At 34.5% G+C, this 57,671-nt stretch carries 49 protein-coding genes (1 of these 49 only partly in view); 28 read left to right on the top strand and 21 right to left on the bottom strand.

Annotated elements, in window-relative coordinates; translation table 11 throughout:
* On the bottom strand, positions 1–12 hold the beginning of the coding sequence (locus AVL50_RS14355) for a DUF1987 domain-containing protein (protein WP_062617175.1). Its footprint begins 366 nt before the window's first position; only the first 12 of its 378 coding nucleotides appear in the window; its start codon is at positions 10–12; its stop codon lies beyond the left edge, outside the window.
* A 6-nt stretch (positions 13–18) separates the two neighbouring features.
* Positions 19–573 carry a SiaB family protein kinase gene (locus AVL50_RS14350; RefSeq protein WP_156152342.1) on the bottom strand — a complete coding sequence of 185 codons (555 nt, stop codon included), beginning with the start codon at positions 571–573 and terminating at the stop codon, positions 19–21.
* 280 nt (positions 574–853) lie between these two features.
* On the opposite strand from AVL50_RS14350, the gene AVL50_RS14345 reads away from it, so the two are divergent.
* The 4 genes from AVL50_RS14345 (at position 854) to AVL50_RS14330 (ending at position 5,342) form a co-directional block, all read left to right on the top strand.
* Positions 854–1,945, top strand: a complete 1,092-nt coding sequence (locus AVL50_RS14345) for a DUF1573 domain-containing protein (RefSeq protein ID WP_062617174.1) — start codon at positions 854–856, stop codon at positions 1,943–1,945.
* Positions 1,946–1,948: 3 nt separating this feature from the next.
* Complete coding sequence (locus AVL50_RS14340; RefSeq protein WP_062617173.1) at positions 1,949–2,851, top strand: hypothetical protein; 903 nt, start codon at positions 1,949–1,951, stop codon at positions 2,849–2,851.
* Between the two features lie 3 nt (positions 2,852–2,854).
* On the top strand, positions 2,855–3,631 hold the full coding sequence (murI, locus tag AVL50_RS14335) for a glutamate racemase (RefSeq protein ID WP_062617172.1): 777 nt from the start codon (positions 2,855–2,857) through the stop codon (positions 3,629–3,631).
* Between the two features lie 145 nt (positions 3,632–3,776).
* Positions 3,777–5,342, top strand: coding sequence for a M20/M25/M40 family metallo-hydrolase (locus AVL50_RS14330; RefSeq protein WP_062617171.1), 1,566 nt, complete (start codon positions 3,777–3,779; stop codon positions 5,340–5,342).
* A gap of 87 nt (positions 5,343–5,429) precedes the next feature.
* Here AVL50_RS14330 and AVL50_RS14325 read toward each other — a convergent pair whose 3' ends face one another.
* Positions 5,430–6,005, bottom strand: a complete 576-nt coding sequence (locus AVL50_RS14325) for a hypothetical protein (RefSeq protein ID WP_062617170.1) — start codon at positions 6,003–6,005, stop codon at positions 5,430–5,432.
* Between the two features lie 280 nt (positions 6,006–6,285).
* Between AVL50_RS14325 and AVL50_RS14320 the strand changes: the two genes are divergently transcribed.
* Positions 6,286–8,613, top strand: a complete 2,328-nt coding sequence (locus AVL50_RS14320) for an arylsulfatase (RefSeq protein ID WP_082795822.1) — start codon at positions 6,286–6,288, stop codon at positions 8,611–8,613.
* A 22-nt stretch (positions 8,614–8,635) separates the two neighbouring features.
* Here the strand turns inward: AVL50_RS14320 and AVL50_RS14315 are convergent, their stop codons facing one another.
* From AVL50_RS14315 to AVL50_RS14300, 4 genes are read right to left on the bottom strand one after another with little or no spacing between them, the layout of a single operon-like run.
* Positions 8,636–9,604, bottom strand: a complete 969-nt coding sequence (locus AVL50_RS14315) for an AraC family transcriptional regulator (RefSeq protein ID WP_062617169.1) — start codon at positions 9,602–9,604, stop codon at positions 8,636–8,638.
* Positions 9,605–9,662: 58 nt separating this feature from the next.
* On the bottom strand, positions 9,663–10,262 hold the full coding sequence (locus tag AVL50_RS14310) for a hypothetical protein (protein ID WP_062617168.1): 600 nt from the start codon (positions 10,260–10,262) through the stop codon (positions 9,663–9,665).
* A complete protein-coding gene (locus tag AVL50_RS14305) occupies positions 10,262–11,884 on the bottom strand; it encodes a hypothetical protein (protein ID WP_062617167.1) in 1,623 nt (540 codons plus the stop codon). The genes AVL50_RS14310 and AVL50_RS14305 overlap by 1 nt, the downstream gene beginning before the upstream one ends.
* Positions 11,884–13,329 carry a DUF6175 family protein gene (locus AVL50_RS14300; RefSeq protein WP_062617166.1) on the bottom strand — a complete coding sequence of 482 codons (1,446 nt, stop codon included), beginning with the start codon at positions 13,327–13,329 and terminating at the stop codon, positions 11,884–11,886. The genes AVL50_RS14305 and AVL50_RS14300 overlap by 1 nt, the downstream gene beginning before the upstream one ends.
* Positions 13,330–13,494: 165 nt before the next feature.
* Here AVL50_RS14300 and ppk1 point away from each other — a divergent pair, with 165 nt between their 5' ends.
* The 4 genes from ppk1 (at position 13,495) to AVL50_RS14280 (ending at position 18,599) form a co-directional block, all read left to right on the top strand.
* Positions 13,495–15,615, top strand: coding sequence for a polyphosphate kinase 1 (gene ppk1 / locus AVL50_RS14295; RefSeq protein ID WP_062617165.1), 2,121 nt, complete (start codon positions 13,495–13,497; stop codon positions 15,613–15,615).
* Positions 15,615–16,103, top strand: a complete 489-nt coding sequence (locus tag AVL50_RS14290) for a regulatory protein RecX (RefSeq protein ID WP_062617164.1) — start codon at positions 15,615–15,617, stop codon at positions 16,101–16,103. The genes ppk1 and AVL50_RS14290 overlap by 1 nt, the downstream gene beginning before the upstream one ends.
* A 334-nt stretch (positions 16,104–16,437) precedes the next feature.
* On the top strand, positions 16,438–17,691 hold the full coding sequence (locus AVL50_RS14285) for a hypothetical protein (protein ID WP_062617163.1): 1,254 nt from the start codon (positions 16,438–16,440) through the stop codon (positions 17,689–17,691).
* A gap of 461 nt (positions 17,692–18,152) precedes the next feature.
* Positions 18,153–18,599, top strand: a complete 447-nt coding sequence (locus AVL50_RS14280) for a hypothetical protein (RefSeq protein WP_062617162.1) — start codon at positions 18,153–18,155, stop codon at positions 18,597–18,599.
* 292 nt (positions 18,600–18,891) lie between these two features.
* Here the strand turns inward: AVL50_RS14280 and AVL50_RS14275 are convergent, their stop codons facing one another.
* Positions 18,892–20,931, bottom strand: coding sequence for a M13 family metallopeptidase (locus AVL50_RS14275; protein ID WP_062617161.1), 2,040 nt, complete (start codon positions 20,929–20,931; stop codon positions 18,892–18,894).
* A gap of 63 nt (positions 20,932–20,994) precedes the next feature.
* Positions 20,995–22,293, bottom strand: a complete 1,299-nt coding sequence (locus AVL50_RS14270) for a hypothetical protein (RefSeq protein ID WP_172826846.1) — start codon at positions 22,291–22,293, stop codon at positions 20,995–20,997.
* Positions 22,294–22,438: 145 nt separating this feature from the next.
* Here AVL50_RS14270 and AVL50_RS14265 point away from each other — a divergent pair, with 145 nt between their 5' ends.
* From AVL50_RS14265 to AVL50_RS14255, 3 genes are all read left to right on the top strand, one after another.
* Positions 22,439–23,311: a prephenate dehydrogenase/arogenate dehydrogenase family protein gene (locus AVL50_RS14265; RefSeq protein WP_062617159.1), complete on the top strand. Its 873-nt coding sequence runs from the start codon at positions 22,439–22,441 to the stop codon at positions 23,309–23,311.
* A 130-nt stretch (positions 23,312–23,441) separates the two neighbouring features.
* On the top strand, positions 23,442–24,200 hold the full coding sequence (locus AVL50_RS14260) for a tetratricopeptide repeat protein (RefSeq protein WP_062617158.1): 759 nt from the start codon (positions 23,442–23,444) through the stop codon (positions 24,198–24,200).
* A 266-nt stretch (positions 24,201–24,466) separates the two neighbouring features.
* Positions 24,467–25,732, top strand: a complete 1,266-nt coding sequence (locus AVL50_RS14255; protein ID WP_253764286.1) for an RluA family pseudouridine synthase — start codon at positions 24,467–24,469, stop codon at positions 25,730–25,732.
* 60 nt (positions 25,733–25,792) lie between these two features.
* Here the strand turns inward: AVL50_RS14255 and AVL50_RS14250 are convergent, their stop codons facing one another.
* On the bottom strand, positions 25,793–26,386 hold the full coding sequence (locus AVL50_RS14250; RefSeq protein WP_062617157.1) for a YtfJ family protein: 594 nt from the start codon (positions 26,384–26,386) through the stop codon (positions 25,793–25,795).
* A 268-nt stretch (positions 26,387–26,654) separates the two neighbouring features.
* Positions 26,655–26,849 (bottom strand): hypothetical protein, encoded by a 195-nt coding sequence (locus AVL50_RS14245; protein ID WP_062617156.1) that lies wholly within the window; start codon positions 26,847–26,849, stop codon positions 26,655–26,657.
* Positions 26,850–27,086: 237 nt separating this feature from the next.
* On the opposite strand from AVL50_RS14245, the gene AVL50_RS14240 reads away from it, so the two are divergent.
* The 5 genes from AVL50_RS14240 (at position 27,087) to AVL50_RS14220 (ending at position 35,447) form a co-directional block, all read left to right on the top strand.
* A complete protein-coding gene (locus AVL50_RS14240) occupies positions 27,087–28,016 on the top strand; it encodes an ABC transporter ATP-binding protein (RefSeq protein ID WP_062617469.1) in 930 nt (309 codons plus the stop codon).
* 4 nt (positions 28,017–28,020) lie between these two features.
* Positions 28,021–29,343, top strand: a complete 1,323-nt coding sequence (locus tag AVL50_RS14235; RefSeq protein ID WP_063850714.1) for an ABC transporter permease — start codon at positions 28,021–28,023, stop codon at positions 29,341–29,343.
* A gap of 402 nt (positions 29,344–29,745) precedes the next feature.
* Complete coding sequence (nqrF, locus tag AVL50_RS14230) at positions 29,746–31,056, top strand: NADH:ubiquinone reductase (Na(+)-transporting) subunit F (RefSeq protein WP_062617154.1); 1,311 nt, start codon at positions 29,746–29,748, stop codon at positions 31,054–31,056.
* Positions 31,057–31,244: 188 nt separating this feature from the next.
* Entirely contained in the window at positions 31,245–34,688 is a 3,444-nt protein-coding gene (locus AVL50_RS14225; RefSeq protein WP_062617153.1) for a CHAT domain-containing protein, read from the top strand.
* 141 nt (positions 34,689–34,829) lie between these two features.
* The gene (locus tag AVL50_RS14220) at positions 34,830–35,447 is read left to right on the top strand and encodes a hemolysin III family protein (protein WP_062617152.1); all 618 of its coding nucleotides are present in this window, start codon (positions 34,830–34,832) and stop codon (positions 35,445–35,447) included.
* Between the two features lie 182 nt (positions 35,448–35,629).
* Here AVL50_RS14220 and AVL50_RS14215 read toward each other — a convergent pair whose 3' ends face one another.
* The 3 genes from AVL50_RS14215 to AVL50_RS14205 form a co-directional block, all read right to left on the bottom strand.
* Positions 35,630–37,825 carry a SpoIIE family protein phosphatase gene (locus AVL50_RS14215; protein WP_062617151.1) on the bottom strand — a complete coding sequence of 732 codons (2,196 nt, stop codon included), beginning with the start codon at positions 37,823–37,825 and terminating at the stop codon, positions 35,630–35,632.
* A gap of 100 nt (positions 37,826–37,925) precedes the next feature.
* A complete protein-coding gene (locus tag AVL50_RS14210; RefSeq protein WP_172826845.1) occupies positions 37,926–38,486 on the bottom strand; it encodes a hypothetical protein in 561 nt (186 codons plus the stop codon).
* Positions 38,487–38,591: 105 nt separating this feature from the next.
* Positions 38,592–39,527 (bottom strand): bifunctional methionine sulfoxide reductase B/A protein, encoded by a 936-nt coding sequence (locus AVL50_RS14205; protein WP_082795818.1) that lies wholly within the window; start codon positions 39,525–39,527, stop codon positions 38,592–38,594.
* A 179-nt stretch (positions 39,528–39,706) separates the two neighbouring features.
* Between AVL50_RS14205 and AVL50_RS14200 the strand changes: the two genes are divergently transcribed.
* Entirely contained in the window at positions 39,707–40,582 is an 876-nt protein-coding gene (locus AVL50_RS14200) for a hypothetical protein (RefSeq protein ID WP_062617149.1), read from the top strand.
* 86 nt (positions 40,583–40,668) lie between these two features.
* Positions 40,669–40,914 carry a DUF2798 domain-containing protein gene (locus tag AVL50_RS14195; protein ID WP_062617148.1) on the top strand — a complete coding sequence of 82 codons (246 nt, stop codon included), beginning with the start codon at positions 40,669–40,671 and terminating at the stop codon, positions 40,912–40,914.
* A gap of 113 nt (positions 40,915–41,027) precedes the next feature.
* On the opposite strand, the gene AVL50_RS14190 is transcribed toward AVL50_RS14195, so the two are convergent.
* Entirely contained in the window at positions 41,028–42,548 is a 1,521-nt protein-coding gene (locus AVL50_RS14190; protein WP_082795817.1) for an arylsulfatase, read from the bottom strand.
* Positions 42,549–42,720: 172 nt separating this feature from the next.
* Positions 42,721–43,722, bottom strand: coding sequence for an aldo/keto reductase (locus tag AVL50_RS14185; RefSeq protein ID WP_062617147.1), 1,002 nt, complete (start codon positions 43,720–43,722; stop codon positions 42,721–42,723).
* Between the two features lie 889 nt (positions 43,723–44,611).
* On the opposite strand from AVL50_RS14185, the gene AVL50_RS14180 reads away from it, so the two are divergent.
* From AVL50_RS14180 to AVL50_RS14165, 4 genes are all read left to right on the top strand, one after another.
* Positions 44,612–45,340, top strand: coding sequence for a DUF1707 domain-containing protein (locus AVL50_RS14180; protein WP_062617146.1), 729 nt, complete (start codon positions 44,612–44,614; stop codon positions 45,338–45,340).
* A gap of 238 nt (positions 45,341–45,578) precedes the next feature.
* Positions 45,579–46,040: a hypothetical protein gene (locus AVL50_RS14175; RefSeq protein WP_062617145.1), complete on the top strand. Its 462-nt coding sequence runs from the start codon at positions 45,579–45,581 to the stop codon at positions 46,038–46,040.
* A gap of 94 nt (positions 46,041–46,134) precedes the next feature.
* Positions 46,135–46,593 carry a hypothetical protein gene (locus AVL50_RS14170; RefSeq protein ID WP_062617144.1) on the top strand — a complete coding sequence of 153 codons (459 nt, stop codon included), beginning with the start codon at positions 46,135–46,137 and terminating at the stop codon, positions 46,591–46,593.
* Between the two features lie 243 nt (positions 46,594–46,836).
* Positions 46,837–47,343, top strand: coding sequence for a hypothetical protein (locus AVL50_RS14165; protein WP_062617143.1), 507 nt, complete (start codon positions 46,837–46,839; stop codon positions 47,341–47,343).
* Between the two features lie 44 nt (positions 47,344–47,387).
* Here AVL50_RS14165 and AVL50_RS14160 read toward each other — a convergent pair whose 3' ends face one another.
* Entirely contained in the window at positions 47,388–47,753 is a 366-nt protein-coding gene (locus tag AVL50_RS14160) for a hypothetical protein (RefSeq protein ID WP_062617142.1), read from the bottom strand.
* 203 nt (positions 47,754–47,956) lie between these two features.
* Between AVL50_RS14160 and AVL50_RS14155 the strand changes: the two genes are divergently transcribed.
* Together AVL50_RS14155 and AVL50_RS14150 are read left to right on the top strand one after the other, a co-directional pair.
* Entirely contained in the window at positions 47,957–48,871 is a 915-nt protein-coding gene (locus tag AVL50_RS14155) for a DUF1835 domain-containing protein (protein ID WP_062617141.1), read from the top strand.
* A gap of 34 nt (positions 48,872–48,905) precedes the next feature.
* Complete coding sequence (locus tag AVL50_RS14150; RefSeq protein ID WP_062617140.1) at positions 48,906–49,700, top strand: thymidylate synthase; 795 nt, start codon at positions 48,906–48,908, stop codon at positions 49,698–49,700.
* 580 nt (positions 49,701–50,280) lie between these two features.
* On the opposite strand, the gene ggt is transcribed toward AVL50_RS14150, so the two are convergent.
* Positions 50,281–52,002 (bottom strand): gamma-glutamyltransferase, encoded by a 1,722-nt coding sequence (gene ggt / locus AVL50_RS14145; protein ID WP_062617466.1) that lies wholly within the window; start codon positions 52,000–52,002, stop codon positions 50,281–50,283.
* Positions 52,003–52,085: 83 nt separating this feature from the next.
* Complete coding sequence (locus AVL50_RS14140; protein WP_062617139.1) at positions 52,086–53,180, bottom strand: hypothetical protein; 1,095 nt, start codon at positions 53,178–53,180, stop codon at positions 52,086–52,088.
* A 62-nt stretch (positions 53,181–53,242) separates the two neighbouring features.
* On the opposite strand from AVL50_RS14140, the gene AVL50_RS14135 reads away from it, so the two are divergent.
* Together AVL50_RS14135 and AVL50_RS14130 are read left to right on the top strand one after the other, a co-directional pair.
* Complete coding sequence (locus AVL50_RS14135; protein WP_172826844.1) at positions 53,243–54,238, top strand: helix-turn-helix transcriptional regulator; 996 nt, start codon at positions 53,243–53,245, stop codon at positions 54,236–54,238.
* Between the two features lie 20 nt (positions 54,239–54,258).
* Positions 54,259–55,221 (top strand): NAD-dependent epimerase/dehydratase family protein, encoded by a 963-nt coding sequence (locus AVL50_RS14130; RefSeq protein ID WP_062617137.1) that lies wholly within the window; start codon positions 54,259–54,261, stop codon positions 55,219–55,221.
* 91 nt (positions 55,222–55,312) lie between these two features.
* Here AVL50_RS14130 and AVL50_RS14125 read toward each other — a convergent pair whose 3' ends face one another.
* A complete protein-coding gene (locus AVL50_RS14125; protein ID WP_062617136.1) occupies positions 55,313–55,513 on the bottom strand; it encodes a hypothetical protein in 201 nt (66 codons plus the stop codon).
* A gap of 63 nt (positions 55,514–55,576) precedes the next feature.
* Positions 55,577–56,722, bottom strand: coding sequence for a hypothetical protein (locus AVL50_RS14120; RefSeq protein WP_062617135.1), 1,146 nt, complete (start codon positions 56,720–56,722; stop codon positions 55,577–55,579).
* A 358-nt stretch (positions 56,723–57,080) separates the two neighbouring features.
* Here AVL50_RS14120 and AVL50_RS14115 point away from each other — a divergent pair, with 358 nt between their 5' ends.
* On the top strand, positions 57,081–57,629 hold the full coding sequence (locus AVL50_RS14115; RefSeq protein WP_172826843.1) for an RNA polymerase sigma-70 factor: 549 nt from the start codon (positions 57,081–57,083) through the stop codon (positions 57,627–57,629).
* The last annotated feature ends 42 nt before the right edge of the window (positions 57,630–57,671 follow it).

The following is a 57,671-nucleotide window of genomic DNA, read 5'->3' as shown; positions in this document are numbered from 1 at the left end:
GAAGTTTTCCATGCTATTCTAATTTTGTAGTTCCTTGTTAACTCTAACCGATAATATAAAAAATGATCTGGTCTCGTCGTACTCTTTTATATTAATTTCAATCGGGTTACCTGATTTACGAACCATGTCAATAAATCCTAAGTTTGCCCCTGGCTTTCCCTCTCTTTGAGGTGCCTTACGTTGCTCACGATAGAATTCTTTTAGTTTTTCAGGTGATAGTCCATTGATGTAATTAGCCCTTTCAATCAAAGGGGGAACTTCTGTCTTGACTATACAGTTTCCCGAAGTAATTATATAATGATGATCATCTTCTGCTATTGCTACAATTCCCACGCCAATATCTCTTCCGTCCTTCTCTGAGTACTGTTTTTCTGCAGAATAGTGATGAATATTTTGTGCCATTTCAATTACTATTGCAAAAAGGCGTTTTGCTATAACTCTACTTTCGGGAGTGTTGCGTAGACTTTTACCAATCAATGCAAGTACATCCTGAGAAAAAATTCCCTGGAATGCAAGCGATATTTTTTTCATCGCTAATTGCTGCTTGAAAGTTTTTACGCTAAAATGTTCCATGTACCCCATAGATATCCTTGGTATAATGCGTTAATTTCGTTAAAAAAATTCCTAATAATCAATAAGCTTCCGTAATATAATTACATGAGTTTGCGAGTAGATCAATAGTATCTAAACTCAATAATACTATTTTTTTTGTAAATATTTAAGAACCAATAAGATTATTATTATTTCTTTTAAAAAGCTTATTACTATAACGTCAAAAAAAGATTATCAGTATATAAAACTTATCTTTATTTTTGCAATTAAAATACCAAACACGAAATTTTAAGTCTTAAAGATGAAAAAGATATATATAAGTCTATCATTATTAATTTTTTCCTGCTTATTTAATCCATTATTCGCTCAATCTAAAATCGTTTTTGATTCTCTTGTACACGATTTTGGAGACATCAAAGAAGAAGATGGAGATGCCGAAACGATCTTTGATTTTACCAATCAAGGAAATAAACCATTGAAACTGACAAGTGTAAAGGCAAGTTGTGGTTGCACAACTCCCAACTGGTCAACGGATGAAGTGGCAGTAAAAGGAAGGGGATATGTACAAGTAAGTTATTCTACAAAGAATAGACCGGGACCATTTACAAAGACTATTTCTGTGAGAACCAATGGCAATCCACAGGTATTAGTGCTGACTATTAAGGGAAATGTGATTCCAAGACCAAAAGGCCCTAAGGATTGGTATCCAATGGAAATTGGCAATTTAAGATTTAAAACTACTCATATTTTAGTAGGTAATATTTTAAATACTAAAAAAGATACTGTGTCTACTATTATTTATAATCAAGGTGTATCCCCAATCAATATTAAATATAATGAGGTGAAGGTTCCTGATTACATTAAAGTATGGGGTACTAAAAACAGATTGGGATCTAAGGATACGACAACAGTCTACATCAGTTATGATGCTTCTATGAAAGATGACTATGGCTATTTATTTGAATATTTTCAGTTGCCGACTTCCGATTTGGAAACACCAAAAAAACGTATCAATATCAGTTCACATATTAAAGAGGATTTTTCAAGCTTAGCAGAAGATGGGAGTACACCTACTGTGGAGTTTGATAAAATGACACAGCAATTGGGTGAAATGAAAGCTTTGGATAAAAAATCGGTAGCATTTACAATTTCAAACACAGGTACTTCTGAGTTGATTCTGAGAAAAGTAAAGGCCAGTTGTGGTTGTACGGCTACAAAACCTCAAAAGACAACTTTGGCACCGGGTGAAAGCACAAAATTGGATGTTACTTTTACGGCGGGTAATTATAATCGTCAAGTAAAGAAGTCGATTACAATTATCACTAATGATCCAAAGAAACCTGAAAGCACATTGTATGTTGAGGCAGATGTGAAATCTACGGAAGGAAACTAAGAAATGACAAACAGAATAAAAGTATTGATAGGAGTGAACCTGTTGCTGATTGTGGCAATAGGTTTCTCTTTTGTTGATTTTTCAACAGCAAACAAACCAGAAAATGTAGCCTTTTTTAAGGTTGAAAACCTAGGTGATATCACCCAGTTTGATATTGATGGGCACTCTATTCAAAAATTAGAAGATGGGAGATGGGTCATGGATGAAATCGTGGATTTATCTCCTCAGAAAGTAGGTATGTTGTTTCAGGCTATTCAACAGACTAAAATTATTGAAACAAAGGAAAAAGGATTAGATAAAGGAAAAGAAGTAGTGATCTATATTTCTAATATTCCGGTCTTTAACGCTAAAATTCAATCAGAGAGTGATGCAGTGTCATTTGGTGAGATCGATGGAAAGACATACGCCATTGAAGTGCCAGGTCAGTTTGTCAATTTAGAGAAAATATTTTCCCCTACAGAAGCAGAATGGAGGGATAAGACCATTTTTAGGACTTCATGGAAGACATTGAAGTCCTTTGATATACAGTATGATAGAAATCCTGAAAATAATGTTCTAATTACATTCGGGAAACAATTTTATGATGTTAGGGGAGTGGATAATTTAGATTCTGCAGCCGTTTATCAGTTTATTACTGCATTGCCAAATATCAAAGGAAACCACTTTGAGGTAAGAGAATCTTTTATTGCTGATACAGTTTCAAAATACAGACCTTTCTCAAGAGTAGTGTTAGAAGAGCTTGTTAAAGCTTATAATGTTGAGGTTGGAATTTATCCTTTTGAAAATAAAGTGTTTGCTTATTTTCCAAAAACAAAGGAAGTGGCGGAAATCGATTCTAAGCAGATTCAAGATGTGCTCGTCTCTTGGCATTTCTTTGATGCAAATGATCCCCGCAAAAGAAAATAAGTTATGATTGCTTTCTTCGATTCTGGTTTAGGAGGGTTATCCGTTTGGAAAACATTTCAAGCACAATATCCTAATTACACTACACTTTATTATGCGGATCAGCAGTACATACCTTATGGCTCAAAAACCAAGGAGGAATTAATTGAAAGAGCGGTAAAGATTACAGATTTTTTCATTGAAAATGGAGCAAGTATCATAGTAGTTGCTTGTAATACCGCCACTGCTGCTGTCATCAAATCACTTAGAGCACAGTATAACATTCCTTTTGTTGGTATGGAACCTGCCGTAAAACCTGCTGCGTTATCTTCTAAAACCAAAGCCATTGGGGTTTTAGCCACAGAAGGAACGTTTTCTGGAGAACTATTTAAACAGACCAAAGAGAAGTTTACAAAAGGTGTAAATGTCATTGTTCAACCGGGTTATGGCATGGTGGAATTAGTAGAAGAAGGTGCTGCAGGTACTTCAAAATCACTTGATGTGCTTACTCCTTTGGTAACGCCAATGATCAATGAAAATGTGGACCAGATTGTATTAGGCTGTACACATTATCCTTTTTTGAAAGAAGATATTCAAAAAATAGTAGGTGAAAAAGTCAACTTAATTGATCCAGCGCCTGCAGTAGTGAAGCAAATCAAAAGATTAATGCCCAATGTGACGAATGAAGAAAAAGTCATACATCAATTTTTTACATCAAGTCCCGACTTGGTATCATTCAAGGCGGGAGTAGAAAAATTAATTGGTAATAATAACAGCGTAAATTATTATACTTCTTCCATTTAATTTTCATGAGTTAAAACAAACTGAATAAATAGGAGTAAAGCACTGTATAGATGTAGTGAATAATGTTGCTCTTTATTAACTAAATTTCATTTCATCTTCCCATTAAAAGCCCGACCTTTCGACTGTTAAACATACACTTGTCGAAATGAAAAAATTATCAACCTACACAATTTTATTAACCCTATTATTTATACAATCGCTTTCACAAAGCTTTGCCCAGTCGCCGAAAGAAAAAGGTTTGGAGGCTATTGATGAGGGTGTAGTAGCATCTACCCTAACTTACCTTTCTTCTGATTGGATGGAGGGAAGAGAAGCAGGAAGACCAGGAGCCTATAGAGCGGCGGAATATATAGCAAGCATGTTTGAATTTATGGGATTAGAGCCTGCTGGAGACGTTGTCAATGGTAAGGCAACTTATTTTCAAACTTTTGATGTTTTAGAATATAAAGCGTCAGAAAACCAGTATTTATCGATCAAAAATCAAAAAGGACAAGAGTTTTCCTTTACAAATCATACCGATTATGAAGTTAAAGCGGCCCCAAATAGTATAAATGGCCAAGGATCTCTTATCTTTGTAGGCTACGGAATACAGGTGGATTCATTAGGCTACAATGATTTCGCTAAAAAAGAACTCAAAGGAAAAATTTGGGTGAGACTAAAAGGAGTTCCACAAGATGGAACAGTTGGTAATGTTATTAACGATTTACCCCAAAAACAAATTCATAAATTAAAAGAAGAATTAGCAAAGAAATATGGTGCATTGGCAATTATTGAAATTGAACCGGATGGAAAACTACCTCAGCATGCACACAATATTCCTTTTAGAGATAATAGGAAATATTACGAGGGAGATAGACCATTATCTTCATTTTACGATACAAGGTTATACAGTCCTATAAATGAAGTGAGTGCGATACCACCTTTATTTATGGGAGGAGAATATATTATGGCATCACTGATTGAGAAAAGTGAAATTGAAGCTTACAGGGCTTCGATTAATTCAGGTAAACTATATAAAGCGTCTTTATTGGCTACAGATGCTACCTTTAAAGCAAATAGTGATGTGGAAAGAAAAAGAGTGAGAAATGTAATGGCCAAAATTGAAGGTACAACACCGGATAGCTTGGTGATGATAGGAGCTCATTATGATCACTTAGGAAAAAGAGAAGGATACGTTTGGAACGGTGCGGATGATAATGCTTCTGGCGTGGCAGCTATATTGGGTATTGCCAAAGCAGCAAAGGCTACAGGCGTAGCACCTAAGAAAACGATGCTTTTTGCAGCTTGGACAGCTGAAGAAAAAGGATTGCATGGTTCAAAACATTTCTTGAGAAACTTTGAAGATAAGTCCAAGATCAAAATGTATTTGAATTTTGATATGATTGGTAGAAGAGGAGATTGGCATAGTAAGGATAATCAAGTAAGCTTTATTTATAATGCTGAGAACCCTTCTACATGGGAACTTAATGCCCAGAATATTGAAAAATATAATATCAACCTTGAAATGTTTGATGGCAAAACGAAACAAGGAGAAGCAGGAGGTTCAGATAATGTGAATTTTGATAAAGAAGGAATTCCTTATTTCTGGTATCATACTGGAGGTCATGAAGATTACCATCAAGTTTCAGATCATGCAGATAAAATCATGATGGATAAGGCAACAGAGATTACAAAATTGAGTTATTTGACAATTTGGGATATGGCTCAATAGAGTTCATATAAACCAAAAAAAGAAGAGTCATCCTATGTAAATAACAACAAGGGATGACTCTTTTTTTATCATTGAAAATGGATTTCACTAGTTGATTTTTGCCAGCATTTCCATTTCTTCTTCCAATTTGGCTTTTTCTTTTAAATCTCTCACTTTCTCCTTTTGTGCTTTTTTTACTGCTTTCCATTCTTTACCACTGACTACATGCGTTTTATCGGCTTTTTTCATTGTCAAAATTGCTTGAGTGGTAGGAATAGGGGCAACGGCACAAAACAGAGGATTGGCAGTAACTGCAAGTGTCCATCCAGCTACAGCAAAGGTTTGTGATGTACGTGATTTTTTATATCTCTTCGTGTTATAGTATTCCAGAACATGCTCGTCCATTTCTTGTATCATAAGATTGTACTCTTCAATAAAATCGACTGTCTTGTCATAAGTATCTAATGATTCATATCTGACATATTCTATCTCTTGAACAGGTATTTTATGGTATTCTTTATCTCTTTTATATACGATCTCTGTTGAAGTAGATTTCTTTTCTTTCAACTCAGCTTTTGTCAATGAAACAAGGTCTCCATTTTTCATATGAAGATTAATATTATCGGCTTCTGTTGGAATAGAAATAGCAGAAACGATAGCTTGAGTAAGTACTGCGATTGGCATGATGTTTTTAATTTAATGCTTGTAATCTTTACATAAGTATACGCAAATGTTTAATTGACAACATTGTATATTAGGTCAAATGTTTTACTTATTAGCTCAAAATGACTTGCTTTTACTCCTTTTATAGGTGGAAATGTAGTTTGTTTAGTATTAATCATTAATATATATGATTGTTATTGTAGACAATTTGAGCATAATTTGATGTTGGTTGATCATTTTTTGAAGGCCCAAGAAAAGTCAATTTGATTCCTTTGTATTAGACGAAAAACGAGAATCAGATATGAAAAAAATTACTTCAAAAATGATTTGTGGACTCTTGAGTATGTTCACACTTTTATCGGTAAATGTTTTTGCACAAGAACAAATACCCCAACCCATTCAAGAATTTAAAGGTAAAATCGGAAGAACTTATGCAGAGTCAGAATCCGATTATCCTCAGCCTGTAAAACCAAAGGCAGGATCGCCAAACGTGATCGTAGTAATGCTGGATGATGTTGGATTCGGTCAGAGTTCAACTTTTGGTGGTCCAGTAGAAATGGACAATTTGGATAAACTTGCTGATGAGGGATTAACCTATACAAGATTCCATACTACTGGTATGTGTAGCCCAACTCGCGCCGCTTTATTGACAGGTAAAAACCACCATGAAGCAGGTTTCGGGGTGATTTCAGAATTATCCACTGGTTTCCCAGGCTACAATAGTATCTGGCCTGATGACGCAGCTTCTATCGCTCAAATTTTACAAGGTAACGGTTACAGCACCTCCGTTTTTGGTAAGTGGCACAATACTCCTACTTGGGAAGTGACACCTAATGGACCTTTTGACCGTTGGCCGACAGGTTTAGGTTTTGATTATTTCTATGGTTTTAATGGTGGAGAAACAAGTCAATGGGAACCGGATTTATACAGAAATACAACTCCTGTAGATCAACCTTATTCGCCAGAAGAAGGATATCATTTGACAGAAGACTTAGCAGATGATGCAATCCGTTGGATGAAGACACAAAAGTCAACGAACCCTGATCAACCATTCTTCTTATACTTCTCTACAGGTGCAGCACATGCTCCATTACAAGCACCTGATGAATATATTGCAAAGTACAAGGGTAAGTTTGATAATGGTTGGGATGCCATGCGAGAAGAAACCTTCAACCGTCAAAAGGAAATGGGGATAATCCCAACGAATACAGAACTGACAGAGCGACCTGAAGTGTTAGAAGCTTGGGATTCGTATTCTGAAGATGAGAAAAAAGTATTGGCTCGTCAAATGGAAGTTTATGCAGGTTTCTTAGATCATACAGACCATTATGTAGGTGAAGTTTTAAAGGCAGCAAAGCGTTTACCAGGAGGAGAAAACACAGTAGTGATTTATATTGTGGGTGACAATGGACCTTCAGCAGAGGGAAGTATGACAGGAACAAGTAATACTTTTTATACTTATAACGGTTTAGGAGGAGATTCTTTCCAAGATCAATTAAAAGGTATTGATGAGTGGGGAACTGTAGAAACCGAACCTCATTATGCAGTGTCATGGGCATGGGCTGGTTCATCGCCTTTCAAATGGATGAAGCGTGTGCCTTCTCACTTTGGTGGCACAAGAAATGGTTTGGTGATTTCATGGCCTGAAGGTATTCAAAACAAAGGTGAAAAGAGAACGCAGTTCCACCATGTTGCAGACATCACGCCAACTATTCTTGAGATCACAGGAATTGAGCAACCTAAAACAGTAAATGGTTTTGAGCAGACTGAAATGTCAGGAATTAGTATGGCTTACACTTTTGAAGATGAAGAAGCGAAAGGACAAAGAACAACTCAATATTTTGAGATTGAAGGTTCAAGAGCCATTTACCATGAGGGTTGGGTAGCCTCTGGTTTCCATGGAGTTCCTTGGGTACTATCAGGTTCAAAAGGGTTTGATGATACGAAGTGGGAGTTGTATAATATTGAAGAAGATTTTTCACAAGCCCATGACTTAGCGGATCAATATCCAGAAAAAGTGAAGGAATTAGTAGCACTTTTTGAAGACGAAGCAGAGAGTAAAGGAGTTTATCCTATGGATGATCGATTTATTGAAAGAGTTGTTGTTCCTGATCGTCCTTCATTAAATAATTCAAGAACAAAGTTTACTTATTATGGCCCTATTGAAAGGGTGACATATAGTGCCTCTCCATCAACACCAAGTAGAAGCCACGATATAGATTTAAAAATAACGCACAAAAAATCTGACGAAGGTGTTTTAGTAACTGACGGTGGTGTTGAGGCAGGGTATTCACTTTATATCAAAGACAACCGATTACACTACACTTATAATTTCTTTGGAAAAAAACATACACATATTATTTCTGAAGAATTACAAGAGGGAGAGTTGGAAATAAAAGTGATCTATGACCAAATTTCAGGAGTGAAAGGAGGAGCAGCAAAAGTGACTTTAGAGTCGAAGAAAAAGGTTTTAGCTTCAGGCGAAATACCAAATACTGTACCTGTCATTTATAGTGCTACAGCAACTTTTGATGTGGGTAAAAATACAGGTTCAAGCCCATCACCTTTATATCATGGAGATTTTACTTATACTGGCGACATTCAGCTTGTAGAGTTTACTCTGAAATAAGGTAGCCATAATGACTCTACTCTCAAGGAGTAGAGTCATTATTTCTTAACTGATTAGGGGTGATTTTATATTCTTTTTTAAAAGTTGTTCCAAAATGGGCTACTGATACGAAACCTAAGTCAATACTAATTTCAGTAATACTTTTATTTGAATATTTAATCTGTTGATAAGCTTCTAATAATCTATGTTGATCAAAAAATTTCATCACAGTGGTGGAATAAACAGTCGTAAAATCCCTTCTTAGTTTAGAAACACTCAAATGAAAATGTTTAGCAATTTCTTCTAATTTAGGTTTTCGACTAAAATCCTCTAAAATGTATTCTCTTACATCAAGCATCGTTTTATAATCCTCAGGGTGAAGTTTGGGGTCACTTTTAATTTCTTGTTCCTGTTCTTTCAAGACAGTGAATAATCTCCCAAGAATTTCAAACAGTTTCGAAAGGAAAATGGTTTTTTTGAACTTTTCTTCTTCATTGAAAAAGGATAATTCTCGGATCACCGTTTCAATTTCTGGGATCAAAGGATAGTAGATATAACTTTTGATTACTCTATTTTTAAAACCTTCAAAGTCAGATTCTTCAATAAACCAAGTTTTCAAAAAGTCTATTGGACACTTTACCGCAAACCATTCATACCAAATATCAGGGTGGAGTTGATTTTCATAAAGAAAGTTGACATCGTAAATGAATATCCCTTTACGAACGGCTGCTTTCATATTATTTTTCTTATCAAAGACACCTTGATATCCAATGCGTATAGTGATGTAATTTTCTTTATGAGTACCAATGCTTTCATAGGTAAGTCTTTCTGTACATTTCAGTTTCATCAAACCCACTATAATATCATTAGGATAATTGAAATGAGTAGCTTTACAATTGATCTTCTCATTTTCAATGACCATTGATTCTCCATTCCAATTTCCGCCATAAAGATCACTGATGTATTTATATACAGCATGTGGTGTTATATCATCTCCTTCTAACTTATGCATGCTTGAATTTACAAAATTTAGAGTATGAAAAAGAAGGTATTAAATATTCATTATCAAATTAATTTTGAGGCGTTTTAATGTTATCCTTAAGTTGATTGATTTCAGCTGTAAAGTCATCTCTATAATTTTTATGGACTCTTTTAAGGTAGATATAGTGTTTTTTTCTTTTGTCCTCTTCAATGATTTCGAACTTATCCTCATTCACTAAAGTAATGCTTTTGATATCTCTTTTGTTGATGATTATTGTTGAACTCAAAGAGTCTCGAAAAATTAAATGGTCAACAGTGATTTCAGCATTGAAAAACTGCTTTTTGTTTTTAAGTAATAGGTAAATTAGACCTAAAAAGAAAGTAAAAATTAGCGTGTATCTTAAATAAACATCTTGATGGGACTTGAGTATTAAAAATATAAACCACCATACACCTAGTTTTTCAGTTATTCCAAAATAGAAAGAATGGTAAGGGTATATTTTTCCATGATATTCACTCTGAAAGATTTTCGAACCGATAAAGGTGTCTATATCAAATAAGATATGAGTGACGATGAGCAATGGAAAGCTCCAAGAAATCAGTTCAAAACGTCCACTTTTATAGGCAATAAAAGCACCGAATAAAAGAATGATTGAATCAGTAAGATAGATGAGTTTCTTATTTTTCATTATAATTCATCAAGACAGGTATTAATGATTTCTTCAGGATAGTCATTGAGTTTAAGAATTTCAATAGCATTGAATCTACTCAGTTTTCCTTTCTTTAATTTGTGGTCAAAGTAAATTTTTTCATCTTTTACGATTTCGGAAAAATGCCAAAGTTCATATCGGTCTGATTGTAATTCTGTCAATTCCAGATCATGCGTTGCCACGAATGTATAATGATTACCTTTGGATAAGTAAGATAATATCGCATTGGCACTTTTGATACGTTCTATTGTATTTGTTCCTTTGAAAAGTTCATCCATTACAAATAAGCTTGGAGTAGATTCTTGGGAAGCCTCAACGATTTTTTTGATAGATTTTACCTCTTGTAAATAGTAAGAGGTGTTTTCTTTTAAACTATCATTGATTCTAATGCTCGAATAAATCTTAAAGTAAGGAGCATTGTAATGTTTGCCAAAACAGAAATCAAATGTTTGAGCGAGTAGCGCATTGATAGAAACCGTTCTTATGAATGTTGTTTTTCCAGACATGTTAGATCCTGTCAGTAACATTCCTTTTTTATTGAGTGAAAATGAATTGGGGGTACAATCTTTTAATAAGGGGTGTACTATTTCTTCAACATGAAAGTGTTTTGAAAAATGAGACTGACATGTAATTAATTCACCAGATAGTACATTAGCAATAGATTGAGCAGCATCAATTTGACCTATATATTGAAAGAGTTCATCTATAGTATTCTTATGTTTCTCCAGTTTTTGTATACAACTATAAAATGCAATCACTTCTACATTGAACAGAATTTTTAAGAGTTCAATATTCCAAATCAACAATTGGGCAATTGGATCTTGGTCATTGTCAGAAGTGAATTGGATGAAGTAGGAGTAAATTTTTAGTTTCTTGAGCTCTTTCGTAGAGACATTGTTTATTTCATTTTCAAAATAAGGCTTTAGCTTTGATTTCACTTTAAGCATTTTGAATAAAACGGAGAGTCCTTCACTGTAATGATCAACATTTTTCTTATTAACATAGTGCATTGCCATATTGATAATAAATAAAGGAATCACTAGCAATAATAATGGTGAATGCCATATTGATAGGACTATTGAAATAAATGTAATAATGCTACTCAAAAAGCAAAACCAATAATAAGGTGGAGCCTTGATATGTGGGTCATGAATAAGCTTTTCTACATAATACCCTCTAGGTGTTGCCAACTGTTGTAGGATTGATTGAATTTGGAGCCGTTCCTTTTCTTTATGTTGAAAGAATTGAACAAGATTAGAAAAGTTAGATTTTTTGTGAGGGTACTGAATGGTTAGAAATTTATAATATAAAAACTGTTCTCCTATACTCGATAGGGTCCTATTGATAAACCTAAACACTTCATGAAGGTCAAGATCAACAATTGTATTTTGAGATATTGACTGATAAGAGGTTAAATGATGCCCTGTTTTTAAAAAATACCTTTCCGTTCTATCAAAGTTAATATACCGGTCTTTATCACTTGTTCCCCAGTTTTTTATCAGTGTGTTGTATTTCTTTCTTTTTTCTTTACGAAGTTGATAATACTGAAAAATAAGAAAAATAGAAGCAAAGAAAAAGGTGATAAATAGTAATGAATCCATTATCTCTGAATTAAAATAATATCCTCATCCCCGGTCATTTCAGGCGTTTGTTCTCTATTGTTTAATCGTCTTGCCATGTAAGGCACATTATCAACAATATAGGCTTTCATCTCTCCTAATGTCACTTTTCTGTCTTTATTTGTATCTGCAGCACCTTGTAATCCTTTCAAATAATAATACGTGAATAGTGAATGGTACTTTTCATTATACCAAGAAGAAACTTGTTCTGAAGCGGCGGAAGTAAGAATGACTACGTTGTCATCTCTGAGTACTTTATTTTCTGATTTGATAAATACTGGCGAAATGTTTTTCAAGAGCATACCACCCTCAGAACTGCCACTGAAACAGGCATCCACTACAATAGTGAGGGATTTGTAAGGTACCAAACTCAAGTTTTCATAAAAAGTGTCTAAAGAATATCCATTGAAGTGAATCAAGGAAGGATCTGTATCTACAGGTACAAAATAACCTTTGTTGGTCTCAGGGTTGGGAGCTCCATGGCCTGAATAATAGATATAAACATCAGATACATTTGGCTTTACATAATTGAAAAGCTTTCCTTTAGCATTGCCCTTAATACCGAAAATTGCATTGAAATCGGCCTGTGTTGCATCTTCTACATAAATGATATTACCCTCCTTAAAACCCAGTCCATTTTTCAGATAAGACTTCATCACTTTTGCATCATTTCTAGCAAATTTTACTTCAGGTACATCGTTGTTTTTGTAGTCTCTATTACCGATGATTACAGCAATAGCATTTTCATTAACCTTCCCATAAGAAGGAATATTTTTGTCTACATCACTCAATGGGAAGTTGTCAACTGCTTTTGGTTTCACCTTTTTCTCTTCCTTGACCTCAATGGTATTTTCCTGTTGTGCAAACATTGTTTTTTGTGAAGGAGAGATGGAAGGAATACTGAAGCTTGTTAAATCTACTTTTTGTCCACTTGATCTGGCCCAGTTACACTGCTTGACAAATTCTTCAAAGTTGGCTTCAAACAAGCTGTGCGTAAAATCTTTGATATTGGAAGAATAACGTTTTTTGGAAGTTTCCTTAAAAGCCACCAATACGTCTGAAGAAGCGGCATCTCTGAAAAGAAGGTACAATTCAAAATAGTTGCCCTGAGAGGTTTTGTGTAATTCGTAAGACACCTCAATGTATGTACTCTGCCAACCTCCCAAAAGTGCAGATTTGATTTTGGAGTTGGAAAGATGGCAAGCATTTTCAGATTGTACTTTACGCATAGGTGATTTAGTATCGACTACATTATACGCATTGTATTTATAAATTTCCTCAATGGCTTGAATGGCCATTTTTGTATTGTATACATTATAATTATCACAGAATGATTCACTTTCCTGTGTGTAAGGGAAGACAATAATGGAATTTTGAGCGAAAGCAAAAATGGGAATAAACAGTAATAATGATAGTATCGATTTCATTTAAATATATTAAATATTTGTTTTTTTGTTGTTCAATTTAATGATGAAGATAATGAAATAATTTTACAATAAACTTACAATCAGGTAATGCTTTTGCCATTAATAAATAGTAATTTTGAATAACAAATAACATATATATCCAAAAAATCCTATACACCGTAATTTATGATAAATCAAGAGAAGATAGCAGCACTAATCAACAGTAGTAATTACATCAGTAGAGATTTAAGCTGGCTTCAGTTCAATTATAGAGTTTTATACCAAGCACAAATGTCTTCGAGAACAGTTTTCGAAAGACTGAAGTTTTTGGCCATTACGGCTTCAAACTTGGATGAATTTTTTATGATTCGTGTAGGGTCGCTTTATAATTACATTGATTACGGAAAAAGGAGAACGGATTACTCAGGGTTAAGGGAAGATCAATTTAAACAAAAGCTATTTGAAGATATTCATGGTTTCTCAAAGCAACAGTCACAATTACTGTTGGAAGAGCTGCAACCTGAATTTGAAAACAATGGCTTCAAGATTTTGGATGTAAAGGATCTGAATGATCATGAGAGAGAGCATGTAGACCAATATTTCAACAGAATGGTTTTCCCTATGCTTACTCCGATGGTTTATGATACTTACCATGCTTTTCCTGTTTTACAGAATTTGCTGACCATTTTTGGTGTAGTGACAACGGATAAGAGAGAAGTAACAGGAAATAGAAGAAAAATATCATTTGTTCAGATACCTAAAAACCTTCCTAAGTTTTTCCAAATAGAAAGAGAGGATTATTGGGTATTTGTACCTATTGAATCTATTATCGAGGCACACATCACACGTCTTTTCAGAAATGTTGAAGTAGAGTCAGTAGATTTATTCAGACTAACAAGAAACGGTGATTTCACTTTGGATGAAAGTGACGATTTGGATACGGACTTTTTAAATGAATTAAAATCAAAATTAAGAACGCGTAAAACGGGTAGGGTTGTGAGAATGGAAATCACAGCAGACCCAAGTCCAATGTTAAGAGAAGTCTTAATGGAGCGTTTTGATATAGATGAAGACAATATTTTTGAATCTCCAGTATTGTTGGATCATACAAGATATTGGCAGATTGTAGGTCATAAGGCATTTGCCTATTTACAACCTACGTCTCCTCAGTTTACTACTCCTGTAGCAATGCAGAGCATTAAGAAAGGAGACAGTGACAATATTTTTGACCGCTTGAAAAAGCAGGATATTTTTCTTCATCATCCATACAATAGCCCAGACACAATGTTGGAGCTATTGGAGGCAGCAGCAGATGATCCTAAGGTATTAGCGATCAAAATGACAATTTACCGCCTGGCAAAAGACTCTAGAGTAACGAAAGCTTTATTGGCTGCGGTAGAAAGTGGTAAGCAAGTTTCGGTATTGTTTGAGGTGAAAGCTCGTTTTGATGAGGAAAACAACTTACAGGAAGCAAAGAAATTACAAGAGGCAGGGTGTTTTGTAATTTATGGTATGTCAGCTGTGAAAACTCATACAAAGCTGATGCTTGTGGTAAGAAATGAAGGTGATCAAGTAACAAGATATGCTCACTTGGGTAGTGGCAATTACAATGAGTCTACAGCAAAATTGTACACTGATATTGGTTTATTGACTTCCAAAGAAGCATATGGAGAAGATGTATCAGAATTCTTCAACGCCATTACAGGTCACTCTCAACCGAAACGCTATAATCAAATCCTTACAGCACCTCGTCAGATGCGTAAAGGTTTTATCAATTTAATTGAACAGGAAGCTAAAAATGCCAAAGATGGTTTGCCGTCAGGAATTGTTATTAAAGTCAACTCATTCCAGGATGATAAAATGATGGATGCACTTTATGCCGCATCTCAAGCAGGTGTAAAAGTTCACTTAATTGTAAGAGGAATTTGCTGTATCCGTCCAGGGCGTGAAGGATTGAGTGAAAATATTACTGTGAGATCAATCGTAGGTGATTTCTTAGAGCATACGAGGTTGTTCTATTTCCATAACAATGGAGAGCCAATTGTATATGGAGGCAGTGCCGATGCAATGACAAGATCATTTGACAGAAGAATTGAATCACAGTTTGAAATTGTAGATCCATTGTGTAAAAAAGAAGCCATCAACATCCTAGACTTCAATTTGAAGGATAATGTCAATAGCTTCGTAATGAATGAAGACGGATCTTATACTAAACAGAAAATCAAAGAAGGCGACCGTTCGTTCAATGTCTTCAATGAGTTCTATAATGTAACTCAGAAAGTAGTCAACAAATCAAAAATATTTTAATGAATTATACCTATCAGCAGATTCTACCCAAAATAGCCGCGTATTGTTCCTATCAAGATCGTTGTCAGCAAGAAATTGTGAACCGATTAATAAAGTGGGAATATGACGAGGAAGATATTCCAGAGGTTTTAGCATGGCTGAAGGAGAATAAGTTTTGGGATGAAAAAAGGTATGCTTCTTCTTTTGTAAGAGGCAAATTCAGAAGCAATAAATGGGGGAGACGCAAAATTCAGATGGCTTTACATCAGAAGGGCGTCTCTCCTTCTTTAGGAAAAGAGGCCTTAAAAGAGATCAATGAGGAGGAATACTATGAAGTGGCTTTAGGTATTGCACTCAAAAAGGTGGAAAGACTCATAGAAAAAGGGGAAGAAAACCACTTGGTTAAAGGTAAAGCACTTCAGCATTTAGCAGGTAAAGGTTTTGAAACAGAAGTCTGCTATAATGCGGTGGAAGATGCACTTTTCGAAGTGAAAAATAAAGAGGAATAATGAATTCTTCTAAAACATAGAGGAGGCGAATTGAAAAGAAAATTTTGATTCGCCTCCTTATTTTTTATCATTGGAGTGATGCTAAATTCTCACTTTACAAGAAATCTCTCCTTGTTTCGTATTACAATAACCAATAAATTGTGAAATGCTTTCAACAATCTATTCAGCAAACTAATTTTTTAAGGATAGACGTCATTGTGTTTATTCAACGTTCAAATGCAATCTTCCCTTTGGTCGATATGCAGATAATAGGTGGCTAAATTCAATTATAAAAATGAAAATCAACCTCATAAATATTATTCTGTTTTTTTCTATTTGCAATTACTCGTATTGTATGAAAATTATATATCCTAATCAATTTGAAGTTGAGGTTCAGTTATTACATGAAACCCAGCTAAATGAACTTTTAAAAGTTAATAATGGCAAAATACATGAATCCTTAAGTAAGGAATTGACAGCTCGGACTTATTCTATAAGTTCAGACCAAATTATTATTGAGTTCTATGATAAATCAGGAGTATTATTAAAAGGTGAAAAAGATTTTAATAACCTCAAAAGAGTAAGATTCATTAAAAACAAAGTTGATTTTCTCAAACCCAGAATTTCATACTATATACGGTTATCTGAAAAAGAAGCAGATGATTTAATAAATCAACTTGATGGAAAGCACTTGACAAAATATAAAGCTGAATTTGAAGAATACTTTGGATTTAAAGTTTTTCAATTATCAAATGGTCAAGTGATTATAAGATATAAAGATGAGTCAACATTATATGAAAACTTGCATGCTTTAGCATTTGATAATAGAGAGGTTTTAAATATTCATTATCCTAATGGGTATGAATCAGGTAAAGAGGAGTTTATAAATGGTATACTTCCAATTCAATTCAATGTCAATAATTATATCGTTTACCCAAATGATGCGGAAAAAATCATAAAAACGCATGAGTTAATTAAGATAAAGGAAAATATCAAATTTGATAATAATTTCAAGAGTATTCTGTATAATTCCCCCAAAGGATATTTAATCCTAATAAGTGACTTTGAACAGTTGAATGTTGCTGGGACTGCTAAAATCGGAATAGGTACAGCACATATTTTTTACACTATGGAAAGTTTTACAAATGAATACGAAAAAAAACTTAATTGGCGAAATGAATATGAAGCAAACCCTGAATTAAGAAGAGGAGTCCATATTTATAAGGATTTATCGGAGAAGTACGGAAGGGACTATCCAAATCATACAATGGAAGAACTCAAAAAACTTCCTGCAATTCTAAATTTTGACTCGACTTATTTGAAATTTGACAAAACATGTATTTCAATCCTGTCTGAATCTATTAAATGGAATTATGGAGGAGATGAGTTTCTAAACCAAATAATTCATCCAATTTTATCATATATAGGTGAATATTATAAATCTAAAAAGAGAGGTGACTGGAATATGAAATTAGATGGAGAAGGAAAGGTTTGGGAGCCTTGGTTTGTAAACTCAGAAGGGAAAGAACTTTTTGATATAATAAACTTATACAAAGACTTTCATGAAGCTGAATATGGAATTCCTATGGTTGAATTCTACATCCAGTAAATAAATATTACACTGTATATGAGAGTCTTACTTTTTATAATAACTATAACCAGTTTTTATTTTTCAATTTTTACGATTCAAAAACAACATTAACTATCATGGGTTAGCATGTGAATTTTTAGATTCTACGAAGATTTCTAAAGATTCTATTCTAGTCTATCACAGTTATTATGATAGACCAAATAGTTATGATGAGGAGTCTGAAGTTTTTTGGACAAAAGAGCTTGGTTTATTAGGAGTGTATAATTCAGGAGGATGGAGGTCTTTACTATTAGTGGATTATGAAATTGACTCTATTAATATGAAAGATCGGTTATATAACTATATTATTGAGAGGCACAAAAAAAAGAAATTTAAAAAGTAGCTAATATCAGCTAAAAACAGCAAGTCTGGACCGATGTGCCCTCGCTCGCAGTTCAGTAACTTCGTTATGTAGAGAATAAGTGAAAATAAAGAGGAAGATGAAAGAAGAGATTCTATTTATAAGTAACCTGATTGACATTGATTCTGGACATATTCAGATTAATAAAAAGTTGTTTTATTATAAAATGAGTTTTGAAGAAGCACTCAACCAGTCTGGAGATTTTAAACATGAAACATTAGACTATAATAACGGCTACAAGTGGATTAATTTAAAAGAGGTTGAACTATCTGGTGCCTTTTTTCATTTTAATTTATGTTTCAAAAATGATCAGCTTGATTCTATTGACTTTGGATTTTCTTTACTTGACGAATTAAAAAAGACATGGGCAGATTGGACTGAAGGAAATGAACAAAGGAAAAAGGAATTATACAAAAGGTGGTTAACTGATAATCTGAGCCCAAAAAGAAAATTCAAATGGGGTAAGATTGAAACATATTATGATCCAAAAGGCGGAACAGCTGGAATTATGATAAAATATAAATAGTGAAAAGCACAACACTGTAAAGATCTATAGATTAGACTGTAGTAAATTCAAGTGCTGTAGCTTCGTTTCAACTTTCATGTAACTTGAGAAGAAAGTGATAGGAAATAGGTTACTGTTCTAATAAGCAACGTAATTAAAGTATAAAAACCACAAAAATTGAAGACTTTATAAAAAGTATAAATGACTGTAATCCTAAAAGTAGACATTCCATTTCGTTACGAACTTTTTCTAGATTACTTTTCCTATCATTTTAGCCAAGATGTACTTGAATCAAGTATTAGAATCGCATTCTTTACCAAATCTGTACTCTATCTTCTTCTTTCCTCCACATTCCATCATGTTCATGCACATCAAAAGCTTCATAAAATGGCGTGAAATTAGAAAGAGGTCCATTTACTCTGTATTCTCCTGGAGGGTGAGTTTCTGTCATTAATTTTTGACGTAGCACTTCAACACGAGTTTTAGATCTCCAAAGTGTAGCCCATGAGATGAAGAAACGTTGCTGAGGCGTGAAACCATCAATTTTTGTGACGTTCACATTCGCCCCTTGAGTTTGTTCTAGTGCATGATAAGCCATGGCTAAACCGCTGAGGTCTGCTATATTTTCATTTAAAGTGAGATTGCCATTGATGTTAATTCCAGGCAGTGGTTCATAACGATCAAACTGATGAATGAGCTTTTTAGTTCTTTCTTTAAAAGCAAAATAGTCTTTAGAAGTCCACCAGTTTTGTACATTTCCTTCAGCATTATATCGTCTGCCTATATTATCAAAACCGTGAGTGATTTCATGTGCAATTACGGCTCCAATCGCTCCATAATTAACGGCGTCATCTGCTTGGTAATGGAAAAATGGTGGTTGAAGAATTCCAGCCGTCACTACAAACTCATTATAGAGTGTATGATAATAAGCGTTGACTGTTTGAGGAGTGATAATCCATTTTTTCGTATTGCTTCCGCTATTAAAAGCATCAATCTTTTTCTGGAAAAGCCATTGATTAGATAGAATCACATTCTCATAATAAGACTTGCCCAATTTTAAGGTTGAATAAGAGGGGAACTTATCAGGATAACCAATTTTTATGGTTAAACTGTTTAGTTTCTGCAATGCACTTTCTTTGGTTTTGGAGTTCATCCATTCAATATTCTGAATATGTTCCTCAGCAGTAAGCAAAATGTTATCAATCATTTTCTTGACTTTGATCTTTGCTTCTGGAGGAAAATATTTGGCAATGTATAATTCACCGACAGCAAAGCCTACCGCTTTATTGGTTGCTTTTAATACCGCTTTCCATCTTTCGGGCTGTTCCAGAAGTCCATCTCTTTTTTTTCCAAAATACCTAAAATCTTCCGTAACAAACTCATTGGATAAGTAAGGTGCCGCATGATGTAAAACCCTCCACAATAAATAATTTTTCACCTTAGAAATACCATTCTTAAGAATAATAGCATCAATACTCGAGAAATAGGTAAGATTGGTGACAATGACGGTGTCAGTCTGAATACCAATTTCTTTATTGTATTGTTTCCAAACTAATGACTGGCAAATATCGGTGAGTTCTGGTAATGATTTAAGATTGTAATACTTTTCGTTGGTGTGATTTCGAATAGAAATATTGTACTGTTCAGCAATATCTTCTTCAACAGCGTAGGCACTGCTAGCTATGGTAAAAGCTTGCTCTTGAGTATAGCCCAATAATTGAAACATTTGCTTTATATGGTCCACATATTCCATTCTCATGGTAATGGCATTGGAATCTTGCAGTGCATAAAAGACAGTATTATGTATGCTGATTCCTGAAAGCTCAAGGAACAGACTTTGTTTATTATTTCTATAGGAATCTTGGAATATGGTCGGCTTGAAGAAAGGATGAATACCTTTGGTGTGCAGTTGTGTGATTACTTTTTGAAGATCGAAAAAATTCTCAATTGCAATAATTTCTCTGAGAATAGGGCGGACAGGATCCGCTTTTAATTTTTCAATCTTTGAAGTATTCATACCTTCATTAAAAAATGAGAGGGCTTTGTCTGTATTTGAGTTTTTCCCATAATTCCCTTTCTGGAGAGTAGATTCCAGTAATGATTTTATCCTTTTATCATTTTTTAATCTTAATGCAGAATAATTGCCCCAAGTACCTCTGTCTTTGGGTATAGGTTCCTTGTTCAGCCAATTTCCATTTACGTATTGATAAAAATTGTCTTTTGGAGAAGTGAGTGTATCAAAATCACTTAAATCAAAAAAGTGTGAAGGATGAAATTGTTTACTTTGTTCTTCCTCGCAGGAAAAAAAACAAAGTATAGGAATGATTAATATGAGATACAAAGTTCTTTTCATACTTCTAAAATACAACCTGAATTGAAATTATACTTTTATAGAAGTAAAAAAAGCGTTGTTGTATTATAAAACTAGACTTAAAGTCTTTCTATAATACCATTCTTTGATGGCCATAGCACAGTCTCTAGCCGATGCAAAAGAATCTACCGTGATATCCCTGAGGTCATTGGAAGCCTGCATTAAAAATACTCTTTGGGAAAGAATATAGGAGATATAAATAGTAAGGTGTTTTCCTTCAATCGCCAATTCTATAAAGCCATCTAGTTTGTTGCCGTTCGAAAACATTTTAGTAATATCTGTCTCAATGCCTTCTTGCAACAAGTATTCTTCCAGAAGAAAGAGATTTTGTTGCTGTACAATGGCAGAGTTTCTGATTCTCATCTGAAATTTATGAAGAGAGTCATTGATAGCTGTGGCTGAGTATGTTTGTTCTAAAACTTCTTGTTGATGAGTAAGAACATACAGAGGCTCATGAATATCTTCTAAAAAGTCAACATTGATGGAGAGTTGATGGAACCATTGTGATTCCCATTCCAGAAACAATGGAGAAGGGACAATACCTGATACATCAAAAGTATTGTGCCATATATTATAAAAGAAAGCTTCGTTTTGGATCAGCTCAAGTTTTGTTTCATTTAGCTCTCCTGCAATTTTTTGTACCGCTCCCAACTTTTGACGAAGAATAGCATTTGTTGATTTTTCAGGCTTGAATTGGTCCCATTCCCGCCATGTATAATCTTCCCAATCAAAGAAGTAAAGATTATTCAGACGTTTTTTATAATCAAAAACGGAGTCTTCATCTAACACATAACCAGGATAATAGAAGCTTTTCTTGGTCATCTGTGCATACTCTATTTCAAGGAGCATGGTAGTGATACCCAATGATTGTTTGCTATACTCTGGAGCAAAAAGGGCCAGAATACTGCAGATAGAATCTTTGCCTAGATCCATAAAAGAAATGGCGGCAATCTTTTTTCCATCGAGGATCTGGAGTTCCCAAGTTTCAAAAGGGGACTCTTCATTGCCTTCTTCAAGAAAATAGTTCTTCAGAGAGGTAGGAGAATTTGGAGATTGGAAACGGCCTTTATGTTCAGCATACATTTTTTCTTTTTCCTCTGTAATTTCCAAAGGCTGTATTTTTACTTCATATTGGCTGTTTTTGCGTATTAGTTTTCTTTGGCTTTTTGAAAACTTAAAACCGTCAAGTGCTACACGTATGGGCACGATGGAGTAGACATGATTTCTGAAGTAAATCATCTCATAGCGAGACATCATTGGTCCATCTCTAAACCAAGCCTCTTCTAAATACTCATCTAATGTCTCACCTGTACAGTCTACAGGCATAAAATAATCAAAAGTCATCGTCATTTCGCCACTTCACGTTGCTTCTACTCCCAAATAAAAAATGAAATACGTACTTTTGCATGACGAATGCAAAAAGAATCTCGTTTGAATCTTCAAAAATGAAGTAATTTTAACGAATATATAAAATCTGAGTGAGATAATTGTGGAACTAAACAAGCAAAAAATAGGAGTTGTTGGTGGTAACCAAGGATTAGGGAGCTGGGTTGTGAAATTTTTCAGAGCACAGGGAATCGAGACAAGGTTTTCATCAAGGGGAAAAGAAAGTGAATTTGAGTCGAATAGACAGCTTGCAGATTGGGCAGATATTGTGATCCTAGCAGTGCCTATCTCAGCGATGTCTAATGTGATGGAAGAAGTATTCCCATCATTAGATGATAAATATTTGGTCGATTTATGTTCAGTGAAAAAATTTGTGGTGGAGAAATATAAATCTCTAAGACAAGTCTATTCTGAAGTATTGCCAAGATATCTTTCTATTCACCCTATGTTTGGTCCTTCAATCAAAAGCTTTGATGGAAACGTTGTCTTGTTCAATCATGTAGATGGGGCAGAGGACTTGGCACAAGCTTTCAAGGAGTTTTTTACTTTTCATAAAGGGATTGTAAAAGATGTTGAATACATCAAGCATGACAAGCAAATGGGATTAGTGCAAGGCCTAAATCACTTCAATGTTTTCGTTTCAGCCAAGACAATGGCAAGATATAACGAAGACTTTGAAGATATTAAGAGTGTTGCTTCCCCTCCTTACAGAATTTTTATCGTATTTTATACTCGATATGTCATGCAGAATCCATTGCTATATGCTGACATTCAAATGAGAAATGAATTTGTGTATGAAGTTGTGCGAATTTTCAGAGATGAAATGAACAAACTGTTTGACATCATTCAGACAAGAGACAGAGATTCGTTTATCGATTACATCTCTGAGATGCAAGGGTTCTTCTCTCAAAATGAAGGGGATATTGAAGTCTCAAGTCACTTAATGCAAAAGTTGAGTGAAAGATTGGAAATGTAATACTCTGCTGTAAACAATTACACATTTTACATTGTTGTAAGTTTAGAAAAGATAAGAAATTATTTACTGCTTTTTTCAGAAGAAGGGAAAGGATAAAAATTGGGAAGTGAAGTTCACTTCGTAAATAGATATGGAAGAATATAGTCAAGGTTTAGAATTGATTAAAGAAGGTAAGTACACAGAAGCGGTGTCTTACTTTAATGCTGTATTAAAAGAAAACGACAAGAATGTTGGAGCTTTCTACCACCGATCAGTGGCTCGTTATAAAATGAAAGCTTATGATGGTGCATTAGGCGATATCAACAAAGCGATTAACCTTCAGCCATTGAATGCAGACTTTTTTGCTCATAGAGGAATTGTATTGCATATGCAGGGTAATAGCAAAAGAGCTATTCTTGATTTTGATAAAGCTATTCAGATAGAACCACAAAATCCTTTTAGATATTCAAGCCGTGCGTTTGTAAAGGCACATATGAAAGATACTAAAGGGGCTATTTCTGATTATGAAAAAGCAATTGAACTGGACCCTGAAGATGCAATTGCACATAATAATCTTGGTTTGATACAAGAACAAACTGGGGCTTGGGACAAAGCACAGGAACATTACAAGAAATCCAATGATCTTGTAGGTTATGAAGGTATTGACCCGGAGAAAAAAGAAATCACAGAGCTTCTTGAAGACTGGAAAGAGGAGAAAGCAAAGCAAGAAGAAGAGCAACGTCAGCTGATTCAGGAAAAAGCGGCGATTTCAAAAGCTCAAATGGAACAGCAACAAGCAGTTGGTGGTTTTTGGGGAATTGTAAAGAGCGTTTTCACTGATAAAGCCGTTTTTCAAGAATTTGTTGGTTTCATCAAAAACGGATTTAAATTACCAAATCAGGATAAATAAGTACATTGGAGTACGACTACGGAAATTGATTTATTCACGCCAATTAATTGAATTCAAGTAAGAAATCATTTTGCTTTTTAATTAAAGAGTTAAGGGAACTTTTATAATTGGAATGTAATCCTTTATATTAAGTAAGAGTATTGTGTTATGAGATGTACAAATTGACGGTTTTACTCTCACAATGATAACTTTCAAAGCATTAGATCAACACTCTTTCTTAGAACCAATTAGAGTTAACCTTAAACAAAACTTGATTATCAAAAGAGATGAGCGGAACAAGCAATTACGTTAAAAAAGAAGAAATTAATCATCTTAATGACGAAGAAATGTCGAAAAAGAATACCTCTCAGGAAGAAGTAAAAGATTCGGCAAACTTACTGCCTAATAACACTACTGGAGACGATAGTACCGTTTCTAATCCATCAGCTGTTCATGAAGATCAGACTTCTTCAAAAAAAGAAGAAGAGGAATCTGAAGATTTCTATTACAGACCAGAGGATTTTAATCTCACCGAAAAAGATTTACAATCTCTAAACGAGTTTGATGAGCTTCGTATAGAAGTAGATCCCAAACAGACAGCATTGAGAATTGATAAGTTCTTGGTAGATAGAATTCCTAATCTCTCAAGAAATAGAATTCAAAATGGCTTAAAAGAAGGACACTTCTTGGTGAATGGCCTGCCTGTAAAACCGAACTATAAAGTGGCGGCAGGTGATGTAGTGATGGTTTTTATGCCAAAACCAAGAGCACAAGAAATTGAACCTCAAAACATTCCTCTTGATATTCTATATGAGGATGAGGATTTATTAATTGTCAATAAAAAGCCAGGGATGGTTGTACATCCAGGTTTTAATAATACATCAGGCACATTAGTCAACGCCCTTTCTTATCATTTCAAAGACCTTCCTACTTCTTTTAATGGAAGTGATAAACCAGGTTTGGTTCACCGTATTGATAAGGATACTTCAGGTTTGTTGGTAGTAGCCAAAACAGAGCACTCTTTAACGCATCTTGCAAAGCAGTTTTACGATCACACCATCGAAAGAACTTATAATCTTTTGGTTTGGGGTACTTTTCCAGATGAAGAAAAGGAGGGGACAGTGAAGTCTTTGATTGGCAGATCTGCTCAAGATAGAAGAGTCTATACTGTACTTCCAGATGATGCCACTTATGGAAAGCATGCCATAACACATTACAAGGTTTTAAAAGATATGCGCTATGTAAGTTTGGTAGAGTGTAAACTGGAAACAGGAAGAACACATCAGATCCGTGTTCATATGCGTCATTTAGGGCATCCTTTATTTTCAGACGCCATGTATGGAGGCGATAAGATATTGAAGGGTGTGAGCACAGGGAAATACAAAACATTCGTTGAGAATAATTTCAAGATCTGTCCTCGTCAAGCATTACATGCCAAATCTTTAGGTTTTGAGCATCCAGTTACAGGAAAGTGGATGCAATTCAATACAGAAATTCCACAGGATATGCAAAGGCTAATCCGAAGATGGGAAGACTTCTTAAGATATGGTTAAAAAAGAAAAGCCTCACATATAAGTGAGGCTTTTTCTTTTTGAGAAATATATGATAATGGACTATAAAGCAAACTGAGCCATTTCCTCTTCAGTATATTTATGTGATTCTGAAACATTGTTTTTGATTTCATTAATCACAAAATCTACTTCTTCTTCTGTCAATTCTCCTGCTTTCCAGAACAATACCGTTCCATCAGCATCCACTAACAAAATTGGAAATGTATTATTACAATCTCCTGTATTCCAAGCGTCTTGAATAAAGCGTTTAGGGTCAGTAAGAATCAATGCATCCGCTTCTTGTTTCGAACGCTTTCTTACTTGACGTGTCATAAAACGAATAATTCCGTTAGGATAAGGAGAATCTGCTAGGTTAACAATACCATAAGCTAAATACTCTTCTTCTGGGAACTTCCATTTTTTTACTTCCTCAATGAAATATTCATTTTGTGAAGGTTTATCTGGATCAGGATAAAAGATTAATGTTACTTTTTCTCCTATACCTGGTGTTACCGCATCATTGTTATTCAAATCACGGATATCCACTTTTTCTATTTTGTCACCTCTCTTTAAAGTGCTTTTTTCTTGAGCTTGAACAGAAATAGTTGTGAAAGCTATTAGTACAAAAGAGATAGAAAGTTGTAAAATCTTTTTCATGAGTTTTTTTCATTTAATACAGTTTTAGTAACGGAGCTATTTTGTTTGGAGTTGAACTTATTTATATTTATTAAGTGACTCAAACTGTGGATATGAATAAGAAAAGATCGTTTTGTATTATGTTGACATCGAGGAGGTGTTGATAATTAATAGGTTGTAAAGACAGTCTTAAATCACCTTTGCTCAAACAAAAAAAGCCTTCCCGTGCTGGAAAGACTTTTATTGCGAAATACTAAGATAAATCGTTAGATATTATCTTAATCTATAATTATTCATTGGTGTTTTTGAGTTTCTTATCAAAAACATTTTTGTTCAAAAATTCATTGAGTTGATCTACAGTGTAAGAGCTTTCGATTTCTCCAGAACTGTTAATCTTGATGTCAAAGCCTTCTAATTCTCGATTGACTTTAGGCTTAGCTTCTGTACGCTTAAAGTGATAGCGCGATTTAATTGATCTAATCATAATAGTTAAAAATTAGGTTTAAATAAATAGTAGTTGCGTCTTCTAAAAAGACTATGATAGTAGGTTGTGCTTTATGCACTTATTGGATCATTAAGCTATTGCAATTTACTGAAAATGCTGTAATTGAGCTAGTTGATGTACAGAATTCAGGATCTTTCAATAAAAATAGGTCGTTTAATAGAATATGTCTTATTTTGCGTACAATTAAATCTTACAAAATTAATACTATACCAAAAATTGAATATATTAGAAATCAGGGGTGTAACGAAAAAATACGCTAATCATACCGCTTTGGATAACGTTTCTTTGACAGTTCCCAAGCAATGTATCTATGGTTTGCTTGGACCTAATGGAGCGGGAAAAACGTCTTTGATTCGATCAATAACTCAAATTATCTCATTGGACGAAGGAGAAATCTATTTCAATGGACACCCATTACAACCCGAGGATGTATTAAGAATGGGCTATTTGCCTGAAGAAAGAGGACTCTACAAAAAAATGAAAATAGCGGAGCAGATCATTTATTTAGCTCAGCTTAAAGGCATGTCTCTTCACGATGCGAAAGCCAAAACAAAATTCTGGCTGGACCGCTTGGAGTTAAAACCTTGGTACAAGAGCAAAGTGGAAGACCTTTCAAAAGGAATGCAACAGAAAGTGCAATTTATCACTACTGTGATCCATGAACCTAAATTATTAATATTAGATGAGCCTTTTTCTGGTTTTGACCCGGTCAATGCACAGTTGATTAGAGATGAAATTTTCCGTTTAAGAGATTTAGGTTCTACTATTATTCTTTCTACACACCGAATGGAATCTGTAGAACAGCTCTGTGACCGCATAGCTTTGATCAATAAGTCAAAAAAAGTATTGGAAGGAACACAATTCGATATTAAGAATGCTTATAGAAATCATCAATTTGATTTAATCACAGAAAAGGAAGTGTTGATCAATACTACTCCTCATTCCGTAATTTCACCATCAGAAAAAGAAATGTACGGTTACAAACAGACATTAAGGCTTATTGATGCCTCTCCCAATCAACTTCTTGAAGAAGCAGCAAGCCAAAGCACAATTTTAGGTATGCAGGAAAACATTCCAAGTATGCATGATATTTTTATCGAGGCGGTACAAAACGGGAATATTAAAACGACTTCTGAACAGCAATAAACATATGAACAAAATTCTATTAATAATTAAAAGGGAGTACTTGACCAGAGTGAGAAAGCGCTCTTTTGTAATCATGTCTATTTTAGGACCGTTGTTGATTATTGCTTTTTATGGAATCATTATATGGGCAAGCATATCGGATGGCGATCAAAAGGAAATTGCAGTGGTGGATGAGTCTGGTCTTTTTGAAAATGATTTTGACCACAATACCTCCTCTTTTAAGTTTCTGAGAATTTTTGGAGGGCTTGATCATGGTAAGGAACAATTAAATAATGGAGAAATTGATGGATTTTTATTTATACCAAGAGATTTTTCTATCAATAATACAAAAGGTGTTGTGCTTTTTGAATCCAAAGGGTTGGGGGCTAAAGCAGTCTCTGAATTAGAACAAAGGATTCTCAAAAGGGTAAAAGAATTGAAGCTTCCACAGTTAGGTGTCACTGAAGCAGAAATCAAAGCATTAGACCAAGCCATTCCCATTAGAACAGTGAGTTTGACAGGAGATGGTGAAGAATCAGATAGTAATGTAGGAATTTCCAGTATTATGGGAATTGTGGGAGGATTGGTGATTTATTTCTTTGTCTTTATGTATTCTACCATGGTGATGAAGGGAGTTTTAGAAGAAAAAACCAGCCGTGTGGTGGAGGTGATTGTTTCTTCTGTAAAGCCATTTCAACTGATGCTGGGGAAAATTATAGGTGTTGGAGCTGTTGGTTTGACACAATTATTTTTGTGGATTGTATTGGGGGTTGTGGCTGTAAGTTCGTTATCAACTTTTGTAGATGTGCCCTATGATCAGTTTGAACAAACAAAAATGGCACAATTAGACAATAATATGCAGGCCCAAGTAGAGCAAGTGGAAATCGATAAGATCACAGAGCTTTATTATTCTATTGAAAGTTTTGATTTTGCAACAACCACTTTAGTATTTATCTACTATTTTGTTTTTGCTTATTTGATGTATTCTTCATTGTTTGCCGCCATTGGAGCAAGCGTAGACAATGAAACTGACTCACAACAATTTATGTTGCCTGTGACTATGCCTTTGATATTGGCGATTTCACTTTCTGGAGGCGTAGTATCTGACCCGCAAGGGTCAATGGCCTTTTGGTTGTCAGTAATTCCTCTGACTTCACCTGTTGTGATGATGATAAGATTACCTTTTATTGGTTTCGGTACTGAAGTTATTATTTCCATGGTGACGCTTCTTTTTGGTTTTATTGGAGCACTTTGGGTAGCAAGCAGAATTTACAGAATTGGTTTGTTGACTTATGGTAAAAAGCCGACTTATGCAGAAGTTTTCAAATGGATGTTCAGAAACAATTAAACAAAATGTTTAATTACTAGGACAGAAGAAAAGAGAACAATTTTGGGTTGCTATTTTTTATTCTAATCGAGGCAGATTTGCAGAGCATAGCCCTGTTACGCGATAAAAATCGAACGAAGAGTAGTATAAAAAAGATAAAATTAAAAAGACGTTTACTTTTGTTCTGGTATTTATAAGTTGACGAAGTGAGGTTTAGAATGTCATCTAGCCAAGATGAAGTTCGAGTATTAAGCAAAGTCATTAATGAATTTTCATGTGTTTTAGGTCAATTTAACAGAGGAAGATTCAATATCATTTATTTAGAATATTTATAGCCTGTTTTACTTTTAATTAGAGAAGAAGGCTTTTATATTTGTAGCCGATTAAGGAAATTTTAAAACTTATCTTTCCAAATTTTTATTTATGGAACTATCAGTAGTAGTACCTGCAGCGATTGTGGCCTTTACGGTCTTGATCCTGTTTTTGGTTTTCGTACTTCTATTCGCACAGATGAAGTTAGTTCAAAGTGGTGACGTAAAAATCGTTTTAAACGGTGATGAGTCAAACCCAGTAGTTGTTGCTGCGGGTTCAACACTTTTAACGACACTTTCAGCGCAAAAAATCTTTTTGCCTTCTGCTTGTGGTGGTGGTGGTACGTGTGCGATGTGTAAATGTCGCGTTACAGACGGTGGTGGAGATGTACTCCCTACCGAAGTAGGTCACCTAAGCCGTGCCGAACAACATGAAAATGTCCGCCTTGCTTGTCAGGTTAAAGTAAAAAATGACATGCAAGTAGAAATACCAGAAGAAATCTTCGGAATTAAGAAATGGGAGTGTGAGGTTGTATCTAACTACAACGTGGCATCTTTTATTAAAGAATTCGTAGTGAAGCTTCCTGAAGGTGAGACACTTGATTTCGAGGCAGGTGGATATATCCAAATCGACGTTCCTGAAGTAACTGTAAACTTCAAGGATATCGATATCACTGCTCACCCTCGTATGGGTAAGAAACCAGACGAATACCAACCAGAATGGGATAAATTCGGTCTTTGGGATCTTAAAATGGTTAACGATGAGGAGATCTTCAGAGCTTACTCAATGGCTAACCACCCTGCAGAAGGTAACATTGTCATGTTGAACATCCGTATCGCAACTCCACCTTGGGATAGAGCGAAAAACGGTTGGATGGACGTGAATCCAGGTATCTGTTCTTCTTACGTATTCTCACGTAAGCCAGGTGATAAAGTAACAGTTTCAGGTCCTTACGGTGAATTCTTCATCAAAGAGACTGACGCTGAGATGATCTACGTAGGTGGTGGTGCAGGTATGGCGCCAATGCGTTCGCACTTATTCCACTTATTCCACACATTGAAAACGGACCGTAAGGTACAGTTCTGGTATGGTGGTCGTTCTCGTCGTGAGTTATTCTACGAAGAGGATTTCAAGAAGATCGAGGAGGAATTCCCGAACTTCCGTTTCTACAAAGTATTGTCTGAGCCGCTTCCAGAAGATAACTGGACGCCTAAGAAAGATATGGATGACAGAGAAGGCGATGGTTTCGTTGGATTTGTTCACCAAGCTTTAATTGACAACTACTTAGGTAAGCATGATGAGCCAGAGGAAATCGAATTCTACTTCTGTGGACCTCCTATGATGAACGCAGCGGTAATTAAGATGACTGAAGACTTCGGTGTACCGAAAGAAAATGTATTATTTGACGACTTTGGTGGTTAATCAATACATTCAGATATATACAAAGAAAGACTGTTCGAAAGGGCAGTCTTTTTTTGTTAAAAGCAGAAATTATGATTTATGTTATGTTTAAAGTTGTTAACTTTAGAATACCCTAAAATGACAATTGAATTATTATTAAAAATACTATGATGTAATTCATTACAATTTTCCTGATAACGTAATACATAATGTATAGAATTTCACTCTTCCTTCTAATTATCAATCTGTTTATTTTAAAAAACACTTCTACTGCAAATGATGATATAACTCCTGATTCAATAAATTTCCTAAAAGATCAAGGTAAAATAGAAGAAGCAAAAGGACTTGTGGCAACTTGGCTTAAACAAACAGAAGACCGGTTCGGTGATGACGCTATAGAAGTGGTCATTCCTCTTTTGATGTCTTCAGAACTCTCTATCCTTTATTATGAGTATGAACCTGCTGTAACTACTTTAGAAAGAGCTATAGATATAATGAACCTTTCATCTGGTTGGTTGTACCCTGACTATGCTTTAGCTCTCAATTATCTGGCATTTTGTAAAATAAGCCTGGGAGATAAATTTGCAGCTTTTCCTCTGCTCAATGAAGCAGAAATGATTTATTACAAAACACTTACGCAAAAACACCCTGATTATAATTTATGCAACATCAATAGGGCAATACTCAATCTTCACTTGGGAGAATTTCAGAAAAGTGAAGACTTTTTTATAAAGTCATTTCAATTTTTAGAAGATAATAGAGTAGAGATTCAAAAAAGTAAATCAATCAGTGCAATTACTACAGAATGGTTGGATATACAGTTTGCTCATCTTTACATTAAATGGTATAAACCTGAGAAAGCCTATTCTCTATTGAAAGAGGCACAAAGGAATTTGGTCAAAAAAGAGCTAGAGAAGAGCCCGGTGTACTCTATGTTGCTTGAAACTTTAGCATTGCATTATTTCTATACAAATGAATATAAAATGTCTTATTCTTTTCATGAGGAATTATTCAATCATCGAAAGGAATTATATGGTGAGGAGCACATTGCTACGTTGATGGCATCCTTGGAAATTGGAGAAACACTATCAGAAATAGGCTACCTCGATAAGGCTCTAGATTACTTCAAATCGACTAAAAAACAGCTTGGGAAAATAAAAGAGCATGTCAATTTTAATGCAAGAGTATTGCTGAATATAGCGGACATCTATATACAAAAAGGGGATGCTGAAACAGCCAAAGACTATTTGGAGGAGGTGAATATTTCTCAAACTACTAAAAGAGAACTGTACTTTTTCTATTTAAAAGTGCAAGGTGATATATATTTTACCACTGGAGATTTCATCAATGCGGAATTGAAATTGATGGAACTGGTGTCACTGGTAAGACAAGAAAAAGTCTTTTTTTCGAAGCATTACAGTAAAGCGATAGTGACGCTGACCGAACTTTTTATCACCATGGGCCGACTTCAAAATGCTATTGGTTTATGTGAAAGTGAAGTCAATTTCCTTAAGAAAAGGGGGATGGATAACAGTGCTATTTTTCTTGATCTCAGGTTGACTTTGCTTACTGCACAACTATATGAAAAGCTGATTGATAATGCTTATACAATGGAACAGATCACAAATATTGAGGATACACTTACTCGATTTGTAAATCCCAGTCACCCATTGTTCATTAAGACCAATACATTAAAAGGAAATTTGGCGATCAATAAAAGGCAATTAGATTCTGCAATTTCATTTTTTAATAAGGCTATTGAAATAGCAGATAAGCATGGTGTGGCAGAGATGCAGTTCCAGCGTATTCAGATTATTGATCAAAAGGGCAATATTTATATTGAAAAAGGTGAACTCAGTAAAGCGTTGGATGAGTATAGAGTTCTCAAAGGAAAGTTCTCTGATGAATCAGTTTATTTTCCTGATTTTCTAGGTCGGATTGCTTATGTAAAAGCATTGCAAGGGAACTGGGGAGAGGCAAAAGAATTGATCATTAGAGGTGTAGATATGCGTTTGAATCAATATAATACCCAACTCAATTTTACCAGTGAGGATGAGAAGATCAATTACATTCACCATACCTCAAGCATATTCAAGTATTTTTTTAGTTTGATGTCCATGACTGAGGGATATCAATCACCTTTAATGGTAGAAAAGTGTTATGACCTTCAAGTCAATTATAGAAAATACTTTCTAGAGGAAGCGATTATACGGAAAAAGACAATTGAGCATCTCGGTGATTATAGAAAAAAGATGAATTTTACTAATTATGTAAGTAACCTTGACCGTCAGAAATCTCAGCTAGCCACAGCCAATTTCTTTTCTATCAAAGAAAGAAATGATTTGTCCATTGATACCTATATGATGACTGATCGAATCAATAATTTAGAAAAGTCACTGAGTTTTGTTGCCAAATCTGATCATGATTCATTAAAAGTAAATGAATATCTATCATGGAAAGATATACAACGAAATTTAAAAGAAAAAGAAGTGGCAGTGGAGATCATTAAGCTGAATAATATAGATCCTGCCACAAATTTTTATGTAGCAATTGCTATTTCTAAAGAATGCAAAGCACCTAAGTTTATCCCAATTGGCAATGCAAAATTGCTGGAAAATGATTTGTTCAGGATCTATACTAAAGAAACAAAACCCAAAAGGAGATATATAGTTCACCCAAAAAATACTTCAAAGAAAGTTTCCTCTTATAAATACTATTGGCAACCTATAAAAGATGGCCTTAAAGAGCTGGAAGGAAAGTTTGATAGAATCTATTTGAGTAAAGATGGAATTTACAATGTAATTAATTTGAATGTTTTATTTAATGATAATACTGAAAAGTATCTTATAGAAGAGGAAGATATACATTTGGTGATTTCTACTTCTGATATTGATACAAAAGATCAGTTAAGTAAATTCAAAAATAATGATATTTGTCTATTTGGTAATCCATCTTTTGGAGAAAATGTGGATGACTTTGGTGTGAGGGAAGTTTCTGAAGCAACAGGAACAGAACAGGAAAAATATACTTTCTACTTAGAAAACCTTCCAGGAACGGAAACAGAACTAGAAAATACACAAGCATTATTTACAAGCAGAGGATGGAATGTAAGTACTTACTATCAAGATAAAGCCACAGAAGGTAATATCAAGAATTTACCTTCGTCTCCTACTATCATGCATATTGCCACGCATGGTATTTATATTGATGAACTAATCAATCCAATTCTTCATAACCCTTTATTGAAATCGGGACTATTTTTTACAGAAATATCAACCAATAAAGACAAGTCAGTAAAAGAAATTTATCAAAGCGGAAATGATGGAATATTGACGGCCTATGAAGTAAAAGGTTTGAATTTGAAAAACACTTCTTTATTGATACTGTCCGCTTGTCAGTCTGGAGTTTCAAATATATCAGATGGAGATGGAATCTCAGGCCTTCAGTATGCATTTAGTATTGCGGGGGTAGAGTCAATTGTGATGAGTTTGTGGAGTGTTGATGATGTTGCCACTCAAAAACTGATGAATGAGTTTTATGAACAATGGTTTCAAACTAAGGATATTGATCGGGCATTTAGAAATGCACAATTGAAACTAATGAAAGAATATAAAGATCCTTACTTCTGGGGTGCTTTTGTAATGGTGCATTAGAAATTGATTAACTCTCTTTTTTAAAACCTGAATTCGTTTTTTTTGATCGAGTTCAGGTTTTTAACTTTTCTATTGTCACAACTTTAAAATTTGAGTTGTCTTTATAATATAAAAGTGAATATTCATTCAAATTGTAAAGCCATGTATCTATTAACCCGTGACAGAGAAGAAATCTGGAATACAATTACACACGCTGTTGGTGTATTATTGAGTGTTGTAGGACTGTTGTTGTTGCTTTTGAAAGCGAACACAACTTTTGACTATGTGGTATACAGTGTCTTTGGAGCAAGTATGATTATTCTTTATTTGTCTTCCACCTTATATCATTTGGTTGCCTTTGAGAAACTAAAGCAGTTTTTAAGAAAATTGGATCATAGTGGTATTTATCTGCTGATTGCGGGCACTTACACACCTTTTGCTTTGCTTTCATTAGAAAATAATGGAGGAATCACAATTGCCATTATCATTTGGAGTATTGCCTTTTTAGGGATGATATATAAGTTATTTTTCAAGATAAAATACGAGTGGATTTCAGTTTCCTTATATATGGGAATGGGGTGGCTAGCCGTATTTAAATTAGGAGCTTTATATCATGAACTAGGAGCTGGGTTCTGGCTTTTAATAGGGGGAGGTGTTGCTTATACCTTGGGAGTAATTTTTTATGTGTGGGAGAAGTTGAAGTACAATCACGCAATATGGCATGTGTTTGTATTGGCCGGAAGTATTTTAATGTACTTGTCTATTTATTTATATACTTAACGAAGAAATAAAAAAAGAGGCAAATCAATTTTCATTTGAATTGCCTCTGAAATTTATATGAATCGAAAGTAAAAATATCCTCTTGCTTTAATTGGCTATTTGCAAGGAATAATAAAAAAATCGATTACTGAAATATTATTATGTTAATCGTCTTATAATCCAAATATAATATTGATTTAATGCTAACATTTAAAGCCGATTAAAAGGATATCATCAATTTGTTTACTTCCATTTTTCCATTTGTCAAACTTATGAACCATATTTTCTTTTTGTTGTTCTAATGGAAGATTACTCCAGTTACAAAGATCTTCAATGAGTTGTTTTCTCATATATTTCTTATTTTCCTTACCTCCAAATTGATCTTGAATTCCATCAGAATAAATATAGAACGTATCAGTTGCCTCAATAGTAATGTTGTGTTCTTTATAGGTTTTCTGTTTGTTTTTCATTCTATTACCTCCAACATGTCTATTGGTTCCTTTATAGAATTGGTGTTCTCCATTTTCTTTGACTACCAATAAAGGGTTTTTAGCACCAGCATATTGCAATGATTTTTTATCATGAGCAATAGAGCAGATGGCCACGTCCATCCCTTCACGAGACCATACATTCTCTTCTTGATGCAGAGTTTGTGAAATGTACTTATCAATCTTAGCCAATATTTCAGAAGGGGAAGTAAGTCCTTCAATATTGACTACCTGATTCATTAAAGCATTGCCCATCATAGACATGAAGGCACCCGGAATACCGTGCCCAGTGCAATCAAGCGCGGCAATAATAGTGCATTGATCTTTTTGGCCCACCCAATAAAAATCCCCAGAAACAATGTCTCTTGGTTGGTACATTACAAAATGTGCAGAGAAAAAGTCTGAGAATAGCTTTTCAGTAGGAAGCATAGCATTTTGAATACGCCAGCCGGCATGAATACTTTCTTCAGTCTTTTTACTTTGCGTTTGTAATGAAGTAAGGGCTTCCTCCAGTTGATTGGCTGTAGATCTTATTTCAATATTCTGTTCTGATATTCTTTCATTTCTAGCCTCAAGTTCAAGGTTAGTCCTTTTTCGCTGTGTAGCATTTTTATACTGTAATCCACCTACTACTACCAAAGAAACAATCAATAGTAACAAAGAGGCGGCTGCCCAGTATTGTTTATCAATTAATGCTTGCTGAAGCTGGTTTTTCTGCTCGAGGATTTGAATTTTCTGTTTTGCCGCTTTTTCAGTTTCAATCAGTAGATTTTTCAAATAAGAACGGTCCGACTCCAAAGTGTTGACCTTCTTTTTTTGTTGATCAAGGTAATTTTTTAATAAATAAACAGCCTCTTCTTCATCCAATTGATTGATACTGTCCAAGAAAGAGTAGTGGTTTTTCAACTCTGATAATGCATCTCTGAGTTGTTCTAATTCATCTTGATCAGGGTTGCCAAACAGCTCCAACTCCTCTTTTACAGCGGCGTTATATTGACTTTGGGAAATTTCTCCTCTGTAGTATTTCACACTGTTGAGGTAAGACAATGCTTGAGAATAGTAATTTCTAAACTTCATCACATCATCAAGACTTTTGTATTCCTGCTTCAAAACAGGCTTGTATTTATACTTTTCTAAAAGCTTTACAGAAGAGCTTAGTTGACGGTAAGCATCACTGATTTTATTCATTCTTAGATAAACTCTTCCTAAAAATATTCTAGAAATACCTTCGAAGTACTTATTTCCATTTTTCTTACTGCTAGTGACTGCTTGCACAAAGTATTTTTTGGCTTTTGATAAAGTGGGATTGCTTCCCAATGAATAATCAATTCCTTTACCGATAATAGAGAGAATATAGGCATCTTTAATTTTATGTTCAGTGGCAATCTGTTCTGCTTGTTCAAAATAAACTAATGACTCTTCTTGTATTTCAAGAGAAGTGTATAGAAAACCGATGTTCAGACAGGCAATAATCTCAAAAGAGGGTAATTGAAGCTCATGAGCTAATAATTGTGCTTCTTCAAAAGATGATTTTGCATTTTCAAAATCAAGACTCACTCTATAGGTGGCACCCAGATCCAGTAGGAAATTGATCTTCTCGGATTGCTGAGGAAGTTTCTCTGCCAACTTCAATGCTCTTTTATGAAAATCAACCGCCTGAGAGAAAGTAGAAAATTCCCTGAAAATAATGGCTTTGGTGTTGTAAGCCATTGCCAGATATTCATTATTCGAGATTTTTTTCGCGGTGCGAATAGCCTCATTGATCAACCTGAAAGGTTCTTTTTGTGAAGATGGATTTTTTTCGACTTCTAATAAAGCCATTGCTGATAGTACTTCCACTTTGTTGGCACTATCTTCCAATTTCATTCCTTGTTCTATACTGAACTGTTGTGTACTGTTATTTGATGCCATCAGGTTGTGGCATAAAACCAAGCTGAGCCCAAGCAAGACTAATTTGTAAATAGTTTGCACTGTGTTTTATTATAACGGTTTAATATTTAATTCTGAAGGTTTACCCTTTTGCTGAGCAAAGATTTAACCAATTTTTGATTAATGCAGGACCATATTCCTGAGAGACTTCAGGATGGAATTGTACTCCCCACCAATTCAAACTTTTATGTTTCATGGCTTCGTTCTCACAAGAATCAGAATTTGCCAATAAATCGAAGTTTTCACTTAAGGTTACACTTTCACAATGGTCTTCTTCAAAAGAGCTATGTTGTGGAATTGCATCAAATAAGGGAGAAGGAATATTTTGATTTATGATTTCTGAGCTTCTAGCTTCTTTTGTTCTTTTGATATTTCCTCCTTCAAGCATTCCTAGAATTTGATGTCCAAAACAAACTCCTAAAGTGGGAGTTGTTAGTGTTTTTAAGATTTCAAATTTCTTCAAATACGGTTTTGGATCCACTTCTGTCAATAAAATAGGAGCACCACTGATGATAATCTTATCAGCACTTTTCAAATGTTCATCCGTAAGATCGTCAATAGTTATGATAGAGTAGTTAAGATTTTCCTTTTCTAAGATCTCACCAAAATGTTTTGTTTTTATGCTGCCGCAATTAACAATCAAATGTTTTATACCCACTAGAAATTTATTTAGTTACAAGTTCCAGATTGAAGATATAAAAAAGCCCATGGAATTAAAAGTTCCATGGGCATGTTAGTTTGAGAGTTATTAGAATCTCTCTGTTTTGATATGACAATAAGGTTTTGATTTCTTTTTGAAGTAATACATCTGATGGTATTCCTCAGCGTCCCAGAATGTGGATGCTTTTGTTACTTGAGTAGCAACATCGTACCCCTTATCTTCTAATTCCTTGATTAATTTTTCTGCAATTTCTTTTTGATAATTAGAAGTATAGAAAACCTCAGATCTATATTGCTTCCCTACATCTGGCCCTTGTCTGTTGACCTGAGTAGGATCATGAATTTCAAAGAATAGTCGTGCTAATTCTTCATAAGTGACTTTATTGGGATCATACTTGATTTCTAAAGCTTCAGCATGACCTGTGTCTGTATAGCAAACTTCCTTATAAGAAGGATTATTCTTTTCTCCTCCAGTATAACCAACTTGTGTACTGATTACACCTGGTAACTTTGCAAAGTAATATTCTACCCCCCAGAAACAACCACCGGCAAAAATGGCAACATTAGTTTCTGCTGTTTTTTCTTCTTCAGCAGGAGTGAAACTCAAAGAGGCAGAGTTTACACAGTGCCTTGTGTTTTTTGCAGTCAGCCCTTCTCCTATAAAAACATGTCCTAAGTGTGCGTCACAATTGGCACATAAAATTTCAGTTCTTCTACCGTCAGCATCCGTTTCTCTTTTAACGGCACCTTCAATTTCATCATCAAAACTTGGCCATCCACAATGAGAGTCAAATTTATCGTCTGATTTATAAAGTGGCGTATTACATCTTTTACAAGTATAGGTTCCATCTTCAAAATGTGCATTATAAATACCTGTACCCGGACGTTCAGTTCCTTTATGTACAATAATATATTTTTCAAAATCTGTAAGAGGGTTAAACTTTGTTTTCTTATCCATATCTTGACTTAATGTAATGCTATTGAATGCTAATAATAATGTAAGTAATCCGAGTATCCTTTTCATAATGTTTAATTTAGGTTTGTATTATTCTATGAATACAATTTTACGGAAGTATCTACACAAGAAATGTGGTAGAGTTCACATTTGTTTTGAATTGTGGTTTATTTAACACTTTTTACGAGCAAATTTCCTTAATATTAAATGACTTTTTTGAGAATTAAACAGACTAAAACGAAGCAACGATGAAAATTAAACTTCTAGGTACTCTATTTTTTATACTCACCAATATCAATGTATTACAAGCAAGCCATCAAATAGGAGATCTAATTATTTACAACGGTGACACCTCCGCAACATTTAGTTTTTTATTGGAAAAATACCTTCAGGAAGAAACATCAGATGATGGGAAATTATTTGGTTTGAGTTTTAGAGAAGGGGCAGGATTCAACTGTTGGAGAGGATATCAAGCTATTTATTTGATTGAAAATGATAGTCTTTTTCTAACCGATATTTTAAAACCATTTGAGCTCACACGTGAGAAAACAATCAATAAGTCCGAATCTCTTTCTAAGATGAAGGCTATTTTTAACGATAAAGTGATCAATGATAGAGTTTTTATTGATTGGTTCACAGGTAATGTAGTAATTCCTAAAGGAGATGTGCTGAGAAGAAGAGGTGCAGTGCCTAAAACTTTTGAAGCAGAATTAAGAATGAGTGCTGAAAAAGGTGTGCTGTATGATATTAAAATGATCAATAATTATGAAGAAGTTCCCAATGGTATCTCACGCCGTTATAATGATAAAAAGAAGATTACAGATGCTGTATTGGATGTGATTAAGAAACTGGATCAAAAGGGGGAATTTGATTGTACAGGGCATTTTGATATCCTAGTAGGAACCAATGGAAAGATCAGTGATGTATCACAAAGAAGTAATTCTAAAGAAGAAGAGCCTGTGAATACTGATTGTTGTGAGATGATTAAATTAGAGTTACAGTTATTGTCATTTGATATTATCAAAGAAAAGGGAGTGCCTGTAGAAGAACATTATTATGTACTTATTTTACAGAAAGAAAATGGAGAAAAGATTTATATGATCAATGGTCAATTTCATTCTTAAGTAAGGGAAATTTTAAAAACCATTCATTAGTTTTGAATTTTAAGTAAATTGAAATAAACGGACTTCATTCAGATTTCATCACATTAATGATTAATAACAAGATGGGAAAAATTAATAAAAAGTGGAGACCGTTTCTTTTTGCATCAATAATGGCTTTTGCAATGGGTTTCTTCATGTCTTTAATATTGACATGGGTGAATACAGGATGGAACGAAGGTTTTTTGATAAGGTGGGGCAAAGCATTTGGTGTAGGAATATGTATAGCATTTCCTGTTTCAATGGTTATTGCACCTGTCGCAAATAAGATTTTAAATAGAATCGTCGAAGAGTAAATACATAAAGTCGAAATATTGACTTACTAATCAATGTTAGAAACATCTTTTTATAAAGCACAAAAAACTCCACAATTTTAATTGCGGAGTTTTTTGTTGAACTTATTTTAGTCTTAATTTTTAGGTGCGGTTTGCAATGACTGCAACACTTTATCTATACCCAAAGAAGAACCTTGTACAGGAGGGAACTCTTTGAACGTTTCTAAGAATTGAGCGGTGAACGCTTGTGCCGGTACGAAAGTCCACATATTATCAGCAAACCAACGGATGTATAATGCCGACTTGTATGAAACTTCATAAGGATCTGCTCTTAAGTTGATTAGAATTGGCCATGAAGGCGTTTTTCTATAAGCTGTATTGATGGCCCCTTCCATAATAGCAAAATGAAGTTTCCAATCTTTGTATCTTAATGCGTTTAAGTTGCCCGCTGCATCAAAATAAAAGATTTCATTACGAGGAGCCTCTTTTATATTACCTTTCCAGAATCCCATCTGATTGTAACCATCTAGGTGTACTTTGAAAGTCTTATCACCCGCTTTATATCCTGTCAACAATTTTTCTTTTACATCTGAAACACCTGCCGCCGCCAAAATCGTAGGCATCATATCTTCATGTGAATAAATGTTGTTGTCTACCGTTCCTGGTTGGATCACACCAGGCCAGCGAATGGCACAAGGTACTCTAAATCCACCTTCCCATGTTGTTCCTTTTTCTCCAGCAAAAGGAGTAGAGCCACCATCAGGCCATGAGAATTTTTCTGCACCATTATCAGTAGAATACATGATCATAGTGTTATCAATAATACCAAGTTCTTCAAGTTTAGCCAATACAATACCTATATTTTTATCATGCTCAACCATACCATCAGGGTAAAGTCCAATACCTGTAACACCTCTGCTTTCTTCTTTCAGGTGAGTCCAAACGTGCATTCTTGTAGCACTAAGCCAAACAAAGAAAGGCTTACCATCATTGTGTGCTTTTTCAATAAAAGCCAATGCAGCTTGAGTAAATTCATCATCCACTGTTTCCATTCTTTTACGTGTCAACGGTCCTGTATCTTGCACACGGCCATCAGCATAAGAATGGATCACGCCACGTGGACCAAATTTTTTGTGGAATTCAGGATCTTTAGGGTAGTAATATGTCTCAGGCTCCTCTTCTGCATTTAAATGGTAGAGGTTACCAAAAAATTCATCAAAACCATGGTTGGTTGGTAAGTGTTCATCTTGATCACCTAAATGGTTTTTTCCAAACTGCCCAGATGTGTACCCAAGAGGTCTGAGTAGCTCAGCAATTGTAGGTTGATTGTCTTTGATACCTTGCTTACTTCCAGGCATACCAATGGTTAATAACCCGGTTCTAAAAGGATGCTGTCCTAATATAAAAGCGGCTCTTCCTGCAGTACATGATTGTTGAGCATACCAATCCGTAAACATTGCTCCTTCATTAGCAATACGGTCAATGTTTGGAGTTTTGTACCCCATCATACCATGATTGTATTTGCTGATGTTGGCCCAACCAATATCATCACCCCAAATGACTAAAATATTGGGTTTCTTGTTTTTATTTTTCTTTTGTGCATTAGAAGAGAATGCGAAGATGAATAGTGTTAAGAAGAAAAGTAATTTTCTCATAGTTAATGGTTCTTATATATAAACAAGTTAAGTTTCAATGGGTAGTGTTTCAAATGCCGATTTAGGTTGATGAGCAATTGAAATGAGAAGTTTTTGAGATTTATTGTCTAAAAACAAATAAGTACCTATCAATTCATCGATTAATAGGTACTTAAAGTTAGAACATTATCAATTAATTCCAATCGAGTTCTTTTCTTTTCTGCCAGTAGATTTCATTTTCCTCATATATTTCATCTAATATTTGAAGGTCAATCATATCTAGTTGTACTTCAGCTCCTTTTAGGTTCTCCAACAGCATTTTTGATGTGGAAGCACCACTAAGTGCTACAGAAACCCACGGTTGAGAAAGAACAAAAGCCATGGCTATTGCATCAATTCCAACCTCATACTTTTGAGCAATTGATGCTAGTTTCTGTTTGAAAGGTTGAAAATCTTCTTCCTCATTTCTTTCAGTAAGCCTTCCGTTGGCTACCACTTCTTTAATGATGACGCCCCACCCTTGATAAGCGGCTTCTTCCAGCATTTTAGAAGCAGATCTTTCCAATATGTTATAGGTAGCTTGTACAGATTGGAAAAGGTGTTCTCCTTCTCTTTGAATCTGTAATGCTTTTTCTAAAGTTTCACTTTGCTTTTCACCGCTCAATGAGAGACCGATAATTGTCCCTGTAGACTTAATGTCCCAAAGCTGTTGCAGTACTTCTTCGTTGTCTAAAACTCCACTTTCTAAAGTGGCAGAATGTATATGGTATATATTTAACTCATCATCAAGAAGACCTACACTTTCTACCCACTGCTTTTTTAAAAGGTCAAGATCGTGACTTTTGATTTCATGGTGTTCTGCTTTCACATTCCAATCTGCGGTATATTCATATCCCCATTTTGATCCTACAACAATTTTTGATGTGTCTTCTTGTTTGTGTAGCCAGTTTTGTAAGAATTGCTCTCCTTTTCCGTAGCTTCTTGCCGTATCAAAATAACGAATGCCATTTTGAAGTGCAATATCCATCACTTCCGAAGCATTCTTTTGCATTATGTCTATATCGTAGTTATTGTTAAGGTCGTCTCCATGGCCTAGGTTTATATATCCGGGTCTTCCCAACGCTGCCAATCCTAATCCAACTCTTGAAACATATAGGTTAGTTTTACCAAAAGGGATAATTGAGTTTTTATTCATAAATTTTTCAAATTCAAATAAGTGTTTTAGTTCTAAGTCAATAAACAGATTTAGGATTAAACTACTTATGATATTAATAGAATAAGTATTAGTTCATTTTCTGAACCGATCCATTGATTGAAAAATGAATACCCTGACTTAATTTTCAATCATTAAAAAATATGGACATCCAAAATGCGGTCTTTTTTTCTTAAAAACAAAAAAATCATATCGCATTATTCGATTAAAGATTAAATAATCGATTCTATGCAAAAATATCGACCTTCAGTAGGTGTGAAACGATGTTTTTTTCTGCCTTTTGTCAAGTATTTTCAACTTTTTTGAAATTATTTTTTCTGTATTAATTACACTTTATTTTATGTGTTATTGAAAAGAATTTAGTGGGTTCTTTTTAAGATTTTAAAAATAAAGTCCATCCTTTGAAAAATTATAAAAATGAACTTTTTTAAGTGTAAAAAATACTTTAAAAAAAGTTTGGTAATAATAAGGGTAAGATATACATTTGAAGTACAAAGCAAGAGCATTAGTTTAATCATATATAAACACAATAGACATGAGAAATTTCACAATAGCAACAGTGGTTATCGCGGTAGGATTCGCAATCGCTTTCGCGGTTTCAATATAGATTTATACCTTAACCAATAAAGACATATAATATACTTAACACTTTAGCCTATTGAGTTTACTCAATAGGTTTTTTTTGTTATTTTAGTATCTGCCAAAACAAAATTTATTCATATTAATTCTTATTATTGTTTTGCGTTTACTTCATCTAATAGAACTTTCACAGAAATCTCTCTTATATAGCTTTTAGAGCGTTGTATTCACAATTAGATTTGATTATTAAATTACTTTTGGCTTAATACTTACAAAATATTACAGATAAATAATGAAACATGTCTCTCAATTTGGTCTACCTAAGAAGCGAAAACAAACTTTAGATATTCTTGAAAAAGCATTTACTGAAGGAAATCTTGATCCTCATGATTATGAGAACAGATTGGATATGGTAATGCAAGCTGATTCTGTTGAAAAGTTGGATTTGGTGCTTTCCGACTTTCCTGAAAATTATGTAAAAGAACCTAATGCAAATAGTAACAAACCTCAGGTGATTGATCCAGAAAATGTTGCACCTCAAAATCATAATAAGTTATCTTTAAATGTGTTAGCAGGGAAAAGCCTTGTGATAGATAATGTTAATACAAGTTCATCTAGGATTTTTACAATTATTGGAGAACAAAATATCCGTTTCAGTGACCAGAATTTGCAAAATACCAAATCAGATTATGAGGTAGTGACCATAGTAGGGGAGACGAACGTAGATTTGAGGAGTAAGTGTTTGGAAGGTGCTGTAGTTAGACTACGTATGACAAAAATTGTTGGAGAGGTGAACATCAAGGTGCTTCCAGGGACAATTGTTGAAGATCGTACGAAGAAGTTTTTGAGTGAATACACTCATGTGATGAAGAGTAAAACATGGAAAAGTAAAATATATAATGCTTTTACATCCAATAAAGAAGATGCAGTGCCTACAGTGACTGAAAAAGTAAATTGTCATTTAATATTAGAAGGGGTGAGTATTTTGGGTGCAGTAAATATCACTGTTTATGATGTATAGAAACTGATTTTAAATTGAAATGTGATCATAATTCAATCTATGGACATCATTTCAGGATAAGCTACTTTGATAACAAAGTAGCTTTTTTTAGGTGAAATTTGGTGAGATCAATCGGTAGAGAGGAGTAGAAATAGAAGTGATTGTAGGTTGTGCAACTATTTGTAATTTTCTATATTTAGGAATGCTTGAACTACATTCACTATGTAGTAGAACAGCAAACTATTAAACTATCTTCTTCATGTCAAATACTCAAAAAGAAAAACTTCAAAAGAAGGAAGAAATGGCTATCCAGAAAAGTCTGCGTCAATGTAAGCATAAACTGATGCAGGCACAGCTTATTTTAATCATCATAGGTAGTTATCTACTTTTTGGTGTTATAATAGGGTTTGCTGGGGGAGAATATCTTTTGGCAGGGATTAGTGCAATAATTTCTATTCTGTATTTTACACTAGCTTTTTACGTTTCAAAAGCACCAGAATATGCCATAATCATTGGGTTGGTCACTTATGTATTCATGGAACTTATCAGCTTTTTTGGGTCAGACGAGTCGTTATCCTCTTTTGATTTTGTTAGAATTCCCATTTTTATCTATGTGCTCGTCGTAGCCTATCATGCATCAAAAGAGATGTTTGAAATTAAGGAGAAGCTGAAATTAATAGACGCCTACAATCAAGAATATACCACAGAAGAAGCACTGTAATATTTGTGCCTTCTGCTTCAAATAGATGGAGTTCTTAAACTTATTTTTTGCATGTATATCACATGCTATTTGTAAACTATTTAAAGTATTTTTTATGTCAACACTTTCACAACAAGAAAAACTAGACAAGCACGATGAAAGAATCAACTACAATTTAATGCTTCAATGCAAGGATAAATTGAAGCAAGGACGAATGATTCTTTTTATCATAGCTGGATTTCAATTATTTGGAATTTTTGGAGGACTGTCTGCTAATAGCAACATCATTGTAGGGTTGTATGGTACTATCTTGGTTTCCTTTTGCGCTCTTGGGGTTTTGGTCTCAAAAAAGCCAAAGAAGGCAGTTATGATAGGTCTCGTAGTCTACATTGTATTAGATGTTTTAGGGCTGCTACTTGGTGCTTCTTTTTCTATTTTTGGAGCTATTATTAAGGTGGCAATTATATCGGGTCTGATTAAAGCTTATATCGCAGCAAAAGATGCAGAGGTTATACAGCAAAAGTTAGATGATATAGAGACGAGAAAACAAGAACGAAAAAATGAAAATGCTTAGAAAACAATCTAACAGGCATTTTTGATTTACAATTTTAATAGTCGTTGTCCTTTAACAAAGGTGACGACTATTTTTTTTGTAAAGGGAACAAAATAAACATAATCAGTTGTTTCTGTTATAAAAACCTTCCTTCCTCAATAGGAACTTAGAGTTAATTTCATTATATTAATTTATCAACTCAACAATTATGCTTACTGTTTTAGTAAGTCTGTAAACTTTACCTTTCAAAATACTATATTGCTCATGCAGGCTCCTCAACAAATTCTAGAGAAAGAAAATAAATTACTTGATTTATGTGAAAGACAGGACAATCATCTATTAGTGAATAGGATGATATTGGCCTTGATGGTTCTTGCCCCATTTTATGAAATTTATGTTCATTACACCTACAAAAATATTCTACTACTAAGCGTCTATCTGCTTATGATTGTAGTTTACCTTTTAGGTGCATATTTCTTTGATCAATACCTCACAAAAACTGTGATAGGGTTGGTATCTGGAATAATCGTATTAGAAGCTGTTGCTATTATAATGGCACATGAATCACCTAACCTATTATGTATACAAATCAAGTTTATGGTGGGGTTCTGTTTATTGAAAGTTTATTTTAATGCTAAAAAAATAGCTTCAGTGAAAAAGAATTTACAATTCAGACAAGCCGAAATTGAACTTCTAAGAGAGGAATTAAATAACAATTATAAAAAGACACTGCAAGGATTGAGTGTCTATGTAAACCCATTACACTATTAGAGCATGTTTGTCACCTCATTGTGGCTTCCAAACATGCTCCTAAATTACTTTAGATATGAAGGTACATTGGGCATTGGCGTACCTGTTTCAGAGAGATTATAAAGCCATGAATTTTGATATTCTAAGGCTAAACTTCTGTGATAAGGGTGAATAATATTCACGAACGGTGTGTGAGGTTCAGTGATAAATTCCATCACTTTTCGAATAATGTTCACATCATCTTTTGTTAACTTTTCCTTTTGAGCACCAGAATGAGGACAAAGTTTGTCTAATGCCTTTTCTGCTAGCTCTTTATGATCGGGCAAGATAACACTCATATATTCTGCTATGAAACCAAACTTCATTGACTCACGCAGACTTGCCTTAATGATGGCAATGATGTCTTGCTCTTTTTTCGTTAATGCTCTCATGATAGTCGTTGTATAAGTTATAAGTTACCTAGAAAGAACGCACACAAAAAATGATATACCGCTATATCAACGTCCTGTATGCATTATATGAAAAATTCATTAATTTAGCTAATTTTGATTATGGATATTCAGTGTTAATAGTTTTAAATTGCGATATTCTTAATAATTAAACCTTTTTAATGTAAATATATTAATACTAGCTTATGATTTACCATATACTAAATGGCGACAGCAGCTTTGAAATCTGGAAGAAGAATAATTTTGAAGGTTCTTCTATTGTTTTCAGAGAAATGCTTGTGGAAGGGAACTGTTTTGGCCCCCTTTTTACAGCCTCTTTTTTTGAGTCAAGAACTAATTTTCTGAATTCCAATTTCAATATTTCTTCCAATGAATATGCTTCAATCCTGCTTGCCGAACTACAGCAACTCAACCACTTAAACCCCGAAGACGAAATTGTATTATGGTTTGAACATGATCTCTTCTGCCAAGTTAACTTGATGGCGATTCTTGCTTTCATTACTCAAAAGAACTTTGTATACCACAAGATCTCTATCATCAATACGGAAAAAAATAAAGGACTGGGTGAGTACAAGATTCAAGATTACCCAAGGCTTTTTGAGGAAAGGTTGCCACTTTCGGAGAACGACCTTGAATACGCTTCTCAATTCTGGGAAAAATATACTGCTGATGATTTGAAAGATTTCCTACTGCTCATTCATCATCACCCCGATAGTTTTGCTTATCTTAAAGAAACCATGATTGCACATTTAGAGCGTTTTCCTAATCCGCGTACTGGTTTGAATAAATTGGAAAGGAGGATTTTGAAGTTCTTGAACGATGAGCCTTTGACCTTATTTAAATTGATTGGTAAACTGCTTCGAAGACAAACATGGGAAGGTTTTGGAGATTTGCAGTATGAACATATCATCAAAAGGCTTTCTATGGATTTGATCGAGTTGAAAGATGGGAAATACTATTTGACCTTGAAAGGGGGACAGGTGTTGAGAGGAACTCAAAAATATGATGACAGTACTTTATCCTATATGTTCTTAGGAGGAGCGGTGCGTACAGATTATTATTTTGATGGTGTTAATAATTTGGTAATCGAAAGGAAATGATGCACTTTTGCATTCGAATTTTTACGAGAGCAGAATGAAACAATACCACGAATTATTAAACAGAATCTTAGAGGAAGGAGCTGAGAAAGGAGACCGTACAGGAACGGGTACAAGATCAGTGTTTGGTCATCAAATGCGTTTTGATTTATCAGAAGGTTTTCCAGTTTTGACGACAAAGAAGTTACACCTTCGTTCCATCATTCATGAATTGTTATGGTTTTTGAATGGAGATACTAACGTAAAGTACCTTCAGGATAATGGCGTAAGAATCTGGAATGAATGGGCTGATGAAAACGGTGAACTAGGTCCTGTTTATGGTAAGCAATGGCGTTCATGGGCTGGTGCTGATGGAAAAACAATTGATCAGATCTCTTGGTTGATCAATGAAATCAAAACCAATCCTAATTCTAGACGTTTGGTAATTTCTGCATGGAACGTAGGGGAGTTGGACGAAATGGCTTTAATGCCTTGTCACGCTTTGTTCCAGTTTTATGTAGCAGACGGTAAGCTTTCATGTCAGTTGTACCAAAGAAGTGCTGATGTTTTCTTAGGTGTGCCTTTCAACATCGCTTCTTATGCGTTATTGACGGTAATGATTGCTCAAGTTTGTGATTTGGAACCAGGAGATTTCGTTCATACGTTAGGTGATGCTCACCTTTATAACAATCACCTTGATCAAGCTAAATTACAGCTGACAAGAGACTTCAGGTCTTTACCAAAAATGGAAATCAACCCTGACGTTAAAGATATCTTCTCTTTCAAGTTCGAAGATTTCAAATTGACAGATTACGATCCACATCCACATATTAAGGCAGAGGTTTCTGTGTAATCGTTGGAGTGTTGAAAAAATATAAACAGGCTATTTTATTATGATAAGGTAGCCTGTTTTTTTATTGATATTTCTTGCAAACGTTCTATGACCTCTAAAAGCCATAAGTATGAATTGTGGTTTACAATGTACTTATGTACTGCTTGTACACTATTCACCGTACACATCGTACGCTGTATAGTGTACAGACAGTACGGTGAATAGCGTACGATGTGTACGGTGGGTAGTGTACGGATAAGTTTGACTGAATAAAAGTGGGTTTGTAATAAGAGATGTTCCAAACATGCTCACCTAAATGATTTTAAACTCGCTAAAGCTCAAACAAGAAAATCATTTTTAACGGCTCAATCCATGAAATTCTTCACACTTTTCTCTTCAAGGCCGGGGTAGCACTACCAAACTAATATAGCAGTATATCCAATGGCGCAAATGTTAAGCGTAAGCGTCATTTGTGCCCTGCAGATCATCAGAAATCTCCTGATTTCTAAATATCGTATAAATAAATACTAAACTTAGATTACAGTGTAATTAGTGATCCTCAAGAAATTCTGTAGTCATGATATTAAACGTGAAGAGATTACTAATACCCCGCAGCTTGTCCATCCTTTCTACTCTCACTTGCTCCATGATATACTTTTTTGATATCATCCCAAAGGATAGCCTGATAGCCACCATAAGCACCTCTTGTAAAACCAACTTGATGTCCTCGGTCCATTAATCCTCTCACTGTTTCATAAGGGATACCAGATTCCACTCTGATCATTCCTTTATTTTCAGTGGTTTCACCTGTAGGAGAGGCACCGCCAGTGTGGTCCCAGCGTGGAGCATCGCCAGCTTCTTGTAGGTTCATGCCGAAGTCAATTAAGTTCATTACAATTTGAGTATGCCCTTGAGGTTGGAAATCACCACCCATTACACCAAAAGAAACATACGGCTTGCCGTCTTTAGTGATAAATGCAGGAATAATGGTGTGGAATGGTCTTTTGCCTGGTTCGTAAGTGTTAGCTTGCCCCTCAGTTAGAGAGAATAACTCACCACGGTCTTGGAGCATAAATCCTAGTTTTGGAGGTACCATACCTGATCCCATTCCTCTATAGTTGGATTGGATCAGTGAAACCATATTTCCTTCTTTATCGGCAACGGTCATATAAATAGTTTCGCCGGCACTGATTTTTCCTGCTTCATAAGTAGAAGCTCTTTTGCCAATTTCCTTACTTCTCTCAATCGCATATTTTTCAGAAAGTAAAGTAGACAAAGGCACATCATAAAAATCCATGTCTGCATAATATTTGGCTCTGTCTTCAAAAGCTAATTTTTTGGCTTCTGTAAAAAGGTGGAGATGTTCTGCACTGCCGAAAGGAATTTTAGAAAAATCATATTGCTCCAAAATCTTCAGCATCTGAAGTGCCGCTATTCCTTGACCATTTGGAGGAAGTTCCCAAACATCATAGCCTCTATAATTAATCGAAACAGGATCTAACCACTCTGAATGATGAGCTTCAAGGTCTTTCTTGCTTAAAAATCCACCTTGTTCCTTTATGAAAGTACCAATTGTTTTGGCGATTTCACCTGTATAAAAAGCATCTCTTCCACCTTCCGCAATTTTTCTATAAGTATTGGCTAAGTAGGGGTTTTTATAGATTTCGCCCTCATTGGGTAGCGTACCTCCATTTTGGCTGATGTAAGTATCTTCTATATTCGGAAAGCCTTTTGCTTGATACCTCGGAATAGACTTCTGCATATACCATGCAATCAGTTCTGTCAGAGGGAAACCACTTTCAGCGTAATTGATGGCAGGAGTTAGAATTTCCTTCATCTCCATAGTTCCGAATTTTTTATGCATTTCAAACCATCCGTCCACAGTACCCGGTACGCTGACAGGTAAAGGCCCTAAGGCAGGAATCTTTGAATAGTTATTCTTTTTGAGATACTCTAAAGTCAATTTTTTAGGTGACCTGCCACTTCCATTCAAAGCGTAAAGTTTCTGTGTTTTAGCGTCCCATATAATGGCGAAAATATCACCACCAATACCACAGCCTGTAGGTTCCATCAACCCAAGTGCGGCATTAGATGCAATGGCGGCGTCTATGGCATTTCCTCCTTTTTTCAGAATATCCAATCCAACCTGAGTTGCTAGAGGATGAGAAGTGGCCACCATGCCGTTTTGTGCCAAAACCTCTGAACGAGTTGCAAAGGTTCTGCCTGTTACTCTGTCTTGTGCATCAATATAAAATGAATGAAGTAGTAATAGCCCTGTTAATAAAAGGGGTATAAAGTGTGTTTTGAAGTACAGTTTTCTCATAATAATTGAATTGATATTAAATACTTTTGTTTTAGTACTCATAAGTTAAAAAACAAAATCAATGGAGAGGGCGGATACAATGATTATTGCATATATCCCAACAATAAACTTTGTAGGTCCTCAATTGTTTCTAACTCATTTAATTGTGTCTGTAATTGTTGCTGTTTCAGTTTTTCACTTTCTCTTAGATGTACGGCTTCTCTTTCAATACCACTTCCAGATTTACCGACAAAAAGATTATAGATATAATGTTCTTTTGGACCTCCAATGATTTCACTTTTTTCCGCTTCCAAATCCTTCAATTGCTTTTCTAGAAGTTGTAGTAGTTTCTCTGATTCATCTTCTTTAAATTCAATTTTTTCCTCTGAAAAATGAGTGCTATACAAATCAAGCAAAGTTGTAATATCCTCTTTATTCTTTGCTTCAGTAATGATAGACATTAAATGATGTCTTTCCTCTTTTTCTTGCTCTTCCTTCACTAGGTCAGGGTGAAATTTCTTTGCTAGTTTTTTATAAAGAGAATGAACGGAAGTATAGTTGATTGTTGTTTTCTCTCTAATTTCAGCTTTTTGAATTGCCTCTTTTTGGAGTTTCTGCTTTTGTTTACTGAACAGATAAGGTTGTATTTTTTTGTCAAAAAGAATTTGAATTTGATGTTCATCATCTATCATACTTTCCCAGTCTTCCTCAGAAAGCAAGTGCTCTATTTGTTCAGCGCCAGCCAGTAATGTCAATTGCTTTTTGATTTGCTCTATCCTTTCTTTTCTCTTTTGTGATTTGGTTTTCTTAGTAGAAGTATTTTCAGCAACCATTTGAAAATCGGGAATGAGCTGATCAAATTTCAATGTTTTTCTAAAAGGAGATTGCAATCCTTCCACAAGGTAGTGCTGTACTAATAATTGAAACAGCTGATGGTTTTTATTGGTCAGTTTTGCCTCTTTTCCTAAAAAAAGCAACCGTTCAATATAATTATACAATACCTCAAATCTTACCGCTGATACTTCTTCTAAATGTTGCTGATAAGCTGTTTTCATTAAGTTGACTTCTTTGACTAACAGCGAGTTCCTTTTTTTCTTTTTTTGAACCTCAAACCATAGTTTCGTCAATTTATCCTCATTTGTTTTTGCCTTTTTCTTAGGTTTTCCTTTCCTGATTTTAGTAAATGAGATTAATTTCATGGTTTGTGACTATTTTTGACAACATTAAACTTAGTCCTAAAAATAGAAATTACTGTTGCCGAATGACAATAAATGAAGATAAAATAATCAATGTAGACCATGATGATGAGATTTCCTTTCCTAATAAAATCGCCGTAATGGCGGGAACTACTTTTAATGGGAAAAGGATCAATTCAAAATCACAGTATGGACATATAGACTATCATTTTTTTACTTTACTGAATGATATTCAGATTATAGTACACGACTGTATCATTGAAAAAGAGGTGGGAGTTCGTCATCATCCGAAAAAGGATGCTGATTTTATTTATATCATGCTTTTGAGAGAAGGGAATATCACACATATCTATGAATCTGATTCAAAAATTGAAGTCTTTGGGCCAGGAAAGCAACGAGGAGTGATGATTTCTAACTTAAGGAAGTCTGTGATTAATTATGGAGCTGAAGGTACGCATTCACAGTGGGTCACATTAATGATTAAGAAGAACTTACTGGATGATTATTTCGGTGATCGTTTTCAAGAGATTAAAGAGTTGATTCATAACCCGGAACCGTGGCTGTTTTTTGAATCACATACTTATGAGATTGCTACTGCCTTAGATAAAGTTTTTGAAGCTGAAAGAGAAAGTATTTCCTATAAGTCCATTGTCTACAGCCAGGCTATTTTTATACTAGGACAAATTTTTGAGTTTTTGACAAAGCGTGATGTGGATGACGTTAAAAAGCTAGATTCTTTTGATACCGAACGTCTTTTTTCTATCCGTGAATTTATCTCGAATGACCTTTCCAATCCTCCTTCATTAGAGTTAATCTGTGATGAGTTTGGTATCAGCCGTTCAAAATTGATTAGAGATTTTAAAGCTGAATTTGGAAAGCCCCTTTATCAATTTTACACACAATTAAGAATGGATGAAGCACGAAATATGTTGATCCATCAAAAAATGACCGTTACTGAGGTTTCACAAGAATTAGGTTTTAAAGGAATTTCTAAATTTTCAGATGCCTTCAAAAAACATTATGGAATGTCACCGAAAGTAATGATTGAACTGAAAAGTTAATCATAATCTGATACCAAACTATGATAGCCTTAACAGGAGCCACCGGACATGTAGGGTATGTGTTGCATCGATATCTTCAAAAGGAAAATTTTGACCATAAAGTACTTGTAAGGTCAAAGACCAATAGACTTCAAGGGGTGGAGCAAATTGTAGGCGATTTGACTCATCAACATAGTCTTCAACAGTTTGTGAATAAAGTAGATACAGTTATCCACAGTGCCGCAGTGGTTTACCCCAGGTATGGAGAGTGTCAAGATGTCTATAATGTTAACTATATCTGCTCTAAAAATCTGTTTGATTTGGCTAAAAAGGCAGGTGTAAAGCACTTCATTTTTATTAGTTCAATTCATAGTATGGAAGTTCCTTCGGATGGAGTGTTTGATGAATCTGCTCGATTAGTGGAAGATAAAACGATAAGTTATGACTATTCCAAAGCACAAATGGAGCGTTATTTAAATCAGCAAGAAGGAATGAAAATTACAATTCTAAATCCAACATCAATTATTGGAAGCGGGGATTTTTATTTCAATGGCTTCAATCAACTTTTTCGTTTAATTCATTCTTACAAGCTCCCAATGTTAACACAAGGAGGCTTTGATGTTGTGGATGTTAAGGATGTCGTAAAAAGTTGTATTTTTGCTGTACGAAATGAAGTAGAAGGAAAATATATTTTGGGTAATACTTATTATTCTATCCCTGAAATTGCAAAAATGTATGGAAATATCTCACAAAAGTTAATAACTCCTATTGAGTTATCAACATCTGTTATGAAAATGTTGGCAACTTTTACTGATTTTGTGGACAAGTTTTCAAAATCACCGCTTCCAACTAACTCATATTCAATTAATACACTTTTAGAACTTAAAAATCCTATTTCTCATCAAAAAGCAGTGAATAACCTTGATTTTAATCCAAAAGTTATTCACAATTCTTTGCAAGATATTCACAAATGGATTGAAAATGAGGAGTTTATCATAGACTAATTTGGAGTTTATTCACAATCATGTGAGTCGTTTGGTGATTAACTCCCTCATAATCTTTATATTACCACTGTTTTGTTCATTTTGAGTTCATCTAACCTTTTGAAATTGAATTATTTAAGGTTTTTAGTAAAATTGCACAATTGTAATCCCTGTTATTTTGAAGAGAAGATTCAATTTTCTGATTTAGAGCTTGGTAATTTTTTTCGAATAATTCCTGATCAAAAAGTGTGTGATTGATCAGTGCAATTTGAAAAGCTTCAATAAAGCCTCTTTTCTGTGTTACCTTTTTCATTTTTAATAGATAGTATATTGAATGATAAGGGAACCTTGGCAGTTCCCTCGTTGATAATTTACCCTAGAATGTATAATTGATACCTAAGTTGAAACCTACCCAAACTGCTTGTGTATTTGTTTCATTAAATTCTTGATGGATCATTGTTTCTGACGGAAGTGTCAACGTTCCAAAACTTCCGTTATCACTGCTTCTTACTTCAGAATAATAACCATTCAGTGAAGGGCCACCTACTACAGCAATGTGGTCATTGATTTTATAATGATAATTGAGGTCTAATTTACCCATCATATTTATTTTATTGTCTGAATCAATTTTATCTGCTCCTTGATAAGGTAAATAATGATTTGCAGTCAAATCAATGGCCAATTGATGTCTACCATTTCTAGAAAGGTTTCTCAATGTACCAAAACCTAAACCTACACTGTGATTTGTTGTGGTAGATACATAATCGGGAGTGTATCCGTATTTGAAAATCGTATAGAAGTCAGTTGTACCCATTTTGTAGCTTAAGCTAGCCACATTAATTTCTCCCGCTGTCAGTTCAATAGCATAGTAACCGTTTTTCACTATATTGATTAAACCAATTGGAGTGCCTTTCTCTACATTTTTGCTGATGTTAATTACGCCGAATTGTACACCTGATAAAGTATCTGCGATATTGACTACACCAGTTTGAAGACCATTTACCTTCTGAAGTCCCACGTTTACAACACCTACTTGTGCACCACTAACATTTCCTTTTGTGAAGTTACTGACACCTGATACCACAACTCCATTTTGATTTCCCAAAGTAACGTTGCCTACGCCTCCAAATTGAAAACCTGTACTATTTTCTTTTGAAGCATTGGCAATCCCTGCAATTTGTACCCCTTTACTATTTCCGTGAGTGGCATTGAAGAGACCTGCAAACTGAGCACCTTTGACATCACCTTTTGTGGCATTAAAACCACCGGCAAATTGTCCACCTGTCACATTACCTTTATTGTAAGCTCCAAAACCGCTTAATTCTCCACCTTTAACGCCAGCGTTGGCACCGAATAATATATTGAACGAAGCAGTATTTTCTACATTTATGTTTGAGCCGTTAGAAGAGATGGGGTAGACAAAAGCTACACTTGCTTTCTTTTTTATAACTTCTTCTTCTTGTCCTAATGCTATGTGATAAAGACTTAATAAAGCAACGATTGATAACAGTATTTTTTTCATTTTGTTTTTAAAATTAAGTTTAGTGTTTTGCTCTTTTGCTGAGCTTCGATATAATGACGCTTGAAGAAGAAAATACCCCTATTGGCAAATGAAAAAAGATTGATTTTTTTTGATAATAGCTGTTTTTACTATTGAAAAAGGTGTTTTTTTCTGTTTTAAGAATGATTTTGATTTGAAAAACTTACTTTTGAATGGGTCTTCCATTAAAAATCAAATCATGAAGCCCAAATTAGAATGAGACCAAAAGTTTCAATAGCATTCTTCCTAAAAAGAGAGTAATAATTCCACAGTTTAGGGAATAGTTGCATATTTGTAATCAAGGTGAGTGTTTAATATCCCACTTAACAAAAACTATATTTTGGTAGAAGAGATCATTACAAAAGATAAATTTGAAAAGCTGTTTAGAGAGCAATATCCAAAGCTATGTGCATTTGCCAATACGTTCCTGAAAGATATTCAAGCCTCGGAAGATGTGGTGCATGATATCCTTTTCAAGTTATGGGAAAATAGAAAAACGTTGCAGATTGATATTTCTATCGAAGCTTATTTGTATAGGGCCGTGAGAAACAAATCGTTGAATGTTATAAGGCATATTGAAGTCAAAGAACAATATAAAACTTATAATGAGGAGGCAATTAATGATGCTTCTAAAAACGATTCGGATACATTGGAAAGCAGTGAACTGGATCTGAAAATTCGTGAAAGTATTGACAGTATGCCGGAGAAAAGGAAGGAAATATTTCAACTTTCTCGTTTTGAGGGCTTAAAATATGCTGAAATTTCAAAGAAGCTTAATATCAGTGTAAAAACGGTAGAAAATCAGATGTCTTCAGCATTGAAGTATTTGAGATCTGAGCTCACAGGTTTCTTTACAGTGTTAATTCTGTTTTTTTTGAAAAATTTCTAGACTTCGAATAGGGGTAATAATAAAGTGACGTGTCATATCAGT

It is taken from the genome of Flammeovirga sp. SJP92, from assembly GCF_001583495.1.
Lineage (GTDB): Bacteria > Bacteroidota > Bacteroidia > Cytophagales > Flammeovirgaceae > Flammeovirga.
This window is presented reverse-complemented; position numbering and strand designations above follow the sequence as displayed.

What these genes read in the sequence shown, in the direction of transcription:
- AVL50_RS14305 (WP_062617167.1), bottom strand. Translation starts at nt 11,884, where the DNA reads ATGGATTCATTACTATTTATCACCTTTTTCTTTGCTTCTATTTTTCTT.
- AVL50_RS14180 (WP_062617146.1), top strand. Translation starts at nt 44,612, where the DNA reads ATGAAACATGTCTCTCAATTTGGTCTACCTAAGAAGCGAAAACAAACT.
- AVL50_RS14175 (WP_062617145.1), top strand. Translation starts at nt 45,579, where the DNA reads ATGTCAAATACTCAAAAAGAAAAACTTCAAAAGAAGGAAGAAATGGCT.
- nqrF (WP_062617154.1), top strand. Translation starts at nt 29,746, where the DNA reads ATGGAACTATCAGTAGTAGTACCTGCAGCGATTGTGGCCTTTACGGTC.
- AVL50_RS14150 (WP_062617140.1), top strand. Translation starts at nt 48,906, where the DNA reads ATGAAACAATACCACGAATTATTAAACAGAATCTTAGAGGAAGGAGCT.
- AVL50_RS14205 (WP_082795818.1), bottom strand. Translation starts at nt 39,527, where the DNA reads ATGAAAAGGATACTCGGATTACTTACATTATTATTAGCATTCAATAGC.
- ppk1 (WP_062617165.1), top strand. Translation starts at nt 13,495, where the DNA reads ATGATAAATCAAGAGAAGATAGCAGCACTAATCAACAGTAGTAATTAC.
- AVL50_RS14160 (WP_062617142.1), bottom strand. Translation starts at nt 47,753, where the DNA reads ATGAGAGCATTAACGAAAAAAGAGCAAGACATCATTGCCATCATTAAG.
- AVL50_RS14350 (WP_156152342.1), bottom strand. Translation starts at nt 573, where the DNA reads ATGGAACATTTTAGCGTAAAAACTTTCAAGCAGCAATTAGCGATGAAA.
- murI (WP_062617172.1), top strand. Translation starts at nt 2,855, where the DNA reads ATGATTGCTTTCTTCGATTCTGGTTTAGGAGGGTTATCCGTTTGGAAA.
- AVL50_RS14225 (WP_062617153.1), top strand. Translation starts at nt 31,245, where the DNA reads ATGTATAGAATTTCACTCTTCCTTCTAATTATCAATCTGTTTATTTTA.
- AVL50_RS14255 (WP_253764286.1), top strand. Translation starts at nt 24,467, where the DNA reads ATGAGCGGAACAAGCAATTACGTTAAAAAAGAAGAAATTAATCATCTT.
- AVL50_RS14200 (WP_062617149.1), top strand. Translation starts at nt 39,707, where the DNA reads ATGAAAATTAAACTTCTAGGTACTCTATTTTTTATACTCACCAATATC.
- AVL50_RS14325 (WP_062617170.1), bottom strand. Translation starts at nt 6,005, where the DNA reads ATGCCAATCGCAGTACTTACTCAAGCTATCGTTTCTGCTATTTCTATT.
- AVL50_RS14130 (WP_062617137.1), top strand. Translation starts at nt 54,259, where the DNA reads ATGATAGCCTTAACAGGAGCCACCGGACATGTAGGGTATGTGTTGCAT.
- AVL50_RS14300 (WP_062617166.1), bottom strand. Translation starts at nt 13,329, where the DNA reads ATGAAATCGATACTATCATTATTACTGTTTATTCCCATTTTTGCTTTC.
- AVL50_RS14250 (WP_062617157.1), bottom strand. Translation starts at nt 26,386, where the DNA reads ATGAAAAAGATTTTACAACTTTCTATCTCTTTTGTACTAATAGCTTTC.
- AVL50_RS14165 (WP_062617143.1), top strand. Translation starts at nt 46,837, where the DNA reads ATGCAGGCTCCTCAACAAATTCTAGAGAAAGAAAATAAATTACTTGAT.
- AVL50_RS14330 (WP_062617171.1), top strand. Translation starts at nt 3,777, where the DNA reads ATGAAAAAATTATCAACCTACACAATTTTATTAACCCTATTATTTATA.
- AVL50_RS14340 (WP_062617173.1), top strand. Translation starts at nt 1,949, where the DNA reads ATGACAAACAGAATAAAAGTATTGATAGGAGTGAACCTGTTGCTGATT.
- AVL50_RS14125 (WP_062617136.1), bottom strand. Translation starts at nt 55,513, where the DNA reads ATGAAAAAGGTAACACAGAAAAGAGGCTTTATTGAAGCTTTTCAAATT.
- AVL50_RS14310 (WP_062617168.1), bottom strand. Translation starts at nt 10,262, where the DNA reads ATGAAAAATAAGAAACTCATCTATCTTACTGATTCAATCATTCTTTTA.
- AVL50_RS14195 (WP_062617148.1), top strand. Translation starts at nt 40,669, where the DNA reads ATGATTAATAACAAGATGGGAAAAATTAATAAAAAGTGGAGACCGTTT.
- AVL50_RS14215 (WP_062617151.1), bottom strand. Translation starts at nt 37,825, where the DNA reads ATGGCATCAAATAACAGTACACAACAGTTCAGTATAGAACAAGGAATG.
- AVL50_RS14290 (WP_062617164.1), top strand. Translation starts at nt 15,615, where the DNA reads ATGAATTATACCTATCAGCAGATTCTACCCAAAATAGCCGCGTATTGT.
- AVL50_RS14190 (WP_082795817.1), bottom strand. Translation starts at nt 42,548, where the DNA reads ATGAGAAAATTACTTTTCTTCTTAACACTATTCATCTTCGCATTCTCT.
- AVL50_RS14345 (WP_062617174.1), top strand. Translation starts at nt 854, where the DNA reads ATGAAAAAGATATATATAAGTCTATCATTATTAATTTTTTCCTGCTTA.
- AVL50_RS14280 (WP_062617162.1), top strand. Translation starts at nt 18,153, where the DNA reads ATGAAAGAAGAGATTCTATTTATAAGTAACCTGATTGACATTGATTCT.
- AVL50_RS14285 (WP_062617163.1), top strand. Translation starts at nt 16,438, where the DNA reads ATGAAAATTATATATCCTAATCAATTTGAAGTTGAGGTTCAGTTATTA.
- AVL50_RS14315 (WP_062617169.1), bottom strand. Translation starts at nt 9,604, where the DNA reads ATGCATAAGTTAGAAGGAGATGATATAACACCACATGCTGTATATAAA.
- ggt (WP_062617466.1), bottom strand. Translation starts at nt 52,002, where the DNA reads ATGAGAAAACTGTACTTCAAAACACACTTTATACCCCTTTTATTAACA.
- AVL50_RS14155 (WP_062617141.1), top strand. Translation starts at nt 47,957, where the DNA reads ATGATTTACCATATACTAAATGGCGACAGCAGCTTTGAAATCTGGAAG.
- AVL50_RS14235 (WP_063850714.1), top strand. Translation starts at nt 28,021, where the DNA reads ATGAACAAAATTCTATTAATAATTAAAAGGGAGTACTTGACCAGAGTG.
- AVL50_RS14170 (WP_062617144.1), top strand. Translation starts at nt 46,135, where the DNA reads ATGTCAACACTTTCACAACAAGAAAAACTAGACAAGCACGATGAAAGA.
- AVL50_RS14260 (WP_062617158.1), top strand. Translation starts at nt 23,442, where the DNA reads ATGGAAGAATATAGTCAAGGTTTAGAATTGATTAAAGAAGGTAAGTAC.
- AVL50_RS14120 (WP_062617135.1), bottom strand. Translation starts at nt 56,722, where the DNA reads ATGAAAAAAATACTGTTATCAATCGTTGCTTTATTAAGTCTTTATCAC.
- AVL50_RS14320 (WP_082795822.1), top strand. Translation starts at nt 6,286, where the DNA reads ATGAAAAAAATTACTTCAAAAATGATTTGTGGACTCTTGAGTATGTTC.
- AVL50_RS14140 (WP_062617139.1), bottom strand. Translation starts at nt 53,180, where the DNA reads ATGAAATTAATCTCATTTACTAAAATCAGGAAAGGAAAACCTAAGAAA.
- AVL50_RS14220 (WP_062617152.1), top strand. Translation starts at nt 34,830, where the DNA reads ATGTATCTATTAACCCGTGACAGAGAAGAAATCTGGAATACAATTACA.
- AVL50_RS14270 (WP_172826846.1), bottom strand. Translation starts at nt 22,293, where the DNA reads ATGACTTTTGATTATTTTATGCCTGTAGACTGTACAGGTGAGACATTA.
- AVL50_RS14275 (WP_062617161.1), bottom strand. Translation starts at nt 20,931, where the DNA reads ATGAAAAGAACTTTGTATCTCATATTAATCATTCCTATACTTTGTTTT.
- AVL50_RS14135 (WP_172826844.1), top strand. Translation starts at nt 53,243, where the DNA reads ATGACAATAAATGAAGATAAAATAATCAATGTAGACCATGATGATGAG.
- AVL50_RS14245 (WP_062617156.1), bottom strand. Translation starts at nt 26,849, where the DNA reads ATGATTAGATCAATTAAATCGCGCTATCACTTTAAGCGTACAGAAGCT.
- AVL50_RS14185 (WP_062617147.1), bottom strand. Translation starts at nt 43,722, where the DNA reads ATGAATAAAAACTCAATTATCCCTTTTGGTAAAACTAACCTATATGTT.